The following is a 57,671-nucleotide window of genomic DNA, read 5'->3' on the forward strand; positions in this document are numbered from 1 at the left end:
TGAGTAATGCGTTCGAACCACTTTAGATGTTTAATCTTTTGAAGACGATAATCATGAATACGTTGTGTCCTCTCGCCACAGCTAGGACACACTTGGGCAACTCGTTCCATTTCTATATGGATAATAACCATTTCGTTTCTTTCCTCAATATTTGTAACGATACAATCTTTCAAACCAGGAATATTCATGGTAAAATTCATTTACACGCAACCCCATTCACTTAGACTTGTTTCTCGACAATTCAAGTATAAAGGATTGGTAGGTTGCGTGTTAACCTTTTTCAGAATATTTCATGTACCCCAACAAATATTATAGAGCCTAAATAAAAAACACTTAAAATGCTACAGTCAGCAAAATAAGTGTCTTACTAGATTCTATTAAATTAACTGCATCGTAGTAATACAAGTATTATCCTCTTTAAAAGTAGAGATTTCAGATTCAGCAACTTTACCATTATGCTCAATTGTTACGTTAAAGTTCTTATCACGGGGAAGCCATAAATCAATAAATCCATTTTCAAGAGAAGTGATTGTTTCATCTATTACAACATTTCCGTCTTCATCCTCAATATGGACTTGAAATTCTTTTTCCACTAATTCACCTTGGCATCCAGTTAGTGAATGGATTGCACAAGGATGTGTTGTCGTTTCAAATGGTGCAATAGAAACAAAAAATTCATCATCAGGCAAATCAAACGTTGTTTCCTTATTATTCTCATCCGTTACAACCAATTGTTGTGAAGTAATGGAAGCGGAGATATTTTCAAAGTCACCGACACTATAGTCGTGTACCATTTCCTTGATATCTTTCGTTTCACCATCATTTTCAATGGATGTATCTTCATTACATGCCGCCATTATGGTTATTAGTGATAGACCTACAATGATTAGAAGAATTCTCTTCATGTTTTTCAACTCCTACACTAGATATAATCTGATTGTATTTTACCATAATAACAAGTAGGAAGTTGAAAAGTCACGAAAAGTTCATAAGGGACCAGTCTTTATTGCATTATTCTTCCAGTCTTGAATATGCTTCATCATATTCTGTTAGTTTCTTGAAGTAGTCTCTTAGCAGCTTCCATATCAACATCTTTCTTTAGATGTTCTGGTGTCCAAGGAATGTAGATATGTGGTTTAATTCCTTGTTCGTGATTTAGGCTACGGCTGTCTAGTTGGTCTAATCTGGATGTAGGATATAATAATTCAAATTGATTGTCCCATTTTATGGTCGTTAAGTTGGAATAATCATTAATTCCCATTGTAGGACGACCAATGACAGTGACTTTAGATGATTGTTTGCATAGGTAAACGAAAATATCACCTGCACTACCACAATAATTATCTGTTAGGACGATAATATTCTTAGGATACTCTTGGCCTTCGATTTCAAATTCATTACCATCACTGCTATCTTCATTAAAACTAATAAATCCTTTTCCCCTATATTTTTCCCATGTTTGTTCTTTCCACTGCTTTAGACCTTCACGATATTGTTCATTCGCTGTTTTCTCAAGTTCATCATCAATCCATTGAATCATTAAATCAGCATTTCTTTCTGTGCAGTTAAACTTCATATTGTAAAAACTATTGTCAATCTTGTTTATACCTACTGGAAAAATATATTTTCCTAAATTCACGAATGATTGGTCGGTTCCCCCGTAGTTTACGCGAACATCAATGATTAAGTTTTTTGTGTTCTTTAATTCTTCCTTATGTTTTTCTAATACTATTTCAATTGGTGTTAGATCGAAGAAGTCAGAAAGTGTCATACAAAAGGTGTCTTCATTTACTTTTTTTAATGGTATGTTGTGGTTCATATGTTTTCTCGTATTTCTTTAAGTCAAGAAGACGAACATTTCCCTCGTTATCCATCACTTCAGCTACCTTGTACTTGTAAATGATATTTCGCCATTCTTCCCGTTCGGCAATACTATCCATTAATTCACGTTGATGTTTATGTACTAACTCACGTATAGGGATTTGATCAAGGGAAATGATAGCTTCTCCAATTTCTAGACGTGCTTCAGCGGTGAGAGTTCTAATATATAATTTATCTTCATAACGTCTTACTCGAAAACCATTATCATATTCTATCTGTGTATCTGATTTGATGGGTTTAAAAATGATATATGGATCTTTGAAATCTAGTAAGTAATCTCGAATAATTTCTGTAAAACGATTGGTAGTTAATTTATTATCTTTCTCTAATTCTAGTATTTCTTTTTCGTATTCTTTAGGGTTGTCCCAGCCATTTTTGTCAATACAACCTGAATAGTCATGGTGCATGATGTCTACTATTTCGTGGGAAATTTCAGTATACATATTCACCCTCCAAGTAGCAAATATTCTAAATTCATTGTAAATGATTGAATGGTTTTAAACAATGCCACTGCAGAATGAAATGTTCTCGGTCTTAGGTTGGAGAAGGCGGGCTTAATTTATCGTATGCTATTGAAGTATGGCTAAAACGAAAGCATACGCCCGAAGCAACTAACCATCAGCCCAATGCACAAAAACATGCTTCCGAAGCAACTAACCATCAGCCCAATGCACGAAACCATAATCCCAAACCAACCGAGCATGGACCCAATCAAATAAGCTTTCCGTTACCACTAAAACAAACTATCTCACTCCACCCCAGGCAACTCTATCATAGGTGTAGTAGACCAACCCTTGATCATGGAAAGGACGTTCATAATCGGAATGCTAAATCCAATCGTACCAACATCTGAAGCAGCAGAGTTAATGCCAATCACTTCACCTGTTTCCCTATGAAGTAATGGTCCGCCACTATTTCCAGGAGCAATTGGTGCGGAAATTTGATAGAGGTCATTGTAAACATAGGGCTCAATCTCTAAATCACGGCCTACACCACTAATAATTCCAGTCGTAACGGTATTATCGAGTCCCAGTGGGCTACCTAATGCAAGTACCTCATCACCGATTTCAGCTTTTTCCATACGTATTTTTAATGGTTCTACACCTATCAGACCATCTACTCTAACAACAGCAATATCAATATCAGTGCTAATACCAATAACTATGCCTGAAAATTCACGTTCATCAGTAGTAATGATGGTAACTTCTTTAACACCACTTACGACATGAGCATTTGTAATTATGTCACCCATGTCGTTATATAAAAATCCCGAGCCGATTGAACCATTCTCTAATTCGATTTTTACTACTTTTTGCTGTGCTTCTTGAATAATATCCTTAACTTCCTTAGATTCAACTTCAACCCCGGCAGTTGTTTCTTCTTCTTCAGGGGTTAATGAACCTTCCACTAAGATCGTGGAAGGCTCATCTAGTTTATTAGAAATATGACTCTTTATGAAAAATACGCCAAATACACCTACACATAATAACAAGAGGGTAATCAATAAACTTATTAGCCAACGTTTATTCATGAATATTTACCATCCTTTCCTTATTGATCGAAGTACCAAGTGGCATTGAAAACTTCTACAGTTACTTCTTGATTTACTTCCGGAACCAGTCCTGAAAAGTACCCCTCATCGCCTGGCTCTAGTAGATCTGGCTCTACGCTAACATTACCTTCAAAAAGAAGTTCACCGTTATTATCGTATAGGGCATAATAAATAAGGATGGTGTAAATTGGAACAGTAGCGTTACTTTTAATGGTACCTTCAAAAGTAACGTCACCATTTTCTTCAAGATTTGCAGTTAATGAAACTAATTCAACAGCAGCCGTACGATTATGCAAGTCTTCTTCAGCAGCTTGTTCCTCAACGGCAACTTTCTCTTGTTCAATTTTTTCCTTCAACTGGAGGAGTTGTTCATCATCTGCTTTGTAACTTAGCCCCTTATTGACAGCATTCATTGCCTCTGCAAATTGTCCATTAGCAAGAAATTCTGTCGCCTCGGTGTTTGAAATTTGAACTATTTTTTCTAATATTTCTGTTCGAACACTCTCTACATCAGGGGATGACATTGTCTCCAAGATACTTAAATTAGCTGCTAATTCATCAATGGTGGTTAAACTAGCAACCTCTCGAACTACCTTTCCGATTGCAATTCGTTCTTCTTCCTGTGTGATGCTTTCTTGGAACTTGGTAAATAATGGACCGTTATTTGTACTAACTTGTTCCTTAAGGGTAGTCAACAGTTGTTCGGCACCTTCAAAGTCTTGAGAGGCAATTGATTTACTAACTGAATCAAGTTGAGCAGAGAATTCTTTTACTTTATTAATCTCTTCTAAATTTAACGTTAAAACTTCATAATCGGGTCTAAGATTGATTGCTTCATTTAACGTTGTAACTGCCGCAGCATAATTCCCTTCAAGAGCTGAATTTTCTCCACTCTTTTGTAATTCTAATACTGTATCATTTTTCTTTTGCTCGGATGTAAAAGTAAATGCAAGTACAGCTACAACAATAACGAAGCTCAGTATTGGGATAAGGATTGGTAGCAATAATTTTAATGTAGATTGCTTTTTCGGTGGTTGTTCGGGTTGATAAGTATTTTGGACATTTTGAGGTGTGGGCTGGGTGTTTGTGTATTGCGGCTGAATATCCTTAATTACTTCACTTGGCTGTTCGGGATTAGATTCTGTAGGTGGTTCCTGGTTAACTGATTCCTGAATTTGGTTAGCAGATTCTTGTGCTTGATTAACTTTTGAGCCACAGGAATTACAAAAACTTGCCCCTTCTAATATTTTTCCCCCGCACTGATGACAAAACAACAATTTCATCCTCCTAATCTTATGTTATTTTTATTATAAATATAAAAATACAAACAACATCATGCTATTATATGTGACTTTGGGCAAAAAGTTCCATGATATTTGTAGGAATTTATTATTTGTTAAAGGAGCCATGGGGACAAAGCTTTTCGGTGGGACGAGTAACCGCAATCCCAGTCCTAGGTCCATTGGCTTGATTCTTAAAATAGTGTGATTTTCTCGGGGAATGTGCTTATTTAATCGAATACTCTACGTAACCATGTTATGATAGGAGGCATTATGTCTTAAGGAGAATGAACATCTATGAATATATCGATACTATTCGAGGATAATCATCTGCTTTTGGTAGAAAAACCAATTAATATCCCAGTGCAGGAAGATAGTAGTGGGGATCTAGATTTGTTGAGGATATTAAAAAATGACCTAAAAGTTCGTTATAATAAACCTGGTAATGTGTATTTGGGATTAGTTCACCGCCTAGACCGACCTGTTGGTGGGGCAATGGTGTTAGCAAAAACATCGAAGGCTGCCTCCAGATTGTCAGATATGATCCGTAGACATGTAATTGAGCGGAATTATTTGACGGTAGTTCATGGAACCCCGAAAAAGAAAAGAGGACAACTGGTTCATTATCTATACAAGGATAACCGGAAGAATTTAGTGTTCGCCGTTTCTCCTAATCATCCAAAAGCTAAAAAAGCTGTGCTAGATTACGAGGTTCTGGAATCGCAAAATGGCCTGAGTCTACTTTCTGTGAATCTTCATACCGGAAGACCCCATCAAATACGAGTTCAGCTTTCAACAATGGGAAACCCAATTTACGGTGATCAAAAGTATGGAGAGCATCTCAATAAACCTGGCCAACAAATTGCACTTTGGGCACATACACTTCATTTTGAACATCCCGTTAAGAAGGAACCGGTAGGAGTTTATTCTACACCACCGAATGATTTTCCTTGGGAATCATGGCAGTACTTTACTAATAAAGCTTATGCTCTATTATAGGGAATAATAGTATTCTAGTAGCTTCATATGGAAAAAAATATTGGATAATAAAAATGCAGTGGAATTACATCCACTGCATTTTTAATGCTTTCTGTAAAACAAGTTCTGCCCAATCTTATTCAAACCATTCTTCCATAAGATAGAATACCTTTACCTCCTTTGCTTTTTGAATTAAATACTCCATATCCAGATTATCCTTATGAATAAGAAACATTCGATAAGCCCATTCGTAATCCTCATCGTCTTTTGGATGTTTAACTGAAAACGCAATCCCTTCTATTCGATGAATAATGATATCCTCTACACCAATCACATAAACACTGCGTTTTGAAGGAAGTACTATCTCGTATATATGCTCCGAACTACCTTCTAAGTGATTACTAGGAACCTCTATGGCAATTTCAGCATCCGTATGATACCATTCTCTTTGGACTCGATTAAAGCCTAATTCCGTTAGTACTTCATTAAATAAATCCCAACCATCACTAACGAAATCAATATCGTGGGTGTGGTAGTCGTTACGTGTGTAAATTTCAACAGATAAGCCACCAACGATAATCGGTTTTACACCTTTTTGTTTAAAAAATTCTGTTAATAAAGCCGAAAATTCAAGTTGCTTTTCAAACTTTGGCTTACCTTTAAGGGCAATAAATTCTTTTCGAAGATCATCAATTGTAATCATAATACAAACACCTTTTACCTAACCTTTTAATCTTGCCCATTTCCTCTGCTTTTTTCCACCGTGCGATAGCAATTTCATTTAAAGCAATAATTTCACTTTGGGATCTTGTTCGAGACTTTTTTCGGCGTATTGTAGATGCATTATGGCGGATCTTTTCGTTTACCCATTTTCGATTTTCTTTAATGGTGTTATCAATTTCATCAAGTGAAATTTTTTTCATAAACTTTTCACCTTCCCATAATATAATAATTAAAATGAATGTACACACTATAGTTACTTACTATTATATCACGTTTTCATGATTGGTAATACATGGATAAGGGTAAAGGAAGACTGCAAGGGGATAGCAATTCAACTGAAAAAGAATATTTTAGAGCTAGGTTCGGGATGCCTGTATCCTATACAAATGCTATAATAGAAAACTAGACCGACATTATATTAAAGCAAACACTCTACATAAAACGGAGGGGAAACATGGAGTTTATAGAAAACTGGCTCGTACAATTTGACATGAACCCCAAGTTAACAGGGTATCTAGCTGTCATTTTAACGATTCTTTTCGTAGCACTAATCTGCTTTATTGCAAATTTGATCACGAAGAAGATAGTAATCAGAATCATTACCCATATTGTAAGGAGGAACAATTTTCAATGGGATGATATTCTTTTAGAAAGAAAGGTATTCCGTAAATTATCCCATATTGTTCCAGCAGTTATTATTTTTGCCTTTGCTGAAACAGGTACCTTTCCAACATACGAAGATTTAATTAAACAATTTGTGCTTGTCTATTTAATTATTGTTGGATTAGCAGTAATTAATAGCCTATTAAATGCAATTAATGATATCTATCAAACATATGAAATATCCAAGATTCGACCGATAAAAGGATATATTCAAGTTATAAAAATTATCGTGATAACCATTGGAATCATTTCGGTTATTGCAAGCTTAATTGGAAAAAGTCCTTTTGTATTCTTAAGTGGAATCGGTGCACTTTCAGCTATATTTATGTTAGTTTTCAAAGATTCAATCCTTGGCCTTGTTGCAGGGGTTCAGTTGACAGCAAATGATATGGTCCGGGTTGGTGACTGGATTGAAATGCCGAAATACGATGCAGATGGGGATATTATTGATATCTCCTTAAATACAGTAAAAGTACAAAACTGGGATAAGACGATTACGATGATTCCTGCGTATGCCTTGATCTCGGATTCGTTTAAAAACTGGAGAGGGATGCAGAACTCTGGAGGAAGACGAATTAAACGATCTGTATTTATTGATACAACTAGTATCGCGTTTTGTACCGAAGAGATGATAGAGAAGTTTAAACAGATTCAAATTTTATCGGATCATATTAGTAATAGAGAACATGAAATTGTGGAATATAATACAAAGAACCATATCAATCGAAATAGTCCTGTAAATGGAAGGGCAATGACGAATATGGGTGTATTTAGAGCTTATGTCAGTAATTACATTCAGCGCCATTCTGGCATTAACCAAGACATGACCTTAATGGTTAGACAGCTTGCACCTACTGAACATGGACTGCCTTTAGAAATTTATGCATTTACAAGTGATACTAGCTGGGCAGTTTATGAATCCGTTCAGGCAGATATCTTTGATCATTTATTTGCAGTTGCCCCGGAATTCGGATTGAAAATTTTCCAAAGTCCATCAGGGAATGATATGAGGAGTATGGTGGAAGGTTTGAATGAAGAAGTCGGTATTAGAGATAGGGAACAAGAATAATGAGTAGGGGGCAGTCCCTCATCGCTTTAGCATGTTAAAGTGATGAGGGACTGTTTCCCTTTAATAGTACTAACCTCGTTCTTTTTCATGTTGCTCGAAGTAATCTTTTAATTCATCCTCTACACTAGTCTCTGTTAATGGAACATCGGCACGGTAAGCGGCACGACTTATAACATGTGCCCCAACTGGTGCTGTTAAAAATACAAAGATAATACCTAAAATAAGCCGGATACTGAAGTACCCTTCGGAAATGATGAAATAGAGTAGAGTACCGATTAAGATGAAAAGCACGCCAACTGTAGAACTTTTTGATGCAGCATGTGAACGTGTATAAACATCTGGTAGACGAACTAAACCAATTGCACTAATTAGACTAATGATGGTTCCAAATAATATAAAAACCCCAGCAATGACCTCAGCGCTTTCGTTCAATGACAACACCTCTTTCGATAAACCGTGCAAATGCAATCGTTCCAATAAAGGATAATATCCCAATAAGAAGGATTAATTCAAAAAATGCATGCGTATCAAGGTACACAGAGAAAATGGCAGTTCCCGCAATTAAGTTAATTCCAATCGCGTCTAAAGCCTGGACACGATCTACACTTGAAGGTCCTTTAACAACTCGGTAAAAATTAAACAGAATAGCTATGGTCAAAATTACTAAGGATAAAATCATTAATACATCAAACATATTTTCTTGTCACATCCTTTATTGCACGTTCAAAAATAATCTGTGATTTTAGGACAGACTCTTTAGAATCGGGTATATCCATTGCGTGAACATACAAGCTTTTTCCATCAGGGGTAACCTCCATCACAACAGATCCTGGAGTTAAACAAATAAGAAGTGAAAGTAAAGTAATCTCTACATCTCCCTCTAAATCCGTATCGATTCGAAAAATTCCAGGTGTAATATTGATCTTAGGACGGAGTATTTGCCCAATAACGACAATAGCTGAGCTTATTAACTCTCTCGTAAAAACGAATAATAATTTTAATGCTGCCCAGACGAAGAAAATATAAAAGGGCTTTTGGAAGAATCTTCGCATAAAGAAAAGAATAATCAATCCAACAAAATATCCACTTAAGAAGGATAGAAAATTCCATTCATCCTGGAAAAACATCCAAAGAAAAGCAATAAAAATATTTACTAATATTTGAAATGGCATTACTGCTCTTCCTTTCTTTTACAATTTAGCTACTTTCTAACATATGCTTCTTTTTCATTGGAACAGAGATTTCATAAACCCTCCGAGCGACCTGAATACATGGTCTTGGGTTTAAGGAATTTCATTTTCGGCAAAAACAGCATCAATGTAGGTTTGTGGATTCATGAGACCTTCCACTGCAATTTCTACATAAGAATTAATAAATTCTGGTCCCAGTCCTAAGGCGATGGTTAGCAATGTTAATAGAGCAATTGGAAGAATGACTCCTTTTGTTGTTCCCTTTTCCTCCTCCTCACTTAACACCGTCTCACCCCAGAAAGCATTCATAAAGATTTTCATGACAGAGTATAGAATCATAAGACTGGTTAGTAAACCGATTAATCCTAACCAAAAGTACCCAGCCTCAAAGGTACCTCTCGTAACAAAAACTTTTCCTAAAAATCCACCAAGTGGTGGGATTCCAATGAGAGACAATGAAGCAATGAAGAACATCCAGCCTAAATAGGGATGGTTACGAATTAATCCACTCATCTCTTTTAAATTAGTTGTTCCTGTTAAATAAACGACAACACCACCAATTAGGAAAATAAGTGCTTTAATGATCATGTCGTGAATTAAATAGTAGATAGAGCCAAGTGCGCCGCTCGTTGTAAAAGCAGCGATTCCAGCTAGGATAAATCCAGCCCCTATAATAACGTTATAGGTTAAGATTTTATTAATATCCCAATATGCAATAGCTCCGATACCACCAAGAATCATTGTAAGTGCTGCTAGTATTCCAATAAATAAATGCGTTATTTGTGGTTCATGATAGAACACTAGCGTAAACATACGGATAATTGCATAGATACCAACTTTAGTAAGCAATGCTGAAAATAGGGCAGATACTGCAGCTGGTGGTGCACTATAAGAACCAGGTAGCCAGTAAAACAGAAAGAGTCCAGCTTTAATTCCAAATACAATTAAAAACAGGATGGCAACGGTGGTAATAAAACCATCTTGTCCAGCTTCTGCTATCCTAACAGAAATATGTGCCAAGTTTAAGGTGCCAGTAACTGAATATAAATAGGCGATGCCAACTAGGAAAAATGCCGAAGATAAAATATTGATAATAACATATTTCATCGTCTCTCTAAGTTGAACCTTCTTCCCACCTAATGAAATTAAGGCATAGGAAGCTACTAGAAGCACTTCAAAGAAGACATATAAATTAAATAAGTCCCCGGTCATAAATGAACCATTTACACCAGTAATTAAGAATAAGAATAAAGGATAATAATAATATTTTTCCCTTTCCTTTCCAATTGTCCGAAATGAGAAAATAACACAACAGAAGGCAACAATACTAGTCGTTAGGACGAGTAACATCGAGAGCATATCGGCTACTAAGCCAATCCCGTATGGAGCCTGCCATCCTCCTAGTTGAAGCGTTTGAATTCCATTTGTTGAGATTTGATTCATAATAGTGATTGAAATCCCAGCAATCACTGCAAGTACAACAACACTTAACGTTCGCTGCAAGCGAATATTCTTTGGTACTAGTATAAATAGTAGTCCGGCTATTAAGGGTAATATCACTGGCCAGATTAATAGGTTATTCATGTTCATTTCCCCTTAGTTGATTCATATCATCTGTGCCATGCTTCTTATACGTACGATAGCTTAACACTAGTAGAAATGCGGTTACCGCAAAGTTAATTACAATTGCTGTTAATATTAGTGCTTGTGGTATAGCATCGGTGAAGCTTTGAAAGCTTTCTGATAGTAATGGAGGTCCACCAGTTTTCAGACCACCCATAACCATTATCATTAAATTAATGGCGTGGCTAATAAGAGAGAGACCTAGGATAATTCGCAGCATTTGGTTGGATAGGATTAAATAAGTACCGATGGAAAACAGAATTCCAATTACGATTGCCATTATTGTTTCCATTATAATTCATCCTCACTTATGCTTGTTATGATAGTGATGGCCGTTCCGATTACAGCGAACGCTACACCTACATCAAATAATACTGCTGTTGCTAGTTCTGTTTCGCCAAATACCGGTAAATCAAAATATCCAAATGCTTGCTCTAAGAAATTATCGCCATAAATCATACCGCCCATCCCCGTTGCAACAGAGATTAGCACACCAAGGGCAGCCATTTTCTTATAATCGACCGGTAAGTTTGTCTGAATTCGTTCAATATCAAAGGATAAATAAAGTAAGACAATACCTGCAGCCGTTGTTAAACCTCCAATAAATCCTCCACCAGGGAAATGGTGTCCCGCCCAAAATAGGTCAATCGAGAATGTGAAGATGATGACAGCGGCAAGTTTTGTGACGGTATGCAGTATGACATCATTTGGTTCAGGCTTCATCATTTTCACTTCCTTTTGGTCTAAGCTTTATTAAGGTAAATACTCCTACTCCAGCAATTAGTAATACCGATATTTCCAACATGGTATCGAAACCTCTGAAATCAACTAATATCGCATTAACGATATTTTTTGCACCGGCGAGTTCATAAGCATTCTCAAAGAAATTAGTTATTGGAACATGTAATCTATGACCGGACGCTATTAATGTCATGATAGTGACAGTTAGACCTACACCAATTGAAATAATTAAATTGGTTACCTTAAATTTCATCTTTTCTAATCGTTTTCCTAGTTTAGGAAGGTGATAAAAACAAAGTAAGAATAGGACAGTTGTTACAGTCTCCACCACCATCTGAGTTAAAGCCAGGTCAGGAGCCCGGAAAATAACAAATAACATAACCATTAAATATCCAACTGCCCCTAAAGAAACGATAGCAGTTATCCTGTTTTTCGTTAATAGTGTTGTCATTGCAGCAGCTACCATAACAACTAAAATTCCAATATCATAGATAGAAATTTCTCCTGTACTAGAAAAATTGAAAGATATCGCATCAAAGCTTATTAAGGATCCAATCATGATAACTGTGATAAAAATAAAAATATAAAGTAAATAGTGACGAATGTTACCTGTCATATAACGGTCTGTGAACGATGCGGATTGTTTTTCCATGTTTTCTATTGTTGCGTTATACAAGTTATTCAAGCTAAGTTTGTCAGGGAAAAATCGGAAAGCAATATTCCACTTTTTAATCGAGAAGAACAATAATAATCCAAAGAATATTACACCAATTGTCATCCATAGTTCTATACTGTCAAACCCATGCCAAGCATGAATTTCGAATACCTCATTTCCTGTAGAGACGGTTGGTATTACTGAAACTAGTGCAGGTTTTAAAATATACTCTGCTAATAGATTTGGGAAAAAGAATACTAATACCACTAATGAACCTAGAATGACAGGTGGAACAAGCATTCCAAATGGTGCTTCATGCACATTATCTTTTGGCAACTTTTCTGGTTGAAGCTTTCCTAAGAATGGTTTCAACAATAAGATCATGCAATAGATAAAGGTAAAGACACTTGCTATCCAAGCGATAATAGGGAAGAGAATCGTCCACCCGTCTAGTCCGAATATATTCACTTCAGAGGCATGAAGCATTCCTGTAAAGAACATTTCCTTACTTAAAAACCCGTTAAAAGGTGGTAAACCCGCCATGGAAAGACTGCCAATTAAAGCAATGGTGAAGGTCACAGGCATAATAGTTAGTAATCCACCGAGTCTCCTAATATCACGAGTTCCTGTCTCATGGTCAATGATTCCAACGACCATGAATAATGCACCTTTAAAGGTGGAGTGATTAAATAGATGGAAAAGAGCAGCGAAAATTGCTACAGCATAGACTTCCTGCGCATTTCCTATATTAAAATAAAGCGCAGCAGATCCTACTCCTAATAGACTCATAATTAGACCAAGCTGGCTAATAGTCGAATACGCTAAAAGTGCTTTTAAGTCTGTTTGTCTTACAGCTCTTATCGAACCATAAAAGATTGTGATAATCCCAACTCCACCAACTAGCCAAAACCAAGCTGCACTTCCACCGAAAATCGGTGTCATACGCGCTAATAGATATAGCCCTGCTTTTACCATAGTGGCGGAATGTAAATAAGCACTGACAGGTGTTGGTGCTTCCATGGCATCTGGAAGCCAGATGCTGAATGGAAATTGTGCTGATTTAGTGAAAGCTCCAAGAAGAACCAGCACCATTGCTGGTATGAAAAGAGGGCTTTCGATAATTAAGTTAACACTTGCTATCATTTCTCTTATACTATAAGTATCAGTGATCATGGCTAACATGATTAAACCAGCCAGCATAGCTAGACCACCAAAAACGGTTATTATCATGGATTTCAACGCACCAGAGCGAGATTTTTTTCGTTCATACCAATAAGCAATAAGTAAGAAGGAAGATACACTGGTTAGCTCCCAAAGGGTATAAAGTACTAATACATTATCTGAGCTTACAAGACCTAACATGGCTCCCATAAACATCAATAAGTAAACATAAAAGTTATGAAGTGCCTCACGTTCTTTCGCCATATAAAATATAGAGTAAAGAACGACTAATGTACCGATTCCGCTAATAATTAGTGCAAACATTAGCGCTAGGCCGTCTAAATAAATATCAAAATTAATTCCTAAAGAAGGAATCCACTTCATGGAAAGAAAAATAGTATCACCATTTGAAATGGCAGGTATTTGAAATAAAAGATTGATAAAAATAAATAGAGGAACAATAATAACAAACCATCCAGTGTGAAGATGTATGTTCCACTTTTTATAAACGAATGGTATGAATATTGCCGCTATAAAAGGCAATAAAATAATAAAGTGCATAAAACTCAAAATTTCCACTCCCTGTACGAAAAAAGGCTTTTTTCACAAAATTACTGATTTCATTAATTCGATTGACATTTATATACAACGTGTTATAGTCATACATAGTTTAAATATAAAGTTGTATTTTATTTACGTATAAAGACATAATGTAAAAAAAATAAGCAATTTAAAAATATTGATGAGGTGAATATATTATGGAAACTAATATTGGTCGTTTGGATGAAAGTATACTGGTATGTGTACACTATGGACCAAATGGTGAACGTCTTATTAGAAGAGGCCTCAAAATTGCCAATATGCTAAGCTGTCCATTATATATTCTTACAATTGATGCTAAGCCGTTTGATGAAATGGATGCAGAAAAGGCATTTTATATTGAACATTGGAAACAGTTGGCTGATGAGAATGCCACATCTGAATTTATTATGTTAGATAATGAAAAACGACCTGTTTCAAAGGTTATTGCAGAAGTTGCTAGAAACAAACATGTTACACAAATTATTCTTGGTCAAACAGCACAAAGCAGATGGGAACAAATAACGAAGGGCTCTTTAATTAATACATTGCTTCATGAAATCCCTTTTGTTGATTTGCATATTATTTCTGTTACTCGTTATATCCGTAATGAGAATGGACAATTCCAAAGAGGATGTCGAGCATACCTAACGCAAGAAGAAAATCAGTATAGCTTATCTTTTAAACATTCAAATTCTGTTGACTATGAAGGAATTTTCTTTAAAGAGCAAGGTACGGACTTTGACAATGGAATCTTCAAATTTATGAAAGATAAGGAAATGTTTAAAGTTAAAGTAACAGACGGTACAGTGAAGGAATTGAAAAAAGTAGAAGTAACTGTTGATTTAGAACAAGAAAGTAAATCGTAAATGTGGCTCTCCAAGTAATTGGAGAGTCCTTTTTTTATAAATTAACATCTACCTTTACTTGTTTTTTCTCTTCCTCAGTAATACCTATATAATGTAATGTTTCTGCCCTAGAATTATGATGGAACATATTCATTAAGATAGAGATTGTAACACCTTTACGGTAGGCATGGTAGCCAAATGTTTTACGAACGGAATGAAGACCAACCTTATCTTCAATTCCTGCCTTTTTCGCTGCATCATTTATAATTCGATATGCTTGTTGACGTGTAATTGGCTTTTCATTTCTTTTTGATTTAAACAAGTAATCATTTTGTTTAAAATCATGATTCTTGAAATATTTTCCTAAAGCAATGTGCACTTGGTTATTGAGATAATGTGCTCTTACCTCAGTAGTCTTTTCATCACGTATATATAGAAATTCTTTAGCTTTGTGTCCATCCCAAACATCTTCTACTGTTAAATTTAATAAGTCTTGTGCATTAATACCAGTATTAATGCCAATAACAAATAAGACAAAGTCTCTTAATGAAGACGATTCAAGTATTTTCTTCATTGTTTTTATTTTTGAAATATCCTTTATAGGGACAACGTATTCCATATTTTTACGCTCCATTAATGTTACTTAACTATATTTTAGCATAGGTTATGTAACATCGACAATTGTGACGTTTGTGACGAAAGTGTGAACAAAGTTGTTTTTCATGATTACTTCTTATTATTTTCCTTCCATTAGTTTTTATGAATGGAATGCAAAATAATTAGTGTAACGTGTGTAGATATTGAATCTATAAAAATTATACTGATCTCTTTTTAGTATCAATAACTAAGTACGTGGGACTTGATAATTCAATTCATAAAGGAGTAAATGATATATTTAAAGTAGGTTAGCCTTTTTAGGAATAAAAAAAGGAGTGTTTTAGGTGAAAGCGATCTTAATCGAGGAACATACGAAAAGATTATATATTGGAACGGCACCAAATCCTGTTTGTGGTGAAGATGATTTAATTGTACGAGTAAAGGCAACTTCATTGAATCGCGCAGACTTATTGCAACGTGAAGGGAACTATCCACCTCCTAAAGGTGCTAGTGAGATATTAGGATTAGAGATAGCAGGAATTGTGGAACAAGTAGGGAACAGGGTAACCGATTGGGAGATAGGGGACAGGGTTTTTGCATTATTGCCAGGAGGAGGCTATGCAGAAAAAGTAGTTGTACCTGGTAAAATGGCTTTGAAAATTCCTGATAGCTTATCGTTTTCAGAAGCAGCGGCTATCCCTGAAGCATTTTTAACAGCTTATTTAAATCTTGTCCTGTTAGGTGAACTAAAAGAAAAGGAATTTGTACTCATACATGCGGGAGCAAGTGGGGTTGGAACAGCAGCGATTCAAATTGCTAAAGAAATAGGAGCCACCATTATTGTTACGGCCGGTTCTAAAGAGAAATTGGATTACTGCTTAAATCTTGGTGCAGACTTTGCAATTAATTATAAAGACGGTGATTTTAGTGATAAAATGATGGAAATCACGCAAAATCATGGTGTGGATTTAATCCTAGACTTTGTAGGAGCTTCTTTCTGGCAATATAACTTGGATTCAATTTCTATAGATGGAAGATGGATACTGATTGGTACTTTAGGTGGAAGTGAAGTTAACCATGTAAATATTGGTCTCTTCTTATCGAAGCGAATAAAATATATGGGCTCAACTTTACGGTCAAGAACACCTGAATTTAAGATTGAGCTTACTCAAGCTTTTAAGCAATTCGGCATAAAAGGTTTAGAAATAGGAACGATTAAACCTGTAATTGACAAGGTATATAATTGGACTGATGTTGAGAAAGCACATATGCGAATGAAGGAAAACCGTAATATTGGAAAAATAGTGTTGGAGATAGATTAATTAAAGAAGCTTGTGATGGACCATAAAGGAGTAAAAAGGATATAACATGCATAGGAATGTACAATGTGGAATTTAAGCTGCTTTGTGCATTCTTTTTTTGGTAGTTATGGATGTTTAAAAACTTTCCGGACGTATAGAAGGACTAACACAAAGAGTGCTCGTCGTACTTAAGATAATTCGGGGAAGTAATTCTCCTCGTAAAGCTGCATGAAGTCTAATCGAGCTGTCTCTCATGGAGTAACACAAGTAGTTTCTTCGCTAAAGGATGAGTGAATGCGAGTTTTTCTAATATGAAATTAAGTAATAAAACATTGGTACCTAATATGAATACGTATTTGAATTTAGTTAAATATGGAGTGTTAGATGTTATTAATGTGTTAGAATAATAGAAATATTACTTTAGGGGGATATAAATGGTTAATTACTCAGGGGCTGACTCTTGTCCAAAATGTGGATCAAAAGAGTTAGGGAGAGGGAAGCAAAGTGGGCATGCATTAATGTCTTCTATTGATAAAATTAGTTTTGGTTCGCCAATTGAGTATGTAATTTGTACAGATTGTGGTTATATCATCGAGGGCTATGTAACGAAGCCGGAAAAGTTTACAGTGAAATTCAAGGGTTAATCATACAGGAAGTACAAAATTGATATTTATATTTACCAATTCAATTAATAGTATTCCATCCTCAAATAAATGAGAAAGAATTTTAGGGGGGAATTGGAATAGACACCGTAGAAAGTAGGGAAAACATGATCCGTACAATTCGTTGGCTATTCTATTTGGCCGGGTTAATAACGTTTAGTTATGGGATAACGATTGCATTAAAAATGCAGTATCTTGGGGTGCATCCCTGGGATGTATTGAATGTTGCTTTATATGAAAAAGTTGGATTAACGATTGGTTCCTGGGCAATTATTATATCGATATTTTTGATTTGTGTCTCCTTGGTACTAGATAAAAGTTATGTGAAATTAGGAACGTTTCTCAATGCAATTCTAGTAGGAGCCTTTGTGGATCTTTTTTTATTGATTGATTTCTTACCGAATGCTAGTCATACATGGACAGATTATCTTATTATGATTATTGGAATTATTACGATGGGATTTGGTGGCGGCCTGTATAATTCTGCTGAAATTGGTGCTGGACCGCGAGACGGCTTTATGTTATCTATTTCAGATAAATTTGGCAAATCAGTTGGTTTAGTACGCATTGTAGTGGAGACAATCGTGTTATTAATTGGACTTCTATTAGGTGGCCCGGTGTTCTTATTTACGTTTATTTTTACCTTTGTTCAAAGTCCGGTATTTGCATATACATTTAAGAAGTTTAAAGCATTTATTGTTTTAATGGAAAAGCGATATGATAGACATCAGATGTCGAAGTCCAGTGCATGAAGGAGTTTGGTCAGGGAAAAGACAGTCAACGTGGTAAGCTATTTCTAAAGAGGAATCAAAATCGTGAAAGTCCGAGGCTTCATTCGACAAAATTCCTCAAAATCCGGGTGGAGGCAGGCGCCAAAAAAATACGGGAATTCTGTCTTGCGTTCGACAAAATTCCCTAAAATTCGGGAAGTGACAGGCACCAATTTCCCGGTTTCTATTTAAAAATAAGTTTCCAGAATAGTACTGTGAGTACAATTAATATTGCTAGGTAAATATAAATTGCAAACGGTATGAAGGAAACAACGAGATGGACAATCGTAAATACCCCGACTATGAGCATTAAGATAATAATCTTTCCAGTTGTTCCTCCACCTTGTTGAGCAGATTCAATCGGTTCAGTGAATGGATATTTTCCATTGTTAAATAATTTATAGGATATTAGAATTTGTAATAAAGCAGTGACTAAGACAACTGCTAAATCTGGTAGAATACGAAATGAAAATATCCAGACGTACAATACCGATAGTGAAAATATGACTGGTAAATATAGCTTCACGAAGAATGCCTTTAATGTTGCACTATAAACGATGGAATGTTTTTGAATTGGCGTTGTTTGGAAAATCCATGCTCCCTTGTACTTGGCAGAAAACTGGAGCATATAAACAACCGTACCAATGATTATGTTAGCGAAATAAATTGTTAAAAAGGATCTGCCTTGTCCTAATTCTCCGAAGGTCTGAAAGCTTAGATTATTAAAAAGAAAGATTAACGGGAAAACCAGTGCCATTCCAAGTGATGGATATACTTTTAGTTTAAAATCCCTCTCACGGCTAATCATAATAGAAGCGAACCGGTAGAATAGCCTTTCCTCACGACTAAAGCAAACTATTTTTTCGAAAAAATCATTCAGGCTTCGTTTTTTCCTTTTCTTCGTACTCGATTCTTCCATTAACTTCTGTAAATTCCGCTCAAATGATGGCATCAATAAATAATAGAGAATAATAGAGACGATTGGTCCAATCACGGCAAGTAGGGAAAGGACAATAATCTCACTTGAATAATTTTGATTTAATATCATTTCGAATGGAGCTCCGAACCATACAGGTGGGATGAATACATGCCACCTGCTAAAATCATAAATATATTCAAAGCCTACAATATCAAATAATCTTATGATAATTTGATAACCAACAACAACTGCTACAGCAAGTAAAATCTGCACATAATTAATAATATCTTTCAATTTTTCCCCATCGAAAAATCGCAGGATAATCATGTAGATTAGCGCTGTTAAAGCTAGAACGAAAAGGTCTATTAAAATAACTTCAATGATGAAAAGTAGAAAGTAAAGAATACCTTTTGTGAACAGAAAAACAACTGCTGGAATAGCGATAAATGCTCCTGTAAGCATTGTTAAATAGATTGCTATATGAAGAATTTTAGCTGCATTAACCGTTCTGGTATGGACTGGTTTCGTATTTAAAATTACCTTATCTCGAACATCTAGAAGTACCGAAGAGAAGTCTGAAATCATGGATGTCATTAGAATGAACATGGCAACCCCAGCAATAATACTTACTTGGAATAAATAATTATCGCCAAAAAAAGAAAATGGGATAAGAAGTAGGCCATATAAAGCGTAAATCCATAATGATTGAATAAATTGATTTCCTTCCTTTTTCTTAGCATTTTGACTTAGGATAGTTGGAATTCGTCTTTGGTCCATTGAAAGCTTAACTTCTAATATCTTTCGCATGACGGTGTAATCAATATTTAATTTACGAAAAACGGATTGGAATGGATCAAGGACTTTCAGAATACGGATTTCACTCATTTTTACCATCCTCCGTTATAATGGAGACGATTTTTTCCGCTGTTTCCTTATGTTCATCAAACCCGGTTAATTGATTAAAAATACTCTCAAGTGATCCAGCTTTACTTTGTTCCTTTAGCTCGTCGAAAGAACCATCCGCCGCAATATCACCATTCACTAAAAGCACAATACGATTACTAATCTTCTCCACTACGTCCATAATGTGGGAGGAGTAGAAAATGGTTTTACCTTGATTAGCTAATGCCTCTAGCATATCTTTAATGACCATGACACTATTTGCATCCAACCCACTTAACGGTTCATCGAGAAAAATTAAATCTGGATTGTGTAGAAGGCTAGAGATAATAAGTACTTTTTGTCTCATACCTTTAGAAAAAGATGAGATTCTTGAATGGAAAACATTCTCCATATCGAACTCCTTCAAAAGACTCAGCGCTTTTATTTCCGCTTCATGACGGTCTAAACCGTATAGTTCAGCGATGAAACTTAAATATTCAGCAGCTGTTAGGTTATCGTAAATCTCCGCATTTTCTGGTACGTAACCAATTTTTTGTTTATATGTATGATCCGTTGTTGCAATGTTATGGCCAAAGATTTCTACTGTTCCACCATACCCGTCAACTAATCCGAGCATGATTTTTAGTGTGGTACTTTTTCCGGCTCCATTTGGCCCGATATAGCCAATAATTTGCCCTCTATATACATCTAGGTTGATCCCGTTTAAAACGTCCTTACCAGAATAACTCATGGTTAGGTTTTGTAGTGATAGTACTTTCTCCTTCATCCCTTGAACACCCTTTCTTGATTATGGGAACGTAGTTTTTCTGGAGCAATCAATTATAGTCCCTGGTTCTTGTTTCACATCTATGAAACTCCCAATATATAATCTATTTTACTTAACATATCAATCTGTGCTTTGGATTGCAATGGTGTTTAGAAAATTAAACATCCCTATTCAAGATGAGTAGGGATGTTTAACAGATTACTAAAACTCTTCATAAACAGCAGGATCTTGATTTTTCAATCTACCATCTTGGCGAGAAAGACTAGCGATGGTCTTCATATCTTGATCATCTAATGAAAAGTCAAAAAGGCTTATATTTTCTAGTTGTCGATTAGGTGTAGCAGATTTCGGTATTGCAACAGCACCAAGTTGATAATGCCATCGTAAAATGATTTGTGAAATAGACTTATCATATTTTGTCGCAATATTTTTAAGTACTTCGTTTTCGAAAACATCATTCGCTCTAGCAAGTGGACTCCAAGATTCTGTTACAATGCCGTGTTCCTTATGCCACTCTCGCTGTTCTTCTTGGTTAAAAAATGGATGTAATTCTATTTGATTAATTGCCGGTAAAACACCTGTTTCGTCTTGAAGGCGTTTTAGGTGTTCGGGTAAAAAGTTACAAACCCCAATGGAACGAACCAGCCCTCTTTTCTTCGCTTCAATCAATGCTTGCCATGCTTCAACATATAAATCCCGATTTGGGTTCGGCCAGTGAATTAGATAAATATCATAGTAACCTAGCTTAGCACGATATAGTGATTCCTCAATCGTAACTATCGCATCGTTATAACGGTGATAACGTCCAGGGAGTTTAGAAGTAATCATTAATTCTTCTCTCGGGACAGTGGTACGACGAACCGCCTCGCCAACTGTTCCTTCATTTTCATAATTATAGGCGGAGTCTAGTAGTCGATAGCCAAGGTTGATTGCACTCTCAATTGCCGCAACGCCTTCATTGCCTTTCAATTTATAAGTACCAAAACCAATAGCTGGAATGTGATTCCCGTCGTTTAATGTTATTTTTTGAAGTTGGTTTGTCATATACTCTTCTCCTCTCCTTTAAACAATTTATTTATTACAGTGTATCATGAAATCCTACGTAAAAAGCTCGATTCTGTTTATTTCATTGTAAGAAATTCTTTTTGGGCGGTTCTTGCTATCAAAGAAAAACCTACAAATTATTCTATATGAAACAAGTAATAAATCACTCATTCAAGGGCAAATACAATACATACAAAATAAGCCAGTTGTAACAATATCTTCAAAAAAACGTTCACTAAAGTGAACAATTTGTTCTAGAAAGTTAACTTGCTTTATAGAATATGAATAGACAGGTGTATAGTACTATTTTGCAGCAAAGTGACTACTAGCTGGAACACAAAATAATTAGATTAGAGAAAAAGAAAATTGGTATTGTCTACAGGACCACTATCAATGTAGGCACTCGATCACATTGTGGGTTGTCATGAAACCTTAGACGCTACGTCGTCATTGGTGTGATGGGAGGGGGGGTTAGATGCCCAAATGGTTAGGAGAAAAGTTACGTATACGTTCTCTGACTAGATAAAAAAGAACATACAAATGTTTATCAGACTTGTGAATACTCGAGAGATTATATTTTCTTAAAGAGAGGCGAAGTAGTGTCGATTGAATGCATAAACTTAAATCCTTGTTAAGTTAACCATAAGGGGGGGAATAACTTGCACGGAAATCCGAGTTCAACAAATTTTTATGAGGAATATGCTCCTAGTTTTAGTTTAGTGGACTCAAGACATGACCAGACAGGGAATTACCAGTTTAGTAAACGAATGATAGATGTGATTTTTTCACTTATATGTTTACCAATTGTATTAGTGATTATAGGAATATTTTCAATCTTAATTAGGCTCGAGACCCCTGGTCCTGCCATCTACTATCAAGTGAGAGTAGGATATTATGGTCAGTATTTTAAGGTATATAAATTACGATCCATGTTTCTAGATGCAGAAAAAAATGGTGCAACATGGGCATTGGAAAATGATCCAAGAGTAACTAAAGTTGGAAGGTTTATGAGAAAGACTAGAATAGATGAACTTCCACAAATCATTAATATATTAAAAGGAGAAATGACATTAGTTGGTCCGAGACCTGAAAGGCCAATTTTTACGGCAGAGTTTGAAAAGTCGATACCTGGTTTTACAAAGAGATTATTAGTTAAACCTGGTTTAACTGGATTAGCTCAGGTCAATGGGGGGTATAATCTTTCACCAGAAAAGAAACTACTACTTGATTTGTATTATATCGAAAATAAAGGAATAAAAATGGACTTAAAAATACTAGTGAAGACAATAGAAATTATATGCTCTGGGAACGGATCTAGGTAATTCTAAGGAGGGGGATGCTACTTGAAATGTTTAATTGTCACTACTCTTGATAGACAAATAATACTTTTTTTAGTTCCTCATATTAAATTGTTGCAGGAAATGGGATATACCGTAACAATCGCAACTTTTATTATCAATGAAAAAGAATTAGCAGAACAACTGCCACATGTACACCTCATCCATCTCCCTTTTTCAAGAAGTATTAGAAGTAAAGACAATATAAGAGCGTTCTTTAAAATAAGGAAGTTAATTAGAAAAGAAAAGTATCCGTTAATCCATGTACATACTCCAATTGCTTCCTTCCTTACTCGACTTGCATCCACTAAAAAACAATCTATTGTCTATACTGCTCATGGCTTCCATTTCAATGAAAATGGTGCGAAAATAAGTAACCAAATCTATTATGCAGCAGAAAAATATGCCGCTAGAAAGACAGATAAGTTAATTGTTATGAATACGCATGATTATGAGAAGGCAAAGGAATTTTTACCTGCTTCAAACATTCATTTCATCCATGGGATAGGCATTGATGCTACCTTCTATAATCCAAATCTTGTTTCTTATGAATCTAGGAAAAGTATAAGGGAAAGTTTACACCTACCATTAGATAAAACTGTAATTACACATATCGCGGAATTCAACGAAAACAAGAGGCAAATTGATATTCTTGAAGCAGTTGAAAAAATGAAGGAAGTACATCAAGACTTTGTTGTTTTATTGGTCGGGGATGGAAAGTTAGTAGATGAAATAAAAATAGAGGTTCAAAATAAAGGATTACATGAATATGTCCGTTGTCTAGGATTCAGAGAAGATATTAGAGAGTTATTAAGTATTACGGATATTGGTCTGCTAGTTTCAGAGCGAGAGGGTTTGCCTAAGTCTGTGATGGAAATGATGGCAATGGAGAAACCGGTTGTTGTCTCAAATATCCGAGGTAATAGAGATCTAGTTGAAGAAGCAAGTAATGGACTCCTAGTTCCGGTTAAAGATTCAAGCGAATTAATGAGAGCAATCCTGTTATTAGTAGAGAATCGCGAGTTTCGTAATAGATTAGGAACAACGGGGAGGAAGCTCATTCTAGAAAAATATGACCTGCCATTAATTTTGGAGAAGACGAAAGAAGTCTATCTGTCGATTAATCAAATGGATAATGTCGAAGTTGTTAAAGAAAATATTATGAATGTAAAGCAGATTTAGACTGAATATGTTCGGTGGTGGAAAATTGGCTAACAAAGGGAAATTGGTTATATCGCTGGATTTAGAACTGAATTGGGGAGTATTTGATGTTTATTCAACAGAATACTATAGGGGAAATTTACTAGGTGCACGGGAAATAGTACCAATACTGTTAGAAAAATTTCAATCGCAACATATCCATGCCACATGGGGAATAGTTGGATTTCTATTTTTTTCTAATAAGCAGGACCTATTAAAAGAGATACCAAAGGTTCAACCGCAATATAAGGATTTATCCATATCTTCATACGAGCAAATAAAACATATCGGAAATAATGAACTAGAGGATCCAATCCACTTTGGATCAGGGATTATTGAACAAATTCAAGATACTCCTTATCAGGAAATAGCAACACATACCTTTAGCCATTACTACACATTAGCTAAAGGTCAATGTCAGGCAGAATTTCAGGCTGATTTAGAGAAAGCATTGGAAATAGCAGAGAGGAAAGGAATATCAGTTAAAACAATTATTTTTCCTCGTAACCAATTGAATGCTGAATACCTAACAGAATCCCGTCAATTTGGTCTTATTGCATATCGAGGTTGTGAGAATCATTGGTTATATCGTATTCATGGTGAGAGAGAGGGACTATTTAAGCGGTTGATTCGATTATTGGATTCGTATGTTAATATTTCCGGAAATCATGTGTATACGACAGATGCATTACAAAGTCCATTCGGTCTTGTTAACATCCCTTCTAGTAAATTTCTTCGGCCATATTCTCGTAGACTCAGACTACTGGAACCGTTAAAGCTGAGAAGAATTATGGTAGGTATGACAGAAGCTGCTAAGGAAGGTAAGGTTTTTCATTTATGGTGGCACCCACATAACTTTGGTGCAAGGCAACGGGAAAGTATTCAACAATTAGATATCCTTTTGAATCATTTTCAATTGCTACGAGAACGATATGGAATGGAGAGTTATAGCATGAAAGAGTTAGGGGAAATGGTGTTAAACGATACTAAATGTGGTGTTTCCAGTGGTTCTATCTATAAAGAAGCTTGATTTCTTTTTCATTGGACTACTAGTTATATGTCTTCCATTTATGTTCTATCTCAACATGATGATTCAATTAAATGTTTCCGTTTCCGATTTTATTATGATTTTGATGTTGTATTGGGTTATATCCAATAAAGAGAATAGGGAATTAATTGCGAGAGTTCTTGGTAACTATAAGCATATTATTATTTATCTACTACTACTAATCTATGTTTGTATTTTAAGTATGACTAATTATTTTTTGAACATTTTTGTAGATATCACCTATGGTATTTCAGCCATTCTAAAATTATCGGTGAATTTTAGTTATATCCTAGTATTTCTTATCTATTTAGAAAAATACAAACGTGAACTGCTTATTTTTATTTTGCGTTGGTGGCGAATAACGGCAATGATTATCTCTTTGCTTTGTATTGGAAGTGTCATCCTCTATCAATTTGGTATTGATAATGGCATGACTCTTGGTGGACGGGCACAAGCAACATTAAATGATCCAAATCTTGCAGCACTTTATCTTGTCATTTCATTTTCTTTCATCATGCTTTATTCCAACTATGTAGAAAAGAAATTCATGATAAATCTATCAACCGTACTTATTTTAATTGCTTTATTTTTGACAGCTTCAAGAGGTGGAATCATAAGTATCCTTTTAGCAGTGGTAATAGTATTGTTTCTAACCTTTATGTTGGGAAGAATGAGAGAACTGCTTATTTTTATAGCTATTATGTCATTATTTCTTATTGCTTTTTTATGGGTGAATGAGACCTCTGAAGTACTGCGATTTGCCATCGATCGTGTAACCAGTGTTGGTTCCGAGGGAGATGGGACTTCATACCGCGTTTTCTTATGGATGTCGGCTTTTGATATGTGGACTAATAATCCTCTTATTGGGATTGGTATTGGTCAATTTATTGCTTACTCAACAGAAATGTATGGGGTTACGTTTATGAATATCCCGCATAATACCTATCTTACTTTTTTAACGGAAACTGGAATGGTTGGATTTCTTGCATTCCTATGGTTTCCACTCTATCTCTTTTTTAGACTAGTTGTTTTTATAACTACTAATGGAGAGAAAAAGTATTATGTTATTTTAATTGGATTGATTGCAGTAGGAATTCAAGCAATTTCCATCAATATCGAAAACATTCGTTTTGTTTGGATATATTTAACCATTGCCTTTGTGCTTTCCTACCATACAAAAGAAAAGCTATGGCGATAGGTAACAGTGAATCAGGTAGAACATTAATTTGGAGGTAATGAGGATGAAGGATACGTTATCTATTCATGAAATCATTCAAACATTAAAGAAACGAACGGCATTAATCATATTACTTACTATTAGTTTCATTATTCTTGCTGCTATATTAAGCTACTATGTCCTAACACCTACCTATCAATCAACCTCTCAATTTATTGTGATTCAACAAACAAATGAAAATATCCAATTTAACATACAAGAAATTGAAAGCAATTTAGAATTAATCAATACGTATAAAGAAATTATTAAAAGTCCATCTATTTTAGAGCAAGTGGCAAATGAAATGAACTTGGGTGTCACCTTAGCGGAATTAGGAAAGCAAATCAAAGTGTCTAGTGGAGAAAACTCCCAAGTAATTACTGTTTCAGCAGTTGCTTCAAGTCCAGAAAAAGCCGCAGAACTGGCAAACCTAGTTGTTGAAACGTTTGAAAACACAATCCTTCCCATCATGAAAATTGAAAGTGTTTATATTTTATCGAACGCGAATCCTAGTTTATCACATGAACCAATTAGCCCGAGGCCAATAGTTAATATGATATTAGCAGCAGTAATTGGTCTAACTACTGGTATTGGCCTGGCACTGAGTCTTGAGTTTTTGAATACAAAGGTCAAGTCAGAAAGTGATATTGAAGAGCAAGGAATACCAGTATTAGGTGTTGTTTCAAATGTGGAACAAAGAAAAAGAAAAGAAAATAGAAATACTCATATGGAAACGGAGGGGTGAAAAGTTGACAAGAAAGAAGAAAAAAGAAAGAGGAGTAAACCTTATTACAATCGAAAGAAAAAGCAAGCAAGCTTCCGAGCAATTCCGGACGATACGCTCGAATATTAATTTTGCTTCCATTAATAAAGAACTAAAGAGTCTAGTGATAACCTCTCCACATTCAGGTGATGGGAAGACCATGACAGCTACTAATCTTGCAATTGTGTTTAGCCAGGAAGGAAAAAAGGTGTTATTAGTGGATGCGGATATGAGAAAACCGACCATACACCATATGTTTCGTCTCATGAATAACAATGGCTTAAGTAATTATTTAGTTGGACAGCAGGATATTAATTCCATTATCAATCCAACGTACCTAACGGACCTAGATATTGTTACTAGTGGGATAATACCACCAAATCCGTCGGAGTTACTTGGCTCCATACAAATGGAGAAATTTATGACAAGCGTAAAGGAACGTTACGATATCATCATTTTTGATACACCACCTGTATTAGTTGTAACAGATTCAACATTGTTAGCTAATCTATGTGACGGTGTTTTACTGGTAATTCGAGCTAAAAAAAGTGAGATCAGTGATGTGAAAAAAGCAAAGGAACAGTTAAAATACGCTGGAGCAAATCTTCTGGGGGCTATTCTTAATGGAAAGAAGCTGCCACAAGATAGTTATTACTATATTAAGGGGTGACAACATATGGCTAATGTTAGTTACAGACGAGGAATCATCCAGATGATGGATGCCTATGAGACCACAGACATAGAATACGAAATAGCGGTTGATATTATTATTTCCCATAAAGTATTGTTTCCTTCCACCGACTTGGCTGAAAAGCCACAAACTAAAAAAGGATTATATAGCTTTGGGAAAACATTATTAATCGATTTACGTAGAACCGAACAGGAAATATTTTTAGACATTCATAAGAATGCTCGATATAAAATCAATCGGGCTATGAAAAGGGATCCTCTTATTTATCATGAACTAACTACACCAACAGATCAAGAAATTCAGCAGTTTGTTCGTTTCTTTAATGACTTTGCTTTAAATAAGGGAATCCCACCTGCAATTATAGATAGGCTAAAGGGGTTACGTGATTCTAATTCGCTAATACTTTCCTACGTCTCCAACGAAAATGGCGATACACTATGTTATCACGCCTACGTGAAAACTAAAAATAGTTGTGCTCTCTTACATTCAGCATCTGCTAGGTTTAATAATTCAGAGCTCAGAAATATGATTGGAAGGGCGAATCGTTACTTACATTGGGAGGATATAAAAAGTTTTAAAAGAATGGGATTAGATTGGTTTGACTTTGGAGGTATATTTGTTGAGCCATTAAAAGACGGTGAGAGACATATTAATACATTTAAAATGGAATTTGGTGGCCAAATTGTTGATATCGATAGGAGGCATTATCCTAATACGATATTAGGGAAAATAATTGTATTTTTATTTTGGTTAAAACACCGGAATAGGCCTGAGTTTCTGAGAGCAAAGAGACTAAGACAACATCAATATGCTTTAAAAAGTTAGTGACATAGAATAATCAACTAGTAAATGAGGGGGAGCTTTTGGAAATAAAGAGACTGTCGCTGAAGATTAATATGACTTGGACATTGGTTGGGAGTGTTTTTTACTCCATTACACAATGGTTGTTATTAATTATCCTCGCAAAACTTGGAACCCCAGAGATGGTTGGACAGTATGCGCTTGGGCTAGCGATTACGGCACCAATTGTCTTATTTACAGAAATGAACCTACGTTTAGCGCAGGTAACTGATGCGAAAGGAACATTTCTGTTCAGTCATTATTTGGGAACAAGATTGATTTCAGTTGGAGTCTCTATTATATTCTTCCTTTCCGTGGTACTTTTTGTTGGCTTTGACATGTATACAGCAATGGTCATTCTGTTAATAGGAATTGCGAAACTTCCTGAGTCGATCAGTGGAGTTTTTCATGGTCAACTGCAAAAGCACGAGCGAATGGATTATATTACGAAATCGCAAATTTTAAAAGGCATGATGACGGTCATTATATTCTCCACTACGTTATATGTTACAGAAAGCTTGATTTTATCGATTATTGGACAAATAATCGTTTGGACCGTTGTCCTATTAATTTATGACTTTCAGGTTGTTAAAAAGTATGAAGTTGTTAAGGCAAGTTTTCATATGGCAACAATAAAACGATTGGTAAAAATGACATTGCCATTAGGTATCGTAGCCTTGTTAGCCTCGGTGAATACGAATATTCCAACCTACCTAGTTGAATATTTTTTAGGTAGGGAAGAACTGGGATACTTTGCTGCAATTCTTTATATCCTTTTTGCAGGTGATCGGATGGTGAATTCCATCGGTCAACCGGCCATACCAAGACTTGCAATGTTCTTTGAACAAAAAAATATAAGATCCTTCCAAAAGTTATTGATCGGCTTAGTTGCTTTTGGCTTTGTCATTGGTGTTTTAGGCTTTATCGTAGCATATTTAATTGGAGACACCGTACTATCGATTATTTATACACCTTCCTATGCAACATACGCAGACTTATTTATATTCATTATGGTTTCTGGGATATTTTATTATCCGGCAACATTTCTTGAATTAGGCTTTAGTGCTACAAGATATTTTAAGTTGCAACCACTTTTAGCAACTTTTTGGGTAATAGTAAGTGTTATCGGGTGTGTGCTTTTAATCCCGAAATTTGGTGCAGTTGGGGCTGCGATAGCATTAATTATCTTTTCATTTTCACAAGTGATTAGTATGCTAGTTGTTTTATACCTAATATTAAGGAAGTCTTACGTTTGAAGGGACCGGAATTACTAATATAAAGCTTAGAGAGGGTGATAGAGAATTGGCTATTCTTGTTACTGGTGGAGCAGGTTATATTGGGAGTCATCTTTGTTTAGAGTTATTAAATGCAGGATATGAAGTGGTCGTTGTTGATAATAACTCTACTAGTAGTTCAGATGCCTTAAAGCGTGTTCAAGAAATCACTAGAAAATCTGTAACGGTATATACAGTTGATTTAGGAAAAAAGGAGGACTTATTGGACGTTTTTTCTAATCATACAATCTCGTCTGTCATTCATTTAGCTGGCTATAAGTCGGTTAGTGAATCATCATCCATCCCGTTAACATATTACGCCAATAACATCATGAGCACCCTAATCCTATGTGAAGTAATGCAAATGTTTAATGTGAAAAGTCTAGTATTCAGTTCGTCTGCCACTGTCTACGCTCCAACTGAGAAGAATGAGCCAATATCAGAAAGCCATCCTTTAGGAGCAATAAACCCATATGGACATACGAAACAAGTGATAGAGGAAATTTTACGGTATTTATTTTATTCTGATCCATCATGGAGCATTTGCATGTTAAGATACTTTAATCCTGTGGGTGCGCATGACAGTGGTCAAATAGGAGAGAACCCAAAAGGAATCCCTAATAATCTAGTACCATATATTACGAATGTCGCAGCAGGACTTTTACCAGCACTTTCAATTTACGGTAATGATTATCCAACCCGGGATGGAACTGGAATTAGGGATTATATCCATGTTGTGGATTTGGCACAAGGTCATATTAGCGCCCTGAAAAAAGTTGAGACAACAACTGGAATTAATGCTTATAATTTAGGTACAGGCAAAGGCTATAGTGTCTTGGAAATGGTTCGGTCCTTTCAGAACGTATCAGGAAGGGAGATTCCCTATATCATCGCACCACGCCGAAAAGGGGATATTGCTGTTAGCTTTGCGGATGTAACAAAGGCAAAGGAAGAGCTAGGCTGGGAAGCAAAAAGAGGAATTGACGCGATGTGTATGGATGCTTGGCGTTGGCAACGTGCTAATCCAAGTAATTCAGCCCTTGTTTGAGGAGGCTTTCCTTAAGTACACCTATGTAAGTAAAGCAGCACTAGGATTTTCTCTTAATTTAAATAGTGGGAGAGTGGGATGACAGTGTTGGTTCGCGTTGCTGAAATTTTGTTGGGTGTGATTTTTCTAGGGGCAGGGTTAAATGGTTATTTCGTTCTGTTTGGAATGGAGCCGTTTGCACCAACCAGTCCTAAAGCAATGGATTTTCTAGGAGATGGGTATCTGTTGGCGATGGAAAAAGGGGTAGAAATTATTGCGGGAATTTTATTGTTAATTCGTCGTTTTGTCCCTTTAGTACTCGTTATCCTTGCAGGTCTTATTGTAAATATTTTTGCTTTTCATATTTTCGTTGATTCGGAGTTACTCTTGTTAGCTATTGTACTAGTATTATTAGAAGGTTTCTTAGTTTGGCATTATCGAGATAATTATCGAGGGTTACTCGAAAGCAGGTCTAAAAGATAGGGTCCGTATTTAAATCACTGGGTATACTATGAATGGTGATTAGATAATGGAGAACTTCAACTTAACAGCGGAAGATGGATTAGGATTATCTGTAGCACTTTTTGAAGCAACTAAAACAAAGGCTTTGGTTCAAATGATTCATGGTGCGCAAGAACATAAAGAACGTTATTATAATTTTATCGACTATTTAAATGGGAATGGTTTTACGGTTATCATTTCTGATATACGGGGCCATGGGGCGTCGGTAAATAAAGATTATCCATTAGGGTTTATGAATGGAGTAGAAGAAATTATTGCAGATCAGATTTTGATAACTAGGTATATAAAGAGACGATTCCCCGGAAAGGATTTATATCTTTTTGGGCATTCGCTAGGTTCGATATTTGCAAGATGCTATTTACAAAGGTATGATCAAGAAATTAAAAAGCTTGTACTGAGTGGAACAGCGAACTATGTTCCACTGGTTAGTATAGGAATTTTGATAGGTAAAGTAATTACAGCTTTCTCCGGGAAACATGGATATAGCAAAGTTCTTCGGAAATTAACTGGGAATAGTAAGGATGATTCCTGGCTTAGTGCGAATCAATCCAATGTGGAAGCATATCGTAATGACCCATTATGTCAATATCATTATCAAAATAGCGCGATGTTAACGGTATTCGAAGCAGATCAAGCAATACATGAGGTTCATAATTATCTTTGTAGAAATCCGGGATTAAAAATTCTAAGCGTTGTTGGGGAGGACGACCCGGTAACTGGCGGAGAAAAGGGATTAAAGGATTCATTTGATGCGTTAAGGAAAATTGGTTACAAGTACATGAACAGTAAGGTTTATCCTGGAATGAAGCATGAGGTTTTACATGAAGTTGATAAACAGATTGTTTATGATGATATTGTCCGGTTTTTTGTTTGACACCATAGTAATAAAAGGTACTCAGTAGTTCCAACTACTAAGTACCAGAATACAACCCGCAAAAGTAGTGGTTAACTACTTAAAGAATATCGCAAAAAGAAGTAACATACTCGGTTCTAGGGGTGGTTACTTCTTTTTGTTTAAAAGAAAGACAACATTCATTTCGTTTAATGTTAATCCTGTTAAGAATGATAGACTAAATTGAAATCGTTACTACGTGCCTCGCATAACGCCATACTTACCGCTATTTCATACTAAGGAAGAAGAGGGAATCCTCACTAGCGAAATACATACGTTAAATAATTCCCATTCCAATCTTTAATCGGTACTGCGTTATTTTTTAATTCTCTCCAAATATACTGGTCTAACTTATATGGGGAACTTGATTGAAACGATGCCAATTGAGGCTTTGAAATAGTAAAGTTTATGATTTCCTTACCATTCTTCACTAGCACCTCGTAGTTACTAAGTTTAATTAGTTGTACCTCGTAATTTGAATCCCATTCCTGCAATTGCCTTTCTACTGTTACTAATACATGTTTTAAAAATATCTCTCCATCTTGATTTTTAGCCATATAGCCTCTGATAAATCCTGTTGTGTTCATTTGCCTTACCTCCTAATTTTTTTCAAAAGGTTCCAAGACACAAAAAAAGCCCTTTGTTGCAAATGAATGCACACAAAGAGCTGGAGAAGCCGATCGTCATCATTCAAAGCAAGCTTTGCTGGTTGGAGCACCTTACCACTTGGCAGGTTGCTGTGAAGTCATAGAGCCAGTACTCTCGTTCACTCTTGATAACCTATTGAATTAAGTTCATTCTACCATAAAGTGAAACTTCAATCAATGGGGGTTTTTGTACTTCCCCCACTGATTGTTAGTTGAACGAACCTTAGCTTTTGACTTACTGTTTGATCCCCCACTTATAATTCTTGAATTTCACTCGAATTCCTCTCGTTTAGGGTCTTACAGCCAGTTAACCTGCGATAAAATAGAAACAGTGAAAAGAAAACTCTGTGTGGTTGTTCTAAAGGAAATATATGTAATGTGTTAAACTAGGATTATTCTAAAAGTAATCATTTAGATATTGACAGTGTTTATGCTTTTGCTCCTCCAAAAAGCCTTCGAGAGTAAATAAAAATACCGTACGTTAAGGAGGATTAAAATTGGGTTATTTCAAATCTCGGGCAAAAAATCTTTTCCCAGGATATTTTGCATTAGTGATGGCTACTGGTGCATTATCAATTGGTAGTCATTTATTAGATCTAGATTTAGTTTCGAAAATATTGGCGATGGTGAATTTCTTCGCCTATGTGTATCTATGGTTTTTAACGATTATTAGAGTTGTATATTATTTCCCGGACGTTAAAAAAGATATCACTAGTCACGCATTAGGGCCAGGATTTTTTACACTTGTTGCTGGAACTTGTGTATTTGGTAGTGAACTACTCATAGTTCTAGACTTCCAGAAACTTCCCTTGTATCTCTGGTTCCTTGGCATTATTTTATGGGTTATTATCATGTATACATTTTTTGTGGCTGTGACAGTAAGAAAAGATAAGCCACGTATGGCAGATGGGATTAATGGAGCATGGTTGATCGCGGCAGTTGCTACTCAGTCGGTATCCATATTAGGAACGTTACTTGTTCCATATGTAAATGATGGCCGAGGTATCATCATGTTTTTTACATTATGTATGTATTTTCTTGGCTGTATGCTATATCTCAACATTATTACATTAATTTTTTATCGTTTTACATTTGTTGATTTTAAATATGAATCACTAACCCCACCTTACTGGATTAATATGGGTGCAGTTGCCATTACTACTTTGGCTGGTTCGACGCTCATTTTACATCGGGAGTATTGGGAACTAGTTAAAGAAATCACTCCTTTTCTAAAAGGGTTCACATTATTTTTCTGGATTACCGGAACATGGTGGATTCCGCTTCTGTTCATTCTGATGATATGGCGTTACGTATATCATCATGACCGATTTTCCTATGATCCACAAAACTGGGGAATGGTCTTCCCACTAGCTATGTATACAACTAGTACATTTCAATTGTCAGAGGCGCTAGAGGTCCCGTTTTTAAAAGTTGTTCCGGAAGTGATGGTGTTTATTGCGATTGGTGCGTGGGTTGCTGGAATTTATGGTCTCGTTTCTCATGTGATAAGGACTAGGAAGGGGTATAAGTTGGAGTAGAAACTGCTAGTTAGGGAAATTTCCAAGCTAGGCATACCAGTAGGAATTAATTAGTAAAAGGAAGTATTCACAATACCTATTTAGGCAGTGGTTACTTCTTTTTTTAGTCTCCGTCTACAGACCGAGGTAAATTACTTCTTAAGATACCTTGTCTACACTAAATTTCCTAGTAAACTAGAAAGTAGGAAATAAAATAGTGATCGGAGATGAAACAGATGAAAATAGAAAAAACAGTTGAATCAGTGGTTAACCGTTTCATTAAAAGTGCGAAGAGTTCTATAGTCAAACAGGAAGTCATTCAAAAGGAACGAATTGATAGTACTAGTATACATTCCATACATATTTCTACGACAAATTTGGATATCGAAGTAACTAGTCATAAGGAACAACATATCGATATCGTGCTTAAAACATATGAGGATGGTCCGCAATTGGAGATAGATCAAGAAAATGATAGTTTAAAAATAACAGCGTTCCAATCGGATCAAATACAGACATTTTTTGGTGTCTATCCATCCACAAAAGTTCAGGTTCTTGTCCCAAGTGCAGTAGTGGAAGAGTGGGACGTACGAACCGGCTCTGGTGATGTTAGTTTTTCTGAGATTACAATGAGTATGCTTTCTGTGAATTCTGGTTCAGGGGACATCAAATTATCAACTATAGATGCTAATCAAGTTAAGCTTCGTAGTTCATCTGGTGATATAAAGGCAAAAAATTTAAAAGCAGAAGCCTGTCAAATTGGTACGTCATCAGGGGATATGGTACTCCAAAGACTAACTGTGATCAATTTACAAGCAAAAGCAAGTTCTGGTGATATAGCCATTACTAATATACAAGGAGAAAATCTAGAAATTCAAACGGCTTCGGGCAGTGTTGAATTAAAAGATATTTATATGGTGACAGGAAGTATCGTATCTAGTTCAGGTGATGTTGATGCTAACCATGTACGGATAGGCAAGTTATTGGGAAGTACGAAGTCAGGTAGTATAGATATGAAGGATTTTACCGGAAGCATAAAAGGTTTGGTTGTTTCGGGTGATTTGAAGCTTCAGTTAAGAGGAGAATGTGCCGCTAATTTAGATGCGAAAAGTGGAGATATTATAGTCGAATTAGAAAATGAAATAGGATTAAATGCTACAGTTGATATTATAAGTAAATCAGAAGATATTACTACTAATCTTCCTTTAGAATGTAAAGATGATTCATCAAGGCTATTTGGTGTTATAGGGGCAGGGGAAAATGCCATACGCATTACTTCCTTAACTGGCGATGTAAAAGTGTATAAGGAAGAAGTGGCAAATTATTAAACTGGGGATATTAGAATTGCATAAAATCTTCGTTTATGGGACTCTACTAAAAGGCGAACTTGAAATATGCAAATCGAGTTGGATGAACTGGAAGAATATTCGGAAGGTGCGAAGGATAACCTATATGTTCGTGTAGTTCTCCTCATTAGGACAGAAGAAAGTACTACTTCTGCTTATGTATACGTTGCTGCGAGGGGAAGTCTATTGAATAGACGAATTGATAGTGGTGATTGGAGAATAAATCAATAGAAATTTAATGGCATGCTCAAGGTGAGCATGCCATTTTTGTGTAGTCAAGAAGAATTTATTCTGCATATAACTCCCGATTTCAGGTGTTATGTGGGTATATGGAATTAATCTCTCATTAATCATTTCAATCCTGAAATCTAGTTGAAATGATTTATAGCGTTTCTAATTAATCATTTGAAACGCAAAACCCAGCTGAAATGATTCATAGCGCCATCTTATTAATCATTTCAATCACAAAACCCGGTTGAAATGATTCATAGCAGTTTCTCATTAATCATTTTAATCGCAAAACTTGTTTGAAATGATTCATAGCGCCATCTTATTAATCATTTCAAACGCAAAACCGAGTTGAAATGATTCATAGCACCTCCTCATTAATCATTTCAAACACAAAACCGAGTTGAAATGATTCATAGTGCCTTCTCATTAATCATTTCAAACGGAAAACCCAGTTGAAATGATCCATAGCGCATATATCCCACTAAATCATAAACCTGTTTTTAAATAGTGGTAGTTTAACTAAGTTAAAGGTGCATACGTGTTTTCCTTATGCAAAGCCAAGGGGGACCTTGTGCCTATCTTAAACAAATACCTTTACAACACTACATATTTTGGTTATTTTTGAATTAAAATAATTAACAGACTTTTATGAAATTTAAGTGGGGGAATAGAGATGAATGAGCATGTTTTTCAGTTGATTCAATCTAAAATGCGTTTTTTAGTTCGGGCTATCATTCTAGTTTTTTTGTTCTATTTTATGCTTCCTTTATCACTAATCTTTATTCCTGATGCCATGAATCAGACAAGCTTTATCCCGGGAGTAACATGGGCATGGGTTTATGGTTTTTTGCAAATTCCGATGACATGGTTGGTTGGTTGGATTTACCATATAAAAGCTAAAAGGTTTGACCAGCAGATTGAAAAGATAGAGCGGGAGGGGATGGTGTGAATCTTACGTACTTTTTATTTTTTATTTGTATTATTGTCTGTACGTTAATCATTACGTATTGGGCTGCAAAACGTAGTAACACGACCAATCGCTTTTATACTGCAGCTGGTAGTTTGACAGGTTTCCAGAATGGGATGGCAATTGCTGGTGATTTTATAAGTGCAGCTTCATTCCTTGGAATTGTAGGGATGATTGCGATTAATGGCTATGATGGCTTCTTATATTCCATTGGTTTTTTAGTTTCTTATTTAGTGGTCTTGTTTTTAGTAGCAGAGCCTGTTCATCGTTTAGGAAAATATTCGCTTGGTGATGTCATTTGCTCACGATTTCCGAGCAATAAAATGCGCTGGATTATGGCGTTTGGTGCCTTTGCTATTTCTATTCTATACATGATTCCACAACTAGTTGCATCTGGTTATTTGTTGCGTCTATTACTGGATATTGATTACTCCATTTCTGTTTTGGTAATTGGGGGATTAATGACGGTTTATGTTGTTTTTGGAGGAATGGTTGCAACTTCCTGGGTACAAATTGTAAAAACTGTAGTACTGATGTCAGGGACATTTTTACTATCGTTAATTGTGTTTTCTAATTTCAATTGGAATATTTCTGCGCTAATAGATAGGGTGAAGGAAGGGTCACCATTAGGAGAGGATTTTTTCTTCCCAGGACATCTCTTTGGAAACCCACTTGAATTTTTCTCACTTCAACTTGCATTAGTACTTGGTACGGCAGGTTTACCACATATATTAATTCGTCTATTTACGGTGCGAAATACAATAGAGGTAAGGCGGTCTTTAATTAGTTCAACTTGGATCATTGGACTCTTTTACTTGATGACGTTGATTTTGGGTTTTGGGGCAATTGCACTATTAGGGTATGAATCATTAATGGCAACAGATCCAACTGGGAATTTGGCAGCACCACTTCTTGCTAAAGAAGTTGGTGGAGACTTTCTGCTGGCTTTTGTTTCAGCAATTGCTTTTACAACAATTGTAGCAGTTGTGGCTGGGCTAGTTATATCAGCTACCACTGCGTTTTCCCATGATATCTTCCATCATATTTTGAAAAAAGGTCAATCAACGGATAAAGAACAACTGAAGGCTGCACGTTGGACTGCTTTAGGAATTGGTTTGATTTCTACGTTATTTGCTTTACGTCTTGAAACGATTAATGTGACATTTCTTGTTTCAATGACGTTTATCGTAGCAGCAGCAAGTAATTTTCCAGTCTTAATTTTAACAATATATTGGAAGCGTTTTACTCAAGTCGGTGCAATTACGGGGATGGTTAGTGGACTTCTTGCTTCTTTAGTATTAGTAGTTTTAGGCCCACATATTATGAACCCTGATGGTGGCTGGATTGCAAGAGAATCGTTGATTTCGCTTCATAATCCAGGAATTATTGCAATTCCAATTGGCTTTTTAGGTGCATATATTGGAACAATTTTATCCTCAAAACAAGCGCAACGAGAGGAAGAGTTTAAGCAGTTCTTTATTAAATCGCAAACTGGTATTACTTCAAGGAGAGAGAGCCCATGAAGGATTTAACTATCATGTTGTTTGAACGATTAGGTTTACTCCTTGTCATTGCTTTTGTTCTGACGAGGACACCTGGATTCAAATCACTGTTGTATCGTGAATTCAGCTGGAAAATGTCGGTTGTCCATATGTTCGTATTTGGAATCTTCGGGATTGCCAGTACCGTGACCGGAATAATTATTACCGAAGAAGCAGAAATCCTTCATGCTTTTGTTGTGTTTCCTGTGGAGGATAATCAGTTAATTGTTAGCTTAAGTCTTGTGGCAATAGTTATTGCGGGACTCCTTGGCGGTCCAATTGTAGGGCTGGGAGCTGGGCTAATAGCTGGAATCCATGTCATGTTTTTGGGTGGAGTTGGTTGGTTAGCAAATGGTCTTGTTAATCCATTGACTGGTTTATTAGCGGGATTAACAGCAAGATTTTTTTCCAATGAGCGGGTTATATCTCCACTGAAGGCCTTATTTATTGGAGTTTTTCCACCTGTTTTACAAATGCAACTTCTTCTTATTCTGTACACAGACGGGATTGGAATGGTGGACATTGTGGACCAGATTGGACTCCCACTTGTGTTATCGAATAGTCTTGCGATTGCCATCTTTACGACTATGATTGGGGTTGTGATGAAAGAACAAGAGAATGAAGCTGCTTTGGCAACAAGGCAGGCACTGACAATTGCAGAAGAAGCTTTGCCTTTCTTGAAAAAAGATTCTCCGATTGAAGTCGCGGATGGTTTGGCGAATTTGCTATACGATCGATTAAAGCTTGCAGCTGTTTCGGTTACGAATAAACAGGTCATATTGGCACATAAAGGGTTAGGGGATAAGTATCACCAGGTTGGCGATTCAATTACAACTCCTCTTGCTTTCAAAGCGATTAAATCGAAGAAGATGCAAATCAGTTTCTTAAAGTCTGACATTCCATGTGCTCATGATAAATGTCCGCTAGAGGCTGCGATTATTATTCCGATTACGGAAGCCGATGATGTCACCAATTTGATTACCTTTTATTTTCGAAAAGCTCAGCATATCTCACCGGTGGAGTTGATGATGGCGGAAGGTTTAGGGCAATACATTTCAAATCAATTAAATGTATTAACAACGGAAAAATTAAAAGCCCATATTCGTGATGCAGAACTACGTAATCTTCAAGCGCAAATTAATCCACATTTTTTATTTAATACGCTACAGTTAATTGCATCATTGTATAGAGAGGATCCACCAATGGCTCGTCATCTGACATTACAGCTTGCTAGCTATATGCGTTTTAACTTACGGTTAGTATCGAAATCCCTTGTAGAATTGGAAAAGGAGTGTGAGCATGTTCAGGCGTATACTTCGATTATTCAGGAGCGGTTTAAGAATCGACTCCACATTGACTTTGTCATGCCTGATGATGTTTCTAATATTTTTATTCCACCTTCCACGATACAGCCCCTTGTAGAGAATGCCGTACAACATGGTCTGAAAAATGTGGCTAATCATGCTAAGGTGGAAATTAATATAGTAAGAGTAACAAATGAGCTTACGATTTCTGTTCGTGATAATGGGAGCGGCTTTCCCGCACATATTTTGCCTCTTGTTGGTCATATGCCGTTAGAAGGCAATCAAAATGGCGGTACTGGTATTTACAATGTGAATCAACGATTAGTTCGATTGATTGGCGAGTCCGCAAGTTTACATATTTGTAATTTGTCCAGCGGTGGCAGTGAAGTAAAGTTCTCGATTCCAATTCCAAATAAGAATGTAGAGGGTCTGGTGATGGGATGAATATTCGTACAATGATAGCCGAAGATGAAATGATGGCGAGAAGAGAATTATTATATTTATTAAGGGATGAAAAAGATATTACTCTTACACCTCATGCAGAAAATGGAGAACAATTGATTCAATTATATTCCGAACATCATCCAGACTTAATTTTTCTTGATGTAGAAATGCCAGGATTTACTGGGGTGGAAGCTGCTCATTATATAACGAAACAATCTGGACCAGAGGCTCCTCTGTTTGTGTTCACAACGGCATATGATGAATATGCATTAGATGCATTTGAGATTGAAGCGGTGGATTATTTATTGAAGCCATATGATGAAGTGCGATTTAAAAAGGCGATGTCTCGCATTCGGAAAAGTATTATAAGTAAGGAAAAAGCTAAGGAAAATAAGGCAAAAAAGAACACGCCAACAACTGCAAAGCTCTTAGTAGACGATGGAGAACGAATGGTTGTATTATCCCCGGATTCGATTTATTATGCCGTCCCGAATAATAGATTATTAGAAATACATACGGTTGATAAAGTCATAATGAGTCGGATGAAGTTACAGGAATTGGAGGATAAACTGGCAGGTCATATGTTTTTTCGAGCACACAGAAGCTATTTGGTTAATTTAAACCATATTTTAGAAATTACTCCATGGTTTAATGGAACGAGTAATCTAACGATGAAGGATATGGGGAAAACTGTTATTCCGGTAAGTCGATCGGCTAGTAAGACGATATTGAAGACGTTTCGGGTATAGTTATTTAACTATATTAAAATAGTTTTTGATTCATTTGATATGGTAAAATTATGAAAAGACGAAAGGAGAGGGAAGATGCTTGAGGCGTTAGTCTTTATTATTTTTATCGTAGCTATCAAGTTTTTAATAACAAAATTTCTAAGAAAAAAATATAATATAATAATCTATCCAAATTCGGACAGACATATTAATAATACACATAAATTGGGAGAACGAGTATTGATTAGTATAGCTATTACTCTACTAATACTCTCCTATTTCTTCGTATACCTAATAATTGGTATTGCTTTTATTGCGTTAATACTGTTACTCTTTCAGGCCTATATGGAATATAAATACGAGCAAGAAGAAAAGGAGTACATACTTACCATTTTGGATACAATTACGTACTTGATTGTTATTATTGGAGCACCGATTTTGTATTTCACATAAAAGATATTTGACTGAAGATCATTAAATTAGGGGAGAGATTTATTGGAAAAATATAATTTAGTTAATGAATCCAATCGTACTATCCCTAATTATGATATTAGCGAAAAAGAAATTTCTATTGATGTTTATGTGAGTCATGATAAAGAGTTGTGCATTATAGGAAGAATTGATATTAATTATATTTGCTGGGCTGTTAAATTTTGTTCTACGGCAAGATCGTGATTGACCGTTATATAAATTAGAAGAAGAGCCTGCAATGAATGCTGGCTCTTCTTTCGTTAAAATAGTTTGTTTGGATTGATAAAACTGATCCTGTTATTATCTGTCGATTGGTAAAGGTCTAGGTGTTCTGTGATCATCAGCGCTAGCAATAGCAAGTATGACTGTTACGGAATTATCTTTATAAGTTACAGTCATTGTTGTAATACCTGGCTTCAGTCCAGTAATCTCACCTTTATCCACAGATGCAATATTTTCGTTTGCTAGTACATAGGTTGCTTCTTCTGTTACATCCTTTTCTGTTGTACCATCATTACTTGTAGTTATTTCTGTAATTGTAACGTTGTCAGTACGGCCAACTGTAACTAGCATAATCTCAGGATTAGCAACTAATGTCACTTCGGCATCCGGATCTGGTTCACCTTCAACAACTGATACATCTACTGTTAGGGAATTATCACCGTAAGTAATTGTTACTGTTGTTTCTCCAGCTCCAACAGCTGTTATAACTCCTGCGTCTACAGTTGCAACGGACTCATCTGCCACAGAATACTCAGCTTGTGCAGTTACATCTTCATCTGTAGACTCGTCACCGATTGTAGTAGTTTGCGTTACTACAACTTCAGCTTCTTCACCTTCTTCAAGGTTCAATTCTGATGGATCGACAGATAGAGTAACTATTGCTTCTTCATCTTGTTCGATTTCAAATTCTACCTGACCACTATTTCCTGCAGCATCATCTACAAGAACAGTAACCTTTTCGGCGCCATCAGGAAGATTAATTTCGAATGAACCGTCTTGGTCTAGTGTTAATGGTACTGCATTACCATCAACACCACCACTAGTTGCTACATAAGAGGCGCTAAGCTTTGTATTAAGATCATAATCTAATCCATAAGGTGCAAGTACATCTTTATAATCAATATACTTATCTGCCACTGAACCAGATAATTTATTTCCTTCAACTTCACCTGAAATTGCAGGTTTCGTAGATTTAATAAAAACTGGGCCTACGTAGTCACCGATTATTCCTGTTGCTGATTGTGCTGTATAGTCAATGGTATATACTCCATCAGGAATATTGGTTAAATCTTGGTTGCCTGCCCATGGTCTATATTGTCCAGCAATATTTAATTGGTAAGAACCTGCACCTAATGAATTACCCGCATGTAAGTAGCCAATATAACCATCGCCATATTCTCCGCCATTAGGGTCTTCAATATCCCAAAGTTCAATATAGTTAGTTCCGACATCTCCAGTAATAGTGAAGTAAAGCATCGCTGAATCATTCACACCGTCCCCATTGAAGGAAAGGTCTGTTTCTGTGATACTCATATCCCTAATTTCAGTCGCTGCTTCCCCACCAAAATCAGCTGCAAATGGTAAGGAAATAGAGTTTTCTCCACCGTTAATATGGATATATCCTAAAAACTCATCTCCAGCTTGAGTTTCTTGTCCTCCAGCTACTAACGTTACATTTACTAATTCTTCACCATTCGGAGCTAACGTAAAGGACTCTTTATCAATCATCAAATATGCATCAGAGAATGACTTTGTTACATCCACTTCCACATTGAAGTCCCCACCTAAACCTTTAAGATCTTTCACACGAATTTGCTTCGTTACTGAAATTTCCTCACTTAGATCTTGTGGACCAAATGTAACTGTTCCTTTTAAGTTAGGTACAATTTCTCCACTTGAATCAAGTACTGCTTCATCCTCAGCATAAGCTAGTACACTTGGGAATGCTGCAGCATAGGCATCTACTCGTCCAGCTCCTTGAGCAAATACATCATATTTTTCTGTGTCTAGTAATTTAGCAGTATTGGAAAGGGCTACTTTTACATCAAACGCATCCCAATCTGGGTTTGCTTGTTGGATAAGAGCAGCGATTCCAGTGATATGTGGTGCTGACATGGATGTTCCTGTAAAACGATCGTAGGACTCTGTATAGCTTGCATCTGGATAATCCCATTTGTAAGCTGGAATAGATGACATAATATTCGTTCCAGGTGCTGTTACATCTGGTTTAATGTCAAAGTTTGGAGAAGATGGTCCGCGAGAACTTGAATCATTCACATCATCACCGGTAGACTGTGTTGAATTGTAGTTTCCAAATGTGACTGTTCCTGGTCCTGTCTCAAGTGCAGCGCGAATTGCCTCTCCATCTGTAACAGACATATCAATTGTAGGAATGAAGGAGAATGAATCACCTAAGAACACATTTGATACATCTGGTGCATTTGTTCCACCGGAGAAGTTGTGAATAATAGTAGCGATTGCACCATTTTCCTTTGCATTAGCAATTTTATCAACAAATGCAAGTTCTCCACGGGAAATAAGGGCAACTTTTCCTTCAACATCAATACCGTTATAGTCATTCACATTACCAAATCCTGGGACTGCCACAAGCTCATACTCCCCAGCAAGTTGGTCAGCTAAATCTTGTCCAAAAGTTGTTCCCATAAACTGTAGTTGTTTTGCAAAACTGAAGTCATCACCGACTGTGACTGATACTTCTCCATTATGTTGTGTTTCTGGATTAGTCGTGTTACCAACAGTAATTGCAAGACGTGATGTACCAGGTGTTGTCACTGTTGCACGATTAGGACCTGAGTTACCGGATGAAAGAACTGATATTACACCAGCCATCATTGCATTGTTAATCGCATAGGCTAAACTATCATTCTCTGAGTTACTTCCTCCACCAAGTGATAAGTTGATAACATCTATATCCTCATTAACTGCATGTTCAACAGCTGAAATTATTCCAGAGGTTGCACCACTTCCATATGCTCCTAGAACACGATATGCATATAGATCAACCTCCGGAGCAATTCCCTTAATACCATATTCATTGGCTCCAATTGCTGCAATTGTTCCAGCTACGTGAGTACCGTGATCTGTCCAGAATGAGCGACCATCAGCATCAAATTCAGGCATATGTGATGGGCGGTCCTTTGGTGATGTTTCGCGAGCATCATCATCTGCACGTTCGCGAGCGTAGTTAGAACTGTGTACAATAAAGTTCTTTCCACCTTTATATATACCTTGGAATTCTGGGTGGTCTGGATCAATTCCAGTATCAAGTACAGCTACTTTGATTCCAGCTCCTTTATAGCCCTCATTCCAAACATTTTCAATCCCTAAGTGGTCGATACTTGTGTTCATTTGAATACCAATTTCCAAGTCTTTTTCCAGATTAGATGATGAATCTACTGGCTTCTTTTCTTTGAAAGAAGATCTATCTTTTGAATTCCTAACATCTTCGGCATATACAGTTGCATCAGGTTCAACTAATGTAATGCCTTTAACAGCTAGAAGTTTATTAAGGTCGTCCGCTTTTACTTCAGCAGCGAATCCGTTTAGAACGGTATCATAAGTAAAACCTTTTTCAAAGGAAATTCCTGTTACTTCCATTTCTTTACTAACATTTACCTGTTGTCTTTGAATAGTTTTACGAATATCGTTTATTTTTGAATTCGATAAAGATTTACCTTTTAACTCAGCAATCCCTTGCTCCAAAGCTATCGGGCTTTCCGATAAATGGATAATAACTGGAACCATTTCATTACCGGATTTATCTCGTAAATCCTTGTGTAACCTCGGTAAACCTTCTGAAGCCGCTTGTTGCTCAGCAATTGCAGCTTTTAACTGCATCGTTTTCTCACTTTGCTGTTGCTCCTTAAATGGTTGGACATCAGTCGATCCATTTGCTGATACAGGCAATACTAACGAAAGCACCATTAAAAATGCCGCGAAACTACTAAATAGTTTTGTAAACTTTTTTCTACGCAATTAAATTTCTCCCTTCTCCTATTATCCGTTATGTGCCTAAGTAACGGAGTTTAATAATCTACTAATCTCTTAGAACGTTAGAATCTATTAATTCCCAATTCAAATAAACGAATACTCGTTATCATTTTCTTGGTTTATAGATTTGATATAAGGGTTTCGGCCTCCTTTTTTTAAAAAATATAGGCACGTTATACTTACCTATTCATTTGTTCTTAATTGAGAACGTAATAGGTAAAAAGCAAAATGAAAACAAGTTCATTTAATTGAATTATACAATAAGATTTTGAAAAATCAATAAATATTTTCTTTATTAAGAACAAAATGTTAGTATATTAGGTGTAGTGAAAAAGTAGTATCCGATGGAGAAATCTAGAACTAGAATTTGAATAAAACTTTTCACATGTAATTTGTAACCATTCACCATCCATTTAACACCATTCATACACAAAATCCAACCATTTAAACTAAATTAATATTTAGAATGTACAAAATTATTATACTATTTGGTAAGCGCTTACAAATAATATTTTATTTTGGAAATGGGGAGGATGGTTTTATGGCTCAACCAAAGCTTGTGAGAGAACATAAGAAGGAAAATATTGATTTTGAAAAAGTAGAAAGTAGTCCACAGTTTAAAAGGCTAATGGAAAACAAAAAGAAATTTATCGTACCGATGACAATCTTTTTCTTGGTATTTTATTTCTTATTACCGATTTCCACATCCTATGGAACATTTTTGAACACACCAGTATTTGGTGATATTACATGGGCTTGGGTATTTGCAGTTGCGCAATTCATAATGACTTGGGTAATTTGTTCTGTGTATGTTAAAAAGGCTAATACCTTTGACAAAGATGCTGATCAAATTGTGAGAGAGCAGATTGAAGAAGGAGGTAATGCCTAATGGATCCAGTCGTAGTAATTCTATTCCTTGCAATTGTTGCGCTTACTTTAGTAATCACATATTTTGCAGCAAAACGCACAAAATCAACTGGTGATTTCTATACAGCAGGTGGGGGACTTACGGGATGGCAAAATGGACTTGCGATTGCTGGTGACTATCTCTCTGCAGCATCGTTCCTTGGAATTGCTGGTGCTATTGCGTTAAATGGTTTTGATGGATTTTTCTATAGTATTGGATTTTTAATTGCATATTTAGTAGTTCTACTCCTTGTAGCAGAACCTCTTCGTAATCTTGGAAAGTACACGCTAGCAGATATGATTAACTCTCGTTTTAATGCGAAGAGAGTAAGGGGAGCGGCTGCACTTAGTACGATTACGATTGTCCTTTTCTACATGATTGCGCAACTTGTGGGTGCGGGTGCACTTATTCAGCTATTATTTGATATTCCATATTGGATTGCTGTATTAATCGTTGGAGTCATGATGACGATTTACGTCCTATTTGGTGGAATGATTGCAACAAGCTGGGTTCAGATTACAAAGGCAGTATTATTAATGGCTGGTATGGTTATCATTTCGTTCATTGTCCTTATGAAGTTTAACTTTAATATAGGGGCAATGTTTACAGAAGTGAAAACAGCCACAAGTCATGGTGCAGATTATTTAAACCCAGGAATCAAGTACACCGATCCATTAGGAACTATTTCCTTAATGCTTGCATTAGTACTTGGTACAGCTGGATTACCACACATCCTTATGCGATTCTTTACCGTTAAGGATGCAAAAACGGCAAGAAGCTCAGTTATTACAGCAACTTGGACAATTGGGATTTTCTATATTCTTACATTATTCCTAGGATTTGGGGCTGCAATTTATGTTGGTCAAAGTGAAATCCTTGCTGCAAACTCTGGTGGAAATATGGCAGCACCGTTACTTGCAGAAGCAATTGGTGGAAATATATTATTCGCCTTCATTTCTGCAGTAGCATTCGCAACTATTTTAGCGGTTGTGGCAGGTCTTGTCTTATCTGGTGCGTCAGCATTTGCACATGATATTTATGGGGAAATAATTAAAAAAGGAAAGGCAACAGAGCGTGAGCAGATGCTTGCAGCACGTTATGCAGCATTAGGTGTATCTGTACTTTCGATTGTTTTGTCTTTAGGTGCACAATACCTAAACGTAGCATTTCTAGTTTCACTAGCTTTCTGTATTGCGGCTAGTGCGAACTTACCGGTTATTCTATATACCGTATATTGGAAGCGCTTCAACACTTCCGGTGCGGTTTGGGCGTTATTATCTGGATTAATTTCTGCGCTAGTTCTTGTTTCTATGAGTCCTAGTGTGTTCTCACCAGTTGAAGGAGCAGCATTATTTGTGGGGAATCCAATCTTCCCATTAGATAACCCAGCATTAGTCAGTGTACCAATAGGTTTCCTAGGTGGATATTTTGGTACAGTGTTCTCTAAGGAATACGACTTCAAGAAATATGCCGAGGTTAAAGTTCGAGCAAATACTGGTTATCGCGGTCAATAGGCCAGAGAGCCATGGGGACAGGTTCCTTGGCCCTTTCGGCCAAGGAACCTGTCCCCATGGACTGAATTAATACGTATGATAGTTGTTTTTTATAAATATAGTGTAATAAATAGGGAAAATGAGGAGGAGAGATCTTGAGTCAAGATACTATAGTATTAACGGAAGAGAAATTAGCAAGCTATCCACAGCAACCACATGGGGGGAAATTAGTGGATAGAGTACTTAGGGGAAAAGAGGCAGAGGAAGAACTAGAACGTGCCAAACAATTACCAATGATAATGGTTGATTTAGAAGCAGTCATTACACTTGAAATGATTGCAACAGGTGTATTATCTCCGAACGAGGGCTTTATGAATGAGGCAGATTATAAGTCTGTATTAACCGAAGGCCGTTTAACAAATGGAGTAGTGTGGCCAGTCCCTTTAAGTTTTGCACCAATTGGTGATCGTAATAAGCAGATTATTGAAGGGCTGTCAGTGGGAGATGAAATAGCTCTAGCAGATGAAACAAGAGTACCAGTTGCCATTTTAAAATTAGAGGATATATTCCATTATGATCGTGATTTCCGTGCGGAGCATGTTTTTGGAACGAAGGATCGTGATCATCCAGGCGTTGACGCAATTTATCGTCGTATGGGTGATACAGCACTAGCTGGTCCAATTACATTAGTTCGCCGTGTACATTGGGGGCCATTTGAAAGTATTCGGATGGAACCGAAAGATACATGGAAGCTATTTTATGAAGATAAGAAAATGAATTCAGTTGGTGGATTCATTACAGGTGCTAACCCACTGCACCGTGGGCATGAATATATTCATCGTAATGCACTAGAAGAAATGGATGGATTATTTGTGCAGCCACTAGTGGAAATGGCAAAACGAGAATATACAAGGCACGAATTTCGTATGTTATCCTATCGTGCCGTGCTAGAAGAATATTATCCAAAAGAAAGAACCATGCTCGCACCACTACGAGTAACATATATATTTGCTGGGCCACGGGAAGCCGTTCTGCACGCATTAATTATGAAAAACTATGGATGTACACATGCCCTGATTGGCCGAGATCATGCTGGTATCGGTGACTATTATGACAAATATGCGAGTCACTCCATTTTTGATGAGTTTACACCGGATGAGTTAGGTATTGATGTTCGCTTGTTCCATGAAGTATTTTACTGTACACGCTGTGATAACCCAGCGACTGAGCAAACTTGTCCTCATGATAAAAAGTATCGAATTAATATTTCTGGTACTGGTATTCGAGAGTTGTTACGTTACGGTGTATTACCACCGAAAGAAATTGTACGACCAGAATCTGCACGAATTGCGATGCAAGGGGTTCAACCTAAAGGTGTTGATGAGAATGGTCTAGCAATTAATCCAGTTGGTAAAACCATTAAGAGTATTTTCCCGTATTATCTAGAAAATACTCGCATTGGTGGACCAAAGCGTAGAAACCCACTTGCTGCTGAGCAATTAACGATTGAGGATTTAGAAGCTGTTGTTAATGATGTTCGTGACAATGCAGACAAGATTTATAAAGGAATATTTGACGAATTTAGCTATACAACAGATAATCTGCGTAATGTACAACCAGACTGGGTGGCCGAGGCTCGCGAAGCCATTCGCCACCAGCAAGAGATGGTTGTAGAAAATCTGGAAGAAAAGGTTGATAAAGCTTTGGATAAGGCTTCCGATGAGTTTATGTACCAAGATAAATCAGAAGCAGAGCGTGAGTTAGAAGTAGCAAAGCGAATCTTAAAGGATATTCCTGCTGCATTGCGTAAAGATGAGTTGGAGTATCGTACTTGGAATCCACTGCCTTATAAGAGGTATCGTGGGGGAGATGAGGACTAGAAATGTAAGCACCTGTGCTTTTGGCGCAGGTGCTTTTTTGTTATTTGGACTATTGGTGCGAGTGTGTTAGGAATGATGGTAGAAATTTGGCAAATGCTGAAGGTATGGTAGACTGGCCGATGTTTCGTGGGAATGGCGGAAGTTTTAGCGTACTGGCTGATGTTTCGTGAGAATGGCGGAAGTTTTAGTGTACTGGCTGATGTTTGGTGAGAATGGCGGAAGTTTTAGCGTACTGGCTGATGTTTCGTGGGAATGGCGGAAGTTTTAGCGTACTGGCTGATGTTTCGTGAGAATGGCGGAAGTTTTGCGTACTGGCTGATGTTTCGTGAGAATGGCCGAAGTAACGATAATCTGGCTGATATTTGGTGAAAACGGCCGAAGTTCAAGCATACCAGCCAATATTAAGTGAAATCGGACGAAGTAACAGTAAACCGGAAGACACCCCAGCAAGCAGAAACGTAAAAACCATGCTCCCGTATGCTGATATTTCTCCAATATTAGCTGAAAATAATGTGCCAAAGATAATCTTATTATTGCAGAAATAGCCGAAAATATTGTACTATTATTTGATGATATCCAGTCCTTAGGACACGATAAGAAATATAACAACAATGGGAATGAGACAGATGAAAGCAAGTTTGAAGATATTTTTACAAGACATCAAAAACATTGGTACAAACTGGGTTGCCGCAATATTAATTGGTGGGTTAATTTTACTTCCTTCCCTATATGCGTGGTTTAATATTGCTGCATCTTGGGATCCATACTCTCAGACAGAGAAAATTTCTATTGGAATTGTTAATGAAGATGAGGGTGCAGTTGTTAGGGAGCAGGAAATTCATGTTGGGGATGAATTAGTCGATTCTTTAAAAGAGAATAAATCGATGGGATGGCAGTTCGTTAACAGAGACGTTGCAATGAACAGTTTAGAATATGGTGATTATTATGCAGTTATCGTTATCCCGAAGAACTTCTCTGAAAGTTTAGGAACGGTAATCAGCGACAATCCAGAGAAAGCCCAAGTAGAGTATTATGTAAATCAAAAAATAAATGCGATTGCACCGAAGATTACGGATAAAGGTGCAAGTGTGATTGTGGATCAAATAACTCGAAAATTTACTTCGACAGTTAATGGAGTTATATTTGAACAATTTAATGAAATTGGAATCGAACTTGGTGAAAATTTACCTGATATTCAAAAGTTTGAGGATTATCTTTTTACATTACAAGAAAAGCTCCCAGAAATTCACACGATGCTTAATGAAACTTTGGATGACGCTAATCGCGGGGATGAAATGATTCGTCAAGCTCAAAGTTTTATACCAGAAGCAGAGAACGCGGCAAATAAGGGAATGGATATTGTAGAGAATGCAAGCAGTTTGTTGGATAAATCGGAGCAAAAACTAAATGAAATGGAACCGAAAATTGAAGAAGATTTAGCTAGAATGCAAACTGTTGTAACGGAGACCAATGACTTGGTTCAAAAATTAGAAGAAAATGTTTCTGGGGAGAATTTGGAGAAACTTTCCGGACAGCTGAATACTTCACAGGATTCCTTAAACAATATGGAACAAGCATTAACTGAGTTGAAAAATATAGAAGGAAATACGCAAGAAACGAATGATGCATTGGATCATACAATACAGGAAATTCAAACGTTAGAGCAGAATGTAACGAATATAAATGATCAAATATCTAATTTACCAGATCAATATGCAGAATTATATCAGATGCTTCCTAATCTAAAGGGGAATATTTCTACACTTAAAACCGAGTTAGATACATTTGTAGAAGATTATCAAGAGGTTATTAGACCTACTGTAACAGAAAAAGTTGCGAGTGCAAAAGATTCAGTGAATAAGGCAAGAGAAGTATTAGAAAAGGTTCAGGCCACAATTCCCGAGGTATCAGGAATGCTGGAACGAACAAAAGATAAACTATCCGATGGTGAAGCTATTCTATATGAAGCTTCCAATGAGTTTCCTTACATTAATGATAAAGTGAATGAACTCGCAAATCGTGTTAGGGAAATTCAAGGGGAAGTTGATATTAATGAATTAATAAATCTGTTACAAAATGACCCTCAAGCGGAGAGAGGATTTTTTGAAGAGCCAGTTGTTCTTAATGAAAATAAGGTGTTTTCGATTGCAAATTACGGAACAGGGATGACACCATTCTATACTGTTCTTGCTATTTGGGTTGGAGCTTTATTGTTAATTTCATTATTATCAACAGATATGCATCATCCTAATGAGAATATTACAGGTAGACAAGTATATGCCGGAAGAATGATGACCTTCCTAACTATTGGCTTTTTACAAACAGTTATCGTAACTTTAGGTGATATGTTAATTTTACAAGTAGAAGTACGGGAGCCAGTATGGTTCGTAATTTTCGGAATGATATGCAGTGCTATTTTCATGATGATAGTTTATACACTTGTTTCCGTGTTTGGTGATGTTGGAAAAGCATTAGCAATTGTTCTGTTGGTTCTCCAAATAGCTGGATCAGGTGGGACTTATCCGGTTGTTCTATTGCCTGAGTTTTTCCAAACAATAAGTCCGTTTTTACCGTTTACGTATGCTATATCATTGATGCGAGAAGCTGTTGGAGGGATTATATGGGATAAGGTATTACATGATTTGCTATTCCTGGGATTATTTGGCTTAATAGCCGTAGTAATAGGCGGAGTGTTGAAAGAAGCAATTAATAAGCAGACAGATAAATTAAAAGAAAAAGCAAAAGAATCAGGATTGTTTCATTAAAAAAGCAGCCATGGGGACAGGTTCCATGGCTGCTTTTTTCTACACTGAAACGAGCAAATACTGTAGTCTTTGCTACAAATAGCTGTAGTTTATGTAAATCATCAAAGCAAAGTGTATAAGGTTGTAAAGATAAAAAGACAACGTGACTATAGCTAGAATTAAGCCGAGGAACCCGTCCCCATGGCTCTATCCAATAAATAGAAGCGAACATATTTAATGCAATTTGAAGAAAACTAGTGGTGTGGAGGTGTTTTTTATGACGAAAAAGAAGCTAAGTAGCGGTGGATTCAGTGATGAACAAGCTGTAAGAAAAAAGCTGTCTAAACAATTCGACCATGAATTTGCGAATGAGCCACTAACACCGAATGAAAAATATAATAATAAAAAAACAAAAAAGCGTCAGTAGTAGGTTGAATTTGGAAAAAAGGAGTTCCTAATATGCCGCAACGAGACACTGGAACAAAAACTACACCACATCCTGATGGAAAAAAAGAAAGTATTATTAATGATTCTATAGGAACCCAAATCGGCATGAAAACAGGACGACGTCGAGATACTGAATTTAGTACGTTAACTGAAATTCATGATGAACAGTTGAAAAAGTTTGAGAAAATGATGCGGGGAAATCCTGTTAATGATGAATAGTGAGGGGCGTCTCCTTCCCTTCAAACGTGAAAAAGTGCTTGGTAAACACCAAGCGCTTTTTTAATACAAATGCTAAATTATAGTGAACTAATAAATCACTCCGATTACCATTTTATTTGCCAAATATATAAAATGTATGATAAAAATCAATTATGTTATAGCAGTAAGGGAGTTACTTGTCGTGATGAAAATAACAAAGGTTTTAAATAATAATGTGGTAGTAACTGAAAATAAGCAGAATCAGGAATTGGTCGTTATGGGAAAAGGTCTTGCCTTTCAAAAGAAGGTCGGACAACCAATCGATGAATCAAAAATTGAGAAGACTTTTATTCTCCAGAATTCTGGTATTTCTGACAAGCTAAATCAATTATTACAGGATACATCGGAGAAATATTTAGATATTGCTTATGAAATTTTAGAATATGCAAAATCAAAGCTTCCTTACAAATTAGATGAGTACCTATACGTAGCGTTAACAGACCATATTAGTTTTGCGATAAGTAGATTTCAGCAAGGTATACATTTAAAAAATACGCTACTTTATGAAATTCGCAAATATTATAGACAGGAATTTGAAATTGGCTTAAAGGCATTAGAACATATTGAAGAAGAAACGGGTGTTTGCCTAGATGAGAATGAGGCAGCATCGATTGCTTTGCATTTAGTTAATAGTCAGATTACTGGGGAAAATATGGATTTAGCTGTAAAAGTAACAAGTATGGTGAATAACATTTTAAATGTTGTTAAATATCATTTTCAAATGGACCTGGATGAGAAATCGATTAATTATGAGCGTTTTTTAACACATCTGCGTTATTTCGCTATCCGTTTCATTCGTAAAGAGAAAATGGGAGACACAGTCGATGACTTCTTCCATGAACAAATAAGTAAAAAATATGCACAGGCATACCAATGCACAAGAAAGATTGCTCATTACCTTAAGAAGGAATTTGATTGGGATTTACCAAAAGATGAAGAAGTATATTTAACTGTTCATATTCATCGAGTTACATTACGACAAAAAAACAGCTAATTTGTGAAAACGTTTAACAAAGTTGTTGACGTAGTAAAAAAGTCATGGTATAGTCTAATTGTAAATTGATTTACAGCAATTATAATTTAATAAACATTTAGGAATGTTACCTATTTTGGGCATAACCTGAACAGATTTGAATCACACGTTAGCTACGTGTGCGTGAATTCAAATTTGTTCAGGTTTTTTATTTACCTAATTTAGAACGAACATTCCGAAGTAAAAAAAAATACTGAATAAAAAGAAGAGAAGGTGGCCGATAATGAAATACGAACAATTGGCAAAAGACATTATTGATAATGTCGGTGGAAAAGAAAACGTTAACAGATTGTCTCATTGTGTTACAAGGCTTAGATTTGTATTAAAAGATGAGGACAAAGCAAATACCGAAGCATTAAAAGAACATGATGGTGTAGTTACGGTTATGAAAAGCGGCGGACAGTATCAGGTTGTTATTGGTAACCACGTACCTGATGTCTATAAAGCAGTTGTTTCAGAAGGTGGTTTTGAATCGGAGAAGCCTGAAAATGAAGGAAATAATGATGACGGCAAGAAAAAAGGAATTTTTGCAAAATTTGTTGATATCGTATCGAACATATTTATTCCAATTTTACCATTCTTAATGGCAACAGGTATTATTAAAGGTTTTAATGCTCTATTTGTAGCATTAGGTTGGCTAGAAAATACAAGTGGTACGTATCTATTGTTAAACGCGATTGGTGATGGTTTCTTCACCTTCTTGCCTATATTCCTAGGTTATACTGCGATGAAGAAATTTGGTGGAACACCATTCTTAGGGATGGCTATTGCCGCAGCATTAGTTCACCCAAGTCTACCAGGTATTAGTAGTGGCGAATCCATCATGACATTATTTGGTGGAACAGCATTAGAATCTGATGTTTATATTGCATTTTTAGGGATACCGGTTGTTTTGATGAGTTATACGTCTTCTGTTATTCCAATAATATTTGCAACTTATTTTGGGGCGAAAGTAGAAAAAGCTTTCCAGAAAATTATACCAACTGTTGTTAAATCATTTATTGTACCATTTTTAACATTGTTAGTTATCGTGCCATTAACGTTCATTATTATTGGCCCAATTTCTACTTGGTTAGCTCAGTCTATTGGTCATGGTGTCGACTGGTTATATCAAGCTGCACCATTAGTGTCAGGTTTAATAATAGGTGGTTTATGGCAAGTATTAGTTATTTTTGGCGTTCATTGGGGATTAGTTCCTATTTATTACAATAACCTTGCAGTATCAGGATCAGATATGTTAATAGCTATGACTTTTGCTGCTTCATTTGCGCAAATAGGTGCTGTTCTAGGTGTTTGGATGAAAACAAGAAACCAAAAATTAAAAACATTAAGTCTTCCAGCATTTATTTCGGGAATATTTGGAATAACCGAACCAGCAATTTATGGAATTACATTACCACTTAAAAAACCATTCATTATGAGTTGTATCGCTTCAGCTATTGGGGGAGCAATTATCGCAGTAACTGGTGCTGCGCTTTATAGTGCAGGTCCTACTGGAATCCTAAAAATACCTACTTTTGTTAATCCTGATCATGGTATTGATGGTGGTTTCTATGGTATGTTAATTTCTATTGTTGTTGCATTCGTTCTGGCATTTGTGCTTACTTATCTATTCGGTGGAGTTAATAAAAAAGAAGACTCCAAAGTGGATAAAGTAGAAGAAGTTACTAATAATGAAGTGAAAGCTACTTTAAATGAAGGCGAAGAAACTAAAGTTGTAAGTCCATTAAAAGGACAAACTGTACCCTTGAACGAAGTATCTGATAAAGTATTTGCTTCTGGTGCCATGGGTGAAGGTATTGGAGTACTACCAACAGAAGGAAAAGTGTATGCTCCCGTTAATGGTGTAGTTACAACATTATTCCCTACAAAACATGCTATTGGAATAACTTCAGATGAAGGTGTAGAAATTCTAATACACGTTGGTGTTGATACTGTACAACTAGAAGGAAAACATTTCACTGCGTATATTGAACAAGGGGATCGAATTAACACTGGAAAATTATTGGTGGAATTTGATGTTGATAAGATTAAAGAAGCTGGTTATGACGTAGTTACACCAATTATTATAACGAACCATGCTGATTTAGGTAAAGTGGTAACTACTGATACGACAAACTTAGAAGTTGGAGAACACCTAATTACTATAAAAGATTAAACAAAAAACAAAAAAAGATGTGGTTTTGATTTATGAAATCACATCTTTCATTTTAAGGCTTTCATAATACATTTTCTAATAGGAGTGGATTATTATGTCAAATACGAAAAGTTTTCCAAAAGGTTTCTTATGGGGTGGAGCAACTGCGGCAAATCAAATAGAAGGTGCATATAACGAAGACGGAAAAGGTCTAAATATTGCTGACGTGTTGCCAGGTGGCGGAAAAATTAGACAGATTGTTAGGAAGGATCACTCTTTCGAACTTAATATTGACCAAGAAAAATATCATTATCCAAACCATTTAGCTATTGACTTTTACCATCGTTATAAAGAAGATATCGCCCTATTTGCAGAGATGGGGTTTAAAACCTATCGTATGTCAATTGCGTGGTCAAGAATTTTTCCAAATGGTGATGAATTAGAGCCAAACGAAAAAGGACTTGAATTTTATGATAACGTAATTGATGAATTGATAAAATATAACATCGAACCAGTTGTAACGCTATCACATTATGAAATGCCTCTTCACTTGGTGAAAGAATATGGTGGTTGGAGAAGTCGTAAAGTTATTGAATTTTTCGAGCGCTATGTGACTGTTGTATTGGATAGGTATAAAAACAAAGTGAAATATTGGTTAACATTTAACGAAATTAACGCTGGATTAAAGATACCTCTTTTCAGTTTAGGATTTCTCCCCTTAAAAGATGAAGATGAAAATAAACAAGCAACTTTCCAAGGGCTTCATCACCAATTTCTTGCAAGTGCAAAAGCGGTAAAATTAGCGCACGAGATTATTCCAGATTCTATAGTTGGTTGTATGTTAATT

57 protein-coding genes and 1 riboswitch (1 of these 58 running past the window's edge) are annotated in these 57,671 nt (G+C 36.2%); of the genes, 36 read left to right on the forward strand and 21 right to left on the reverse strand.

The genetic code is table 11. The annotated features are described in order from the left end of the window. From K332_RS0119865 to K332_RS0119885, 6 genes are all read right to left on the reverse strand, one after another. A partial coding sequence (locus K332_RS0119865) for a transposase family protein (RefSeq protein ID WP_026909047.1) occupies window positions 1-200 on the reverse strand: 200 nt, incomplete at its 3' end. Between the two features lie 177 nt (window positions 201-377). Further along, a complete protein-coding gene (locus tag K332_RS0119870) occupies window positions 378-905 on the reverse strand; it encodes a CueP family metal-binding protein (RefSeq protein ID WP_026909048.1) in 528 nt (175 codons plus the stop codon). 134 nt (window positions 906-1,039) lie between these two features. Further along, window positions 1,040-1,819: a S41 family peptidase gene (locus tag K332_RS23420; protein ID WP_051359554.1), complete on the reverse strand. Its 780-nt coding sequence runs from the start codon at window positions 1,817-1,819 to the stop codon at window positions 1,040-1,042. Beyond that, window positions 1,785-2,324, reverse strand: coding sequence for a hypothetical protein (locus K332_RS23425; protein ID WP_051359555.1), 540 nt, complete (start codon window positions 2,322-2,324; stop codon window positions 1,785-1,787). The genes K332_RS23420 and K332_RS23425 overlap by 35 nt, the downstream gene beginning before the upstream one ends. A gap of 305 nt (window positions 2,325-2,629) precedes the next feature. Continuing rightward, window positions 2,630-3,412: a S1C family serine protease gene (locus K332_RS22990; RefSeq protein WP_051359556.1), complete on the reverse strand. Its 783-nt coding sequence runs from the start codon at window positions 3,410-3,412 to the stop codon at window positions 2,630-2,632. 20 nt (window positions 3,413-3,432) lie between these two features. Continuing rightward, window positions 3,433-4,707 carry an FxLYD domain-containing protein gene (locus K332_RS0119885; RefSeq protein ID WP_026909049.1) on the reverse strand — a complete coding sequence of 425 codons (1,275 nt, stop codon included), beginning with the start codon at window positions 4,705-4,707 and terminating at the stop codon, window positions 3,433-3,435. A gap of 303 nt (window positions 4,708-5,010) precedes the next feature. On the opposite strand from K332_RS0119885, the gene K332_RS0119890 reads away from it, so the two are divergent. Next, complete coding sequence (locus tag K332_RS0119890; RefSeq protein ID WP_026909050.1) at window positions 5,011-5,712, forward strand: RluA family pseudouridine synthase; 702 nt, start codon at window positions 5,011-5,013, stop codon at window positions 5,710-5,712. Between the two features lie 115 nt (window positions 5,713-5,827). On the opposite strand, the gene K332_RS22995 is transcribed toward K332_RS0119890, so the two are convergent. Together K332_RS22995 and K332_RS0119900 are read right to left on the reverse strand one after the other, a co-directional pair. Next, the gene (locus tag K332_RS22995) at window positions 5,828-6,394 is read right to left on the reverse strand and encodes a hypothetical protein (protein WP_051359557.1); all 567 of its coding nucleotides are present in this window, start codon (window positions 6,392-6,394) and stop codon (window positions 5,828-5,830) included. Further along, window positions 6,381-6,614, reverse strand: a complete 234-nt coding sequence (locus K332_RS0119900; RefSeq protein WP_026909051.1) for a hypothetical protein — start codon at window positions 6,612-6,614, stop codon at window positions 6,381-6,383. The genes K332_RS22995 and K332_RS0119900 overlap by 14 nt, the downstream gene beginning before the upstream one ends. A gap of 254 nt (window positions 6,615-6,868) precedes the next feature. Between K332_RS0119900 and K332_RS0119905 the strand changes: the two genes are divergently transcribed. Next, the gene (locus tag K332_RS0119905; protein WP_026909052.1) at window positions 6,869-8,146 is read left to right on the forward strand and encodes a mechanosensitive ion channel family protein; all 1,278 of its coding nucleotides are present in this window, start codon (window positions 6,869-6,871) and stop codon (window positions 8,144-8,146) included. A 69-nt stretch (window positions 8,147-8,215) separates the two neighbouring features. Here the strand turns inward: K332_RS0119905 and K332_RS0119910 are convergent, their stop codons facing one another. From K332_RS0119910 to K332_RS0119940, 7 genes are all read right to left on the reverse strand, one after another. Beyond that, entirely contained in the window at window positions 8,216-8,578 is a 363-nt protein-coding gene (locus K332_RS0119910) for a Na+/H+ antiporter subunit G (protein ID WP_026909053.1), read from the reverse strand. Then, window positions 8,562-8,840, reverse strand: a complete 279-nt coding sequence (locus tag K332_RS0119915) for a Na(+)/H(+) antiporter subunit F1 (protein WP_026909054.1) — start codon at window positions 8,838-8,840, stop codon at window positions 8,562-8,564. The genes K332_RS0119910 and K332_RS0119915 overlap by 17 nt, the downstream gene beginning before the upstream one ends. Next, window positions 8,833-9,318, reverse strand: a complete 486-nt coding sequence (locus K332_RS0119920) for a Na+/H+ antiporter subunit E (protein WP_026909055.1) — start codon at window positions 9,316-9,318, stop codon at window positions 8,833-8,835. The genes K332_RS0119915 and K332_RS0119920 overlap by 8 nt, the downstream gene beginning before the upstream one ends. A gap of 111 nt (window positions 9,319-9,429) precedes the next feature. After that, window positions 9,430-10,920: a Na+/H+ antiporter subunit D gene (locus K332_RS0119925; RefSeq protein WP_026909056.1), complete on the reverse strand. Its 1,491-nt coding sequence runs from the start codon at window positions 10,918-10,920 to the stop codon at window positions 9,430-9,432. Next, window positions 10,913-11,251 (reverse strand): Na(+)/H(+) antiporter subunit C, encoded by a 339-nt coding sequence (locus tag K332_RS0119930; protein ID WP_026909057.1) that lies wholly within the window; start codon window positions 11,249-11,251, stop codon window positions 10,913-10,915. The genes K332_RS0119925 and K332_RS0119930 overlap by 8 nt, the downstream gene beginning before the upstream one ends. Continuing rightward, a complete protein-coding gene (locus K332_RS0119935) occupies window positions 11,251-11,682 on the reverse strand; it encodes a Na(+)/H(+) antiporter subunit B (RefSeq protein ID WP_026909058.1) in 432 nt (143 codons plus the stop codon). Before K332_RS0119935 ends, K332_RS0119930 begins: the two co-directional genes overlap by 1 nt. Next, window positions 11,672-14,086, reverse strand: coding sequence for a Na+/H+ antiporter subunit A (locus tag K332_RS0119940; protein ID WP_026909059.1), 2,415 nt, complete (start codon window positions 14,084-14,086; stop codon window positions 11,672-11,674). Before K332_RS0119940 ends, K332_RS0119935 begins: the two co-directional genes overlap by 11 nt. A 188-nt stretch (window positions 14,087-14,274) precedes the next feature. Here K332_RS0119940 and K332_RS0119945 point away from each other — a divergent pair, with 188 nt between their 5' ends. Next, the gene (locus K332_RS0119945; RefSeq protein WP_026909060.1) at window positions 14,275-14,964 is read left to right on the forward strand and encodes a universal stress protein; all 690 of its coding nucleotides are present in this window, start codon (window positions 14,275-14,277) and stop codon (window positions 14,962-14,964) included. A gap of 34 nt (window positions 14,965-14,998) precedes the next feature. Here the strand turns inward: K332_RS0119945 and K332_RS0119950 are convergent, their stop codons facing one another. After that, window positions 14,999-15,562, reverse strand: coding sequence for a tyrosine-type recombinase/integrase (locus K332_RS0119950; RefSeq protein ID WP_026909061.1), 564 nt, complete (start codon window positions 15,560-15,562; stop codon window positions 14,999-15,001). A gap of 322 nt (window positions 15,563-15,884) precedes the next feature. Here K332_RS0119950 and K332_RS0119955 point away from each other — a divergent pair, with 322 nt between their 5' ends. From K332_RS0119955 to K332_RS0119965, 3 genes are all read left to right on the forward strand, one after another. After that, window positions 15,885-16,862: an NAD(P)H-quinone oxidoreductase gene (locus K332_RS0119955; RefSeq protein WP_026909062.1), complete on the forward strand. Its 978-nt coding sequence runs from the start codon at window positions 15,885-15,887 to the stop codon at window positions 16,860-16,862. A 413-nt stretch (window positions 16,863-17,275) separates the two neighbouring features. Further along, window positions 17,276-17,485, forward strand: coding sequence for a hypothetical protein (locus K332_RS0119960; RefSeq protein WP_026909063.1), 210 nt, complete (start codon window positions 17,276-17,278; stop codon window positions 17,483-17,485). A gap of 125 nt (window positions 17,486-17,610) precedes the next feature. Continuing rightward, entirely contained in the window at window positions 17,611-18,255 is a 645-nt protein-coding gene (locus tag K332_RS0119965; protein ID WP_026909064.1) for a YczE/YyaS/YitT family protein, read from the forward strand. 202 nt (window positions 18,256-18,457) lie between these two features. Here K332_RS0119965 and K332_RS0119975 read toward each other — a convergent pair whose 3' ends face one another. From K332_RS0119975 to K332_RS0119985, 3 genes are all read right to left on the reverse strand, one after another. Then, on the reverse strand, window positions 18,458-20,077 hold the full coding sequence (locus tag K332_RS0119975) for a hypothetical protein (RefSeq protein WP_026909065.1): 1,620 nt from the start codon (window positions 20,075-20,077) through the stop codon (window positions 18,458-18,460). After that, window positions 20,070-20,861, reverse strand: a complete 792-nt coding sequence (locus K332_RS0119980) for an ABC transporter ATP-binding protein (RefSeq protein WP_026909066.1) — start codon at window positions 20,859-20,861, stop codon at window positions 20,070-20,072. The genes K332_RS0119975 and K332_RS0119980 overlap by 8 nt, the downstream gene beginning before the upstream one ends. Window positions 20,862-21,062: 201 nt before the next feature. Further along, window positions 21,063-21,905 carry an aldo/keto reductase gene (locus K332_RS0119985; protein WP_026909067.1) on the reverse strand — a complete coding sequence of 281 codons (843 nt, stop codon included), beginning with the start codon at window positions 21,903-21,905 and terminating at the stop codon, window positions 21,063-21,065. A 659-nt stretch (window positions 21,906-22,564) separates the two neighbouring features. On the opposite strand from K332_RS0119985, the gene K332_RS0119990 reads away from it, so the two are divergent. From K332_RS0119990 to K332_RS0120040, 11 genes are all read left to right on the forward strand, one after another. Continuing rightward, window positions 22,565-23,227, forward strand: a complete 663-nt coding sequence (locus K332_RS0119990) for a sugar transferase (protein WP_026909068.1) — start codon at window positions 22,565-22,567, stop codon at window positions 23,225-23,227. Between the two features lie 21 nt (window positions 23,228-23,248). Continuing rightward, complete coding sequence (locus K332_RS23000) at window positions 23,249-24,424, forward strand: glycosyltransferase family 4 protein (protein ID WP_051359558.1); 1,176 nt, start codon at window positions 23,249-23,251, stop codon at window positions 24,422-24,424. 25 nt (window positions 24,425-24,449) lie between these two features. Next, window positions 24,450-25,472 carry a polysaccharide deacetylase family protein gene (locus K332_RS23005; RefSeq protein WP_051359559.1) on the forward strand — a complete coding sequence of 341 codons (1,023 nt, stop codon included), beginning with the start codon at window positions 24,450-24,452 and terminating at the stop codon, window positions 25,470-25,472. After that, on the forward strand, window positions 25,447-26,688 hold the full coding sequence (locus K332_RS0120005; protein ID WP_026909069.1) for an O-antigen ligase family protein: 1,242 nt from the start codon (window positions 25,447-25,449) through the stop codon (window positions 26,686-26,688). The genes K332_RS23005 and K332_RS0120005 overlap by 26 nt, the downstream gene beginning before the upstream one ends. 43 nt (window positions 26,689-26,731) lie before the next feature. Further along, window positions 26,732-27,451, forward strand: coding sequence for a YveK family protein (locus K332_RS0120010; protein WP_026909070.1), 720 nt, complete (start codon window positions 26,732-26,734; stop codon window positions 27,449-27,451). Window positions 27,452-27,455: 4 nt separating this feature from the next. Beyond that, complete coding sequence (locus K332_RS0120015) at window positions 27,456-28,139, forward strand: CpsD/CapB family tyrosine-protein kinase (protein ID WP_026909071.1); 684 nt, start codon at window positions 27,456-27,458, stop codon at window positions 28,137-28,139. A 6-nt stretch (window positions 28,140-28,145) separates the two neighbouring features. Next, window positions 28,146-28,985 carry a hypothetical protein gene (locus K332_RS0120020; protein ID WP_026909072.1) on the forward strand — a complete coding sequence of 280 codons (840 nt, stop codon included), beginning with the start codon at window positions 28,146-28,148 and terminating at the stop codon, window positions 28,983-28,985. A 38-nt stretch (window positions 28,986-29,023) separates the two neighbouring features. After that, window positions 29,024-30,256, forward strand: coding sequence for an oligosaccharide flippase family protein (locus K332_RS0120025; RefSeq protein WP_026909073.1), 1,233 nt, complete (start codon window positions 29,024-29,026; stop codon window positions 30,254-30,256). Between the two features lie 46 nt (window positions 30,257-30,302). Continuing rightward, window positions 30,303-31,322: a UDP-glucose 4-epimerase GalE gene (galE, locus tag K332_RS0120030; protein ID WP_026909074.1), complete on the forward strand. Its 1,020-nt coding sequence runs from the start codon at window positions 30,303-30,305 to the stop codon at window positions 31,320-31,322. Window positions 31,323-31,400: 78 nt separating this feature from the next. Next, entirely contained in the window at window positions 31,401-31,784 is a 384-nt protein-coding gene (locus tag K332_RS0120035) for a hypothetical protein (protein ID WP_026909075.1), read from the forward strand. Between the two features lie 46 nt (window positions 31,785-31,830). Continuing rightward, window positions 31,831-32,697: an alpha/beta hydrolase gene (locus tag K332_RS0120040; protein WP_051359560.1), complete on the forward strand. Its 867-nt coding sequence runs from the start codon at window positions 31,831-31,833 to the stop codon at window positions 32,695-32,697. Window positions 32,698-32,975: 278 nt separating this feature from the next. On the opposite strand, the gene K332_RS0120045 is transcribed toward K332_RS0120040, so the two are convergent. After that, window positions 32,976-33,302: a hypothetical protein gene (locus K332_RS0120045; protein ID WP_026909077.1), complete on the reverse strand. Its 327-nt coding sequence runs from the start codon at window positions 33,300-33,302 to the stop codon at window positions 32,976-32,978. A 93-nt stretch (window positions 33,303-33,395) separates the two neighbouring features. Next, a riboswitch (SAM riboswitch) is annotated at window positions 33,396-33,497 on the reverse strand. 362 nt (window positions 33,498-33,859) lie between these two features. On the opposite strand from K332_RS0120045, the gene K332_RS23010 reads away from it, so the two are divergent. The 9 genes from K332_RS23010 (at window position 33,860) to K332_RS0120090 (ending at window position 42,115) form a co-directional block, all read left to right on the forward strand. Then, entirely contained in the window at window positions 33,860-34,900 is a 1,041-nt protein-coding gene (locus K332_RS23010) for a tellurite resistance/C4-dicarboxylate transporter family protein (protein WP_036689475.1), read from the forward strand. Between the two features lie 215 nt (window positions 34,901-35,115). Further along, window positions 35,116-36,207, forward strand: coding sequence for a DUF4097 family beta strand repeat-containing protein (locus K332_RS0120055; RefSeq protein WP_026909078.1), 1,092 nt, complete (start codon window positions 35,116-35,118; stop codon window positions 36,205-36,207). Window positions 36,208-36,273: 66 nt separating this feature from the next. Then, a complete protein-coding gene (locus tag K332_RS23015) occupies window positions 36,274-36,456 on the forward strand; it encodes a gamma-glutamylcyclotransferase (protein ID WP_036689477.1) in 183 nt (60 codons plus the stop codon). A 673-nt stretch (window positions 36,457-37,129) separates the two neighbouring features. After that, on the forward strand, window positions 37,130-37,405 hold the full coding sequence (locus tag K332_RS0120065; RefSeq protein ID WP_026909079.1) for a DUF485 domain-containing protein: 276 nt from the start codon (window positions 37,130-37,132) through the stop codon (window positions 37,403-37,405). Next, on the forward strand, window positions 37,402-38,946 hold the full coding sequence (locus tag K332_RS0120070) for a solute symporter family protein (protein WP_026909080.1): 1,545 nt from the start codon (window positions 37,402-37,404) through the stop codon (window positions 38,944-38,946). Before K332_RS0120065 ends, K332_RS0120070 begins: the two co-directional genes overlap by 4 nt. After that, window positions 38,943-40,712 carry a LytS/YhcK type 5TM receptor domain-containing protein gene (locus K332_RS0120075; RefSeq protein ID WP_026909081.1) on the forward strand — a complete coding sequence of 590 codons (1,770 nt, stop codon included), beginning with the start codon at window positions 38,943-38,945 and terminating at the stop codon, window positions 40,710-40,712. Before K332_RS0120070 ends, K332_RS0120075 begins: the two co-directional genes overlap by 4 nt. After that, window positions 40,709-41,461: a LytR/AlgR family response regulator transcription factor gene (locus tag K332_RS0120080; RefSeq protein ID WP_026909082.1), complete on the forward strand. Its 753-nt coding sequence runs from the start codon at window positions 40,709-40,711 to the stop codon at window positions 41,459-41,461. Before K332_RS0120075 ends, K332_RS0120080 begins: the two co-directional genes overlap by 4 nt. A 75-nt stretch (window positions 41,462-41,536) precedes the next feature. After that, on the forward strand, window positions 41,537-41,893 hold the full coding sequence (locus K332_RS0120085) for a DUF4181 domain-containing protein (protein WP_026909083.1): 357 nt from the start codon (window positions 41,537-41,539) through the stop codon (window positions 41,891-41,893). 42 nt (window positions 41,894-41,935) lie between these two features. After that, a complete protein-coding gene (locus K332_RS0120090) occupies window positions 41,936-42,115 on the forward strand; it encodes a hypothetical protein (RefSeq protein ID WP_026909084.1) in 180 nt (59 codons plus the stop codon). 96 nt (window positions 42,116-42,211) lie between these two features. Here the strand turns inward: K332_RS0120090 and K332_RS23020 are convergent, their stop codons facing one another. Further along, the gene (locus K332_RS23020; protein ID WP_084288181.1) at window positions 42,212-45,910 is read right to left on the reverse strand and encodes a S8 family serine peptidase; all 3,699 of its coding nucleotides are present in this window, start codon (window positions 45,908-45,910) and stop codon (window positions 42,212-42,214) included. A gap of 556 nt (window positions 45,911-46,466) precedes the next feature. Between K332_RS23020 and K332_RS23025 the strand changes: the two genes are divergently transcribed. The 10 genes from K332_RS23025 to K332_RS0120145 all read left to right on the forward strand — a co-directional run. Next, window positions 46,467-46,814 carry a DUF485 domain-containing protein gene (locus K332_RS23025; RefSeq protein ID WP_051359561.1) on the forward strand — a complete coding sequence of 116 codons (348 nt, stop codon included), beginning with the start codon at window positions 46,467-46,469 and terminating at the stop codon, window positions 46,812-46,814. Continuing rightward, window positions 46,814-48,346, forward strand: a complete 1,533-nt coding sequence (locus tag K332_RS0120105; RefSeq protein ID WP_026909086.1) for a solute symporter family protein — start codon at window positions 46,814-46,816, stop codon at window positions 48,344-48,346. The genes K332_RS23025 and K332_RS0120105 overlap by 1 nt, the downstream gene beginning before the upstream one ends. Window positions 48,347-48,480: 134 nt before the next feature. Then, the gene (locus K332_RS0120110; RefSeq protein WP_084288185.1) at window positions 48,481-50,205 is read left to right on the forward strand and encodes a sulfate adenylyltransferase; all 1,725 of its coding nucleotides are present in this window, start codon (window positions 48,481-48,483) and stop codon (window positions 50,203-50,205) included. Between the two features lie 365 nt (window positions 50,206-50,570). Beyond that, window positions 50,571-50,750 (forward strand): hypothetical protein, encoded by a 180-nt coding sequence (locus tag K332_RS24315; protein ID WP_156914247.1) that lies wholly within the window; start codon window positions 50,571-50,573, stop codon window positions 50,748-50,750. Window positions 50,751-50,831: 81 nt separating this feature from the next. Beyond that, on the forward strand, window positions 50,832-52,970 hold the full coding sequence (locus tag K332_RS0120120) for a YhgE/Pip domain-containing protein (protein WP_026909088.1): 2,139 nt from the start codon (window positions 50,832-50,834) through the stop codon (window positions 52,968-52,970). A 256-nt stretch (window positions 52,971-53,226) separates the two neighbouring features. Further along, the gene (sspO, locus tag K332_RS0120125) at window positions 53,227-53,376 is read left to right on the forward strand and encodes a small acid-soluble spore protein O (protein WP_026909089.1); all 150 of its coding nucleotides are present in this window, start codon (window positions 53,227-53,229) and stop codon (window positions 53,374-53,376) included. A gap of 32 nt (window positions 53,377-53,408) precedes the next feature. After that, window positions 53,409-53,615, forward strand: coding sequence for a hypothetical protein (locus K332_RS0120130; RefSeq protein ID WP_026909090.1), 207 nt, complete (start codon window positions 53,409-53,411; stop codon window positions 53,613-53,615). A gap of 184 nt (window positions 53,616-53,799) precedes the next feature. Beyond that, window positions 53,800-54,648: a BglG family transcription antiterminator LicT gene (gene licT, locus K332_RS0120135; RefSeq protein WP_026909091.1), complete on the forward strand. Its 849-nt coding sequence runs from the start codon at window positions 53,800-53,802 to the stop codon at window positions 54,646-54,648. A gap of 262 nt (window positions 54,649-54,910) precedes the next feature. Next, window positions 54,911-56,845, forward strand: coding sequence for a beta-glucoside-specific PTS transporter subunit IIABC (locus tag K332_RS0120140; RefSeq protein ID WP_026909092.1), 1,935 nt, complete (start codon window positions 54,911-54,913; stop codon window positions 56,843-56,845). A gap of 94 nt (window positions 56,846-56,939) precedes the next feature. Then, window positions 56,940-57,671, forward strand: the 5' portion of a protein-coding gene (locus K332_RS0120145) for a glycoside hydrolase family 1 protein (protein ID WP_036689481.1). Its footprint extends 714 nt past the window's final position; 732 of the gene's 1,446 nt are visible here — the first part of the coding sequence; its start codon is at window positions 56,940-56,942; its stop codon lies off the right edge, out of view.

Source organism: Paucisalibacillus globulus DSM 18846 (assembly GCF_000482485.1).
Classification (GTDB): domain Bacteria; phylum Bacillota; class Bacilli; order Bacillales; family Amphibacillaceae; genus Ornithinibacillus; species Ornithinibacillus globulus.

What these genes read in the sequence shown, in the direction of transcription:
- K332_RS0119870 (WP_026909048.1), bottom strand. Translation starts at nt 905, where the DNA reads ATGAAGAGAATTCTTCTAATCATTGTAGGTCTATCACTAATAACCATA.
- K332_RS23420 (WP_051359554.1), bottom strand. Translation starts at nt 1,819, where the DNA reads ATGAACCACAACATACCATTAAAAAAAGTAAATGAAGACACCTTTTGT.
- K332_RS23425 (WP_051359555.1), bottom strand. Translation starts at nt 2,324, where the DNA reads ATGTATACTGAAATTTCCCACGAAATAGTAGACATCATGCACCATGAC.
- K332_RS22990 (WP_051359556.1), bottom strand. Translation starts at nt 3,412, where the DNA reads ATGAATAAACGTTGGCTAATAAGTTTATTGATTACCCTCTTGTTATTA.
- K332_RS0119890 (WP_026909050.1), top strand. Translation starts at nt 5,011, where the DNA reads ATGAATATATCGATACTATTCGAGGATAATCATCTGCTTTTGGTAGAA.
- K332_RS22995 (WP_051359557.1), bottom strand. Translation starts at nt 6,394, where the DNA reads ATGATTACAATTGATGATCTTCGAAAAGAATTTATTGCCCTTAAAGGT.
- K332_RS0119900 (WP_026909051.1), bottom strand. Translation starts at nt 6,614, where the DNA reads ATGAAAAAAATTTCACTTGATGAAATTGATAACACCATTAAAGAAAAT.
- K332_RS0119905 (WP_026909052.1), top strand. Translation starts at nt 6,869, where the DNA reads ATGGAGTTTATAGAAAACTGGCTCGTACAATTTGACATGAACCCCAAG.
- K332_RS0119915 (WP_026909054.1), bottom strand. Translation starts at nt 8,840, where the DNA reads ATGTTTGATGTATTAATGATTTTATCCTTAGTAATTTTGACCATAGCT.
- K332_RS0119920 (WP_026909055.1), bottom strand. Translation starts at nt 9,318, where the DNA reads ATGCCATTTCAAATATTAGTAAATATTTTTATTGCTTTTCTTTGGATG.
- K332_RS0119925 (WP_026909056.1), bottom strand. Translation starts at nt 10,920, where the DNA reads ATGAATAACCTATTAATCTGGCCAGTGATATTACCCTTAATAGCCGGA.
- K332_RS0119930 (WP_026909057.1), bottom strand. Translation starts at nt 11,251, where the DNA reads ATGGAAACAATAATGGCAATCGTAATTGGAATTCTGTTTTCCATCGGT.
- K332_RS0119935 (WP_026909058.1), bottom strand. Translation starts at nt 11,682, where the DNA reads ATGAAGCCTGAACCAAATGATGTCATACTGCATACCGTCACAAAACTT.
- K332_RS0119945 (WP_026909060.1), top strand. Translation starts at nt 14,275, where the DNA reads ATGGAAACTAATATTGGTCGTTTGGATGAAAGTATACTGGTATGTGTA.
- K332_RS0119950 (WP_026909061.1), bottom strand. Translation starts at nt 15,562, where the DNA reads ATGGAATACGTTGTCCCTATAAAGGATATTTCAAAAATAAAAACAATG.
- K332_RS0119960 (WP_026909063.1), top strand. Translation starts at nt 17,276, where the DNA reads ATGGTTAATTACTCAGGGGCTGACTCTTGTCCAAAATGTGGATCAAAA.
- K332_RS0119965 (WP_026909064.1), top strand. Translation starts at nt 17,611, where the DNA reads ATGATCCGTACAATTCGTTGGCTATTCTATTTGGCCGGGTTAATAACG.
- K332_RS0119975 (WP_026909065.1), bottom strand. Translation starts at nt 20,077, where the DNA reads ATGAGTGAAATCCGTATTCTGAAAGTCCTTGATCCATTCCAATCCGTT.
- K332_RS0119980 (WP_026909066.1), bottom strand. Translation starts at nt 20,861, where the DNA reads ATGAAGGAGAAAGTACTATCACTACAAAACCTAACCATGAGTTATTCT.
- K332_RS0119985 (WP_026909067.1), bottom strand. Translation starts at nt 21,905, where the DNA reads ATGACAAACCAACTTCAAAAAATAACATTAAACGACGGGAATCACATT.
- K332_RS0120010 (WP_026909070.1), top strand. Translation starts at nt 26,732, where the DNA reads ATGAAGGATACGTTATCTATTCATGAAATCATTCAAACATTAAAGAAA.
- K332_RS0120020 (WP_026909072.1), top strand. Translation starts at nt 28,146, where the DNA reads ATGGCTAATGTTAGTTACAGACGAGGAATCATCCAGATGATGGATGCC.
- K332_RS0120035 (WP_026909075.1), top strand. Translation starts at nt 31,401, where the DNA reads ATGACAGTGTTGGTTCGCGTTGCTGAAATTTTGTTGGGTGTGATTTTT.
- K332_RS0120040 (WP_051359560.1), top strand. Translation starts at nt 31,831, where the DNA reads ATGGAGAACTTCAACTTAACAGCGGAAGATGGATTAGGATTATCTGTA.
- K332_RS0120045 (WP_026909077.1), bottom strand. Translation starts at nt 33,302, where the DNA reads ATGAACACAACAGGATTTATCAGAGGCTATATGGCTAAAAATCAAGAT.
- K332_RS0120055 (WP_026909078.1), top strand. Translation starts at nt 35,116, where the DNA reads ATGAAAATAGAAAAAACAGTTGAATCAGTGGTTAACCGTTTCATTAAA.
- K332_RS23015 (WP_036689477.1), top strand. Translation starts at nt 36,274, where the DNA reads ATGCAAATCGAGTTGGATGAACTGGAAGAATATTCGGAAGGTGCGAAG.
- K332_RS0120065 (WP_026909079.1), top strand. Translation starts at nt 37,130, where the DNA reads ATGAATGAGCATGTTTTTCAGTTGATTCAATCTAAAATGCGTTTTTTA.
- K332_RS0120075 (WP_026909081.1), top strand. Translation starts at nt 38,943, where the DNA reads ATGAAGGATTTAACTATCATGTTGTTTGAACGATTAGGTTTACTCCTT.
- K332_RS0120080 (WP_026909082.1), top strand. Translation starts at nt 40,709, where the DNA reads ATGAATATTCGTACAATGATAGCCGAAGATGAAATGATGGCGAGAAGA.
- K332_RS0120085 (WP_026909083.1), top strand. Translation starts at nt 41,537, where the DNA reads ATGCTTGAGGCGTTAGTCTTTATTATTTTTATCGTAGCTATCAAGTTT.
- K332_RS23025 (WP_051359561.1), top strand. Translation starts at nt 46,467, where the DNA reads ATGGCTCAACCAAAGCTTGTGAGAGAACATAAGAAGGAAAATATTGAT.
- K332_RS0120105 (WP_026909086.1), top strand. Translation starts at nt 46,814, where the DNA reads ATGGATCCAGTCGTAGTAATTCTATTCCTTGCAATTGTTGCGCTTACT.
- K332_RS0120120 (WP_026909088.1), top strand. Translation starts at nt 50,832, where the DNA reads ATGAAAGCAAGTTTGAAGATATTTTTACAAGACATCAAAAACATTGGT.
- sspO (WP_026909089.1), top strand. Translation starts at nt 53,227, where the DNA reads ATGACGAAAAAGAAGCTAAGTAGCGGTGGATTCAGTGATGAACAAGCT.
- K332_RS0120130 (WP_026909090.1), top strand. Translation starts at nt 53,409, where the DNA reads ATGCCGCAACGAGACACTGGAACAAAAACTACACCACATCCTGATGGA.
- licT (WP_026909091.1), top strand. Translation starts at nt 53,800, where the DNA reads ATGAAAATAACAAAGGTTTTAAATAATAATGTGGTAGTAACTGAAAAT.
- K332_RS0120140 (WP_026909092.1), top strand. Translation starts at nt 54,911, where the DNA reads ATGAAATACGAACAATTGGCAAAAGACATTATTGATAATGTCGGTGGA.